Genomic DNA, 57,671 nt, shown 5'->3' with positions numbered 1-57,671 from the left:
ATTTCTGTACTATGCGTTTAGAAAATAACCAGTTCATAGATACGTTGTTTTCCCAAAGGATTGGAGACGATAACTTTGATCTCAGCTCTATATATTGAATTGGTAGTTAATACAGCCCTGAATTGACCATTTCGATCAACAGCTTGCTCAACTCCATCAATTGTTACTGTATTAGCAAAATCAACCTGTCCAGCTAGAATCACTTGGCGATCGCCATTTTCAAACTGCTTGAAAATTTGATACTCCAGATCGTTATTGTCCTGAATAGGGACTGGCTGCGAAGGTGGTTCTCCTAATACGGTCTGGTTTTGAAATCCTTGCTCCACTAAAACCTCTGTATTTTGGGCTTCAGTCATTACTGAACCCTCAAAGGTAGAAAGAATCGTGCGACCATCATCCTTGACATTTAATACATATTCAGTACCTCTTACTCCTGTAACGACCGCAGGAGTCTGAATATTAAATCGTGAACTAGGATTAGAAAATCGTCTAATTTGTAAGCGTACTTGTCCTTTAGGTACTTGTAAGATCGTAATTCTTCCATCGTCGCTAGTAACTTTTAGTGCATCTATACGAACTACTGTCCGCTCAGCAACATTAACAAAGCCGATACCTGTATCGACACTTAACACAGCCGTTGATTTGCCATCTGTGACAATTTCATCACCAATTATCGAAAGGCGATCGCCTCTTCGTGCAGGACGATTAGTATTTTGGTTGCGTAAAAAAACCTTACCGCGCACTTGCTCTACTTGTAAATATCGGTTTGTTTTTACTTGCAACTGAGATTGAGCAACACTCAGGTCAACTTTTCCGAACAGTCCTAAAATTAAAGCTGCACTTCCATAGCTAAAAACGCTAAGAAACTTTTTATTCCATAAGTTTTTGGTAGGGATAGTGTTTATCATCTGTAAATGAAAAGAATAAATATAGGGATGAAGTGTAAATCACAAGAAATCTGAAGAGAAATCTACTTTGCTAAATAAGACTAGAAACCTTATTAAATTCTTAATCAAATTAGTATATTTAATTATTTAATAATGAAAACTAGTACAAAACTAAGATTTATTTTGTAAACTTATTTGTCAGCTTCTTTAATATACCAAACTAATGTATAGCGATCCTAAATGATTTGTAAGATTTGGAGGGTTGTGAGAGTACGTCCCTTCGGGGCGCACTCTCACAACCCATTTAAGATTGCTATATAAGTTGACGACATACTACAGTCGGGTTTGGTATATAACAATGCAAGAGATAGCTAGGACAAATCAAAACCCAAACAAATGAAGACGGAGCAAAGCTCCGTCTTCATTTGTTTGGGTTTTATGTCCTAAGCAAAACTTACACTAATATAGAACCTTACTGAGTTTGATTATTAATACATGCAGGTGTAGCTACACTTTTAAGAATTAGTATCACATGGCTTTGCCATCAAAAAAACAATCAAGAAATTTCTTGATTGTTTCTGTTCGTGATAATTAACCTCAGTTCAGGTTAATTTCAAACTACTTCCTAGAGAGAGTTCGCACCAAGAATCCTCTCTAGAAGCCAAAGCATTAAAAGCCTCTCTTAGCGAGGCTTTTAATGCTTTGGCTTCTAGAATTTTGTAGCTTATACCGAACTGAAGTTAATTACAGCAATTGCCGATCAAACGAGCCAAAAGAACAAAAATTGAAAGCGTTGCTTTGCAACGCTTTCAATTTTTGTTCTTGGTTTGGATTTGAGCGCAAAGCGCTGTAAAAACCGTAGAACAAAGTTCAGGTTGTTTGAAAAATTGCTTCGATCGCCGCAACATCAAGGGGGCGGAATAGAAAATAACCTTGACCATCCCCTTCTTCACTCAATAGATCTTGCAAATAATTTAACTGAGCTAAGTTTTCAATACCTTCAGCGACAATATGAGCTTTAACACTCTGTGCCAAAGAAATAATCGCTTGAAGGATTTCCATACCATTTGTATTTGCATGAATATTATTAACAAAGGAACGATCTATTTTCAAGCCATCGAAAGGGAATTTATGTAGATAGGCAAGCGAAGAATAACCTGTGCCGAAATCATCTATATAAATATGAATTCCTGCTTGTCGCATCTGATTGAGAATACCTACTGCAAAATCAGGATTTTCCATGATTGCACTTTCCGTTAACTCGATTTTGAGGTGTTTAGGAGCTAGTTGTGTTTGTTGAAGGATACTCAGACATTTTTCTAGGACATCATCTTGCGCCAATTGTTTAGTTGATAGATTGACACTTACGGTAATATCTTTAGCCTTAGCAAAGCGCTGATGCCAAGATTTGACCTGTAAGCAAGCATTTCGCATAATCCAATCACCTATGGGAATGATTAGCCCAGTCTCTTCAGCAAGGGGGATAAACTGGGTCGGTGATACTAATCCACGCTCAGGATGTTGCCAACGAATTAGAGCTTCTAGCCCCACGATCTGCATATCGCTAAGCGAGAGAATTGGTTGATAGTAAATTAGAAATTCTTGATGCTCTTGATTGTTTGAAGCTTGACAAAGAGCCACAGCTTTGCGGAGATCCTTTTCAAGTTGTAAGCGTTCGAGAACCCGTTCTCGCATAGAGATATCAAAGACTTTATTACATGAGTTGCCCAGTTTTTTGGCATAGAACATAGCCGTGTCTGCATCTCGCAATAGAATTTCTGGAGAAATTATTTCGGGAGCAACACTACTGTCATGCCCATTAATTAAGTGGAACTTAAGACCAATATTAGCGAAGATCTTAATGTCATGGTCATCAATCTTAAAGGTTTTTTGGAGATTGATTTGAATGCGATCGCCAATTGCGATCGCCTCTTGTTCATTTGGCAAGTCTTCCAATAAAATCACAAACTCAGCACCACCAAAACGCGCAATTGATGAAGTCTTGGGAACAGAACCTTGCAAACATTTGCTGACTTCAATTAGTAATAGATTTCCAATCGGATGACCAAAGGTATCATTAATAGTTTTAAATCGATCTAAATTAATCCAAAGAATAGCGATAAGATTGTAGGGAGGGGCATACTGAGAAGTTACATCTTGGGAACAGAGTAGAGTTTGTAAGCGGTTCTCAATCAAAGTACGGTTATATAATCCTGTTAAGTGATCATGGGTGGATTTATATAAAATTTGAGCATCGGCAATCTTTAGAGAGCGATACATTTGCCAGCGTTCTTGTAGGGTGATCGCAAAACCTGTTAGTAGAAACATCAAAATGGGAACAGATAGATCGATCAAGTAGTTAGCTGTAAAGGCAACAAAAGCAATAGTCATCCATAAACCAGACATCACAAATGCACTTATACCGCCAGTCCATAAATTCTGCCTTGGTAGAATCAAACCAATAAATAGACTCCCCAATAGTGCAAAGCTCCAGATATAGGATGGTTTAGCAACCACAAGTGAGTTTTTTTGTAATAGATTTTGCAAAATCATAGCGTGTAAATGCACACCACTGGCAGGAGGATTACGATCAAAAGGAGTCGCCAAATTATCAATTCCTGATGCTGTGACTCCAACTAAGACAATTTTATTTTGGAAAGCCGAGGCAGGAACTTTACCATCAATGACATCACTGAAAGAGACTTGGGGAACGTCTCTGATTCGACTTGTCCAATTAATCAATAATGGCTGGTTTAACTCTGGCAATAGAGTGATGGCGGCAGTCGTCAGATCGTAGGTTTGTAATATCGCCACACCTAGAGTGGGGATATCTTGGAGTTGCAAATCAATTTGACGCACAATGCCATCAACATCTTCACGTTTAAGAATATGACCAATTGCCACACCTGCATTACCAATAGGGGCGATCGGCAGCAGGGGGTTTCCTGACTTATCCCAAGCCATCGCCAGAACGACTTTCTGATATTTAGCAAGGGAAGCAACTAACTGCGGATCTGCGGGAGTTGCTTCAGACCATAAAATATCGAAGCCTACTACACTAGCTTCAGTTTGTTCAAGTTTAGATAAAAGCTGGACATAGCGATCGCGTGACCATGGAAATCTGCCAACTTTGCTAACGCTCTGATCGTCTATGGCAATAATGATCACGCGATCGTCCCAAGGGAGATCTCCTCTCCAGTTTGTAAAACTGTTGTAAGCCCAAAATTCGATTGGTTGTAAGACTCCCAAGTGTAGCAGGGGAATTAAGACAATTGAGGCAAATAACGTGGGTAAAGCTCGAAACAACAAGCAGGCTAAACGCGACAGCATACGTTTAGCAAAATATTTTGTTAACAATTTAGAAAATAATCGAGAAATAAACTCAGAGAATGGGGATCTCATAGACTTGTATCTTTCCCGTAGGGGTCTCCACCGTTACTTTCACCTTTAGGCTTGAAGTTGCAGGTAATTGTAGAGCAAACTTTCCAATGCGATCTAAAGACTGTTCTAGCCCATCTACCTTAACAGTATTAAAAGGGTTAGTGTAACCTAAAAAAGACACAGAGCGACCTGAGCTTGAGGTTTGTCGATTAATTGCATATCTTAAACTTGCATCATTACTAATCGGCACAGGAGTTGATGGGGATTCACCAACAACTGTGAGATTTTGAAACCCTCCATTGACGATCTTTGTCTGATTTCTGGCAGTCGTCTCAACACTACCATCAAAGGTGGTGGTGATCATATTGCCATTCGGTCTAGCAATCACAGTAAATGTTGTACCCCTTACGCCACTTATACCCGCAGGGGTTTGTATATTTAGTTGAGAACCACGATTTGTAAATTTACGAATCTGTAGTCTTGCTTTACCGCGTGGAACAAACAAATTGGTGATTCTGCCATTATCGGTGGCAATCCGAAAAGAACGGATTTGGATTGTTGTATTTTCTGCCACATAGATTGACCCAACGCCTGTATCCACACTCAAAACTGCCGAACTATTTGCACCCGTAGAAATTTCGTCACTGGTCGTTTGCAAGCGATCGCCGACTTTTGCCTCTCGATTTGCATAATTATATAGGTTGCGATATTTAACGTTTCCCATAACTTTATCAACTTTTAACCATTGATCAGTACGAACTTGAATAGCTCTTTGCGCTTCAGTTTGTTGCTGATCTTGAGGTAATACGTTAGTCCCTAAGACATTAATTAAAAGTCCTAAACAAGTAATAAAAATTAGATTAAGTCTTTTTCGTTTTTGAATCATTTTGGCTGTATTTTGGTATTTACTAAAAAATTTGCTTGAAACCTAGATCTAAAACTTGTAGCGCAAACTTAGCTTGCACTTACATGCTTTAGCTTTTTATTATGGGGCGCACAATTACCATTTCTCAAAGCTCAGGTATTTCCCAAATATTAATATTTCTATCTTGGCTACCGCTAATCAGTTTAAGATTATCTGGAGAAATGATTAGAGAAGTTACCAAATCTGTATGCCCAATCAAGTTCCAAGTTGAAGATTGGGTTGCAAGATTCCATATGCGAATGGAATTTGGATTTTCTTTACCACCACTAAAGAGATATTTACCATCTCTAGTAATCGCGATCGCACTGATCGCATCCTCATGCCCCTCCAAAGTAAATAGCTGCTTGCCTGAAGCAATATCCCAAACCCGAATCACTTTATCATTACCACCACTAATTACCTGCTTACCGTTAGGAGTGATCAATACACAAGTTACCCCAGCAAGAGAACCTGTCAAAGTTTGCAAGTTTTCCCCTGTATCCACATCCCAAACCTTTAATGTCCTATCGCGACTAGCACTAACAACTCGCTTGCCATCGTTTGAAATCGCAACACCCCAAATTTTATCAGTATGTCCCTTGAGCGATCGCCGCAACTTGCCCGTCGATATTTGCCAAAGATTAACATTATTGTCATAGCTGCCACTGACCAGCAGATCGCTGCTAAGGGCGATCGCTAAATTATGAATTAAGTTAGTGTGACCACTCATGGTTCTGATCACTTTACCTGAATTGATATCAATGATTTTGATCGTTTTGTCTTGCCCTGCGGTAACAATCTGGAGATCGGATAGAAAGGCTACGGCTCTTACCCATCCGCCTTGATCTTTGATTTCTTTAATTGGACTAGTTTTATCACCGTCTAATTCCCAAAGTTTGACGGTTCCATCGTCACTAGCACTAGCGATCACCTTGCCATTAGGACTAAGTGCAACATTCTGCACCGCATCAGTATGATAACCTTGCAGAAATTTTGTCGGATTCAGGCGTTTCTTTTGAAATACTGGTAGTTGAATACTAATCTCCTCAAAATTACCGATCGCTGAGATCTTAATTACCGTACCAATACTCAGCCCCACAAACGCAGCAACGATCACCGATACTATTAGCAAAATCGGGGAAGTTGGTTTACGAGTTGAGTCTTTAATCGCCTGTTTGATCGCTTTCCGTTTAGCCTTTGTTTTGTAATGGGGTGCGAGTTTATCAATCTGTTCAATTTCTCTAAGAATTTTTAAAATTGCTTCACAATTGATTGGGCGATCGCTAGGCTTGCGAGCAATCATTACATCAATTAAATCTGCTAACTCATCCGAAATTTCAGGCGCGTGTGATCGCCACTCAAACATATCGCGATCGGGATTGTAGGTATCAAGGGGATATTTGCCAGTCACCAAATGGATCATTGTGCAGCCAAGGGCATAAAAATCTGACTGTGGTACAGCAAACCCTTTTTCTTGTTCGGGAGAAGTGTAGCCTACTGAACAAATGCTTGTCACACCCTGCAAACCACCAATTTTAGCCAGATAGGTATGCGTCGCTTCACGAGCCGTCCCAAAATCAATGAGAACTAGCTGCCCCGAAGGAGACAACATAATATTTGCAGGTTTAATATCACGATGAAAATATTTGTTGTAATGGACTACGGCGAGAATATCTACCAATTGCTTTAGCCAAGCGATCGCTCGTTTTTGGGCGATCGGTTTCCGCTCACGTTGATTGATCCATTGTTCGAGGTTTAGCCCCTCGATTTTTTGCATGACGATACCGTGTAGCATTGACCCGTTTTCGAGTTCATGATGTACATAGGTCTCAATTTTGGGTATCCCCGCATGTTCGATCTGTCCTAATACAAAGGCTTCTTGCTGAAAGAGCGATACAGCTTTTTTATCTGCATTCAATTCCTGCTTCAAAATTTTTAGAATTTTGGGGTTACCTGCGGCATCATTGGCTTCGTAAACCATGCCAAAGCCACCTGTATCGCTTAATAATTTGGTAGCTGTATAACAACCATCAATCAATAATTCGGAACCACATCCTTGACAAGTTGAGTAATTATCATTGTCAGGATGGTCAGGGATCGGGCAAGTAGGATTAATGCATAGACGCATGGTGTTTTAGAGCATACCAGTCTAAACTTACTATATCGCTAGCGCAGTCAATTTGTAGCAAAGCCATAAAAGTATAGGGACGATTAAGGGCTTTAAAAACACAAAATAGTTTAGCCATTTTGTGTTTTGGTATAACAACCCATCTACTTTTCTTTTATGGTTGAGTAAATTTATCTATGATCGAATACGTCTCAACACTTTTCATTAACGCGGCTATCTTCGCTTTGTTTAGTCTAGGACTAAATCTACAATGGGGATTTGCAGGGTTGGTTAACTTTGGGCATGTGGCGTTTATGACGGTCGGAGCCTATACCACCGTATTGCTGAGCCTTAATGGTGTGCCTTGGTTTTTGGCTTTTCTAATAGCCGCAGCGATCGCTGGTTTACTGGGCATTATCATCGGCAGTACCGCCTTAAAATTGCGCGAAGACTATCTGGGAATCGTTACCATCGGTGTGTCAGAGATGGTACGTCTATTTGTGAACAATGAAGAATGGCTGACCAAAGGCACAAGGGGCGTGCAGGATTTTCCGCTCCCTTTAGTTAATCTAGTCTCACGTCAATATTATTCCTTTGTGTTGGCAGCACTCTTACTGGTAGTAGTGGCAATAGTATATTGGCGATTAGAGTGGTTAGTGCGATCGCCTTGGGGAAGAGTACTTAAGGCAATTCGTGAAGATGAAGAAGTAGTTAAGGCGCTAGGTAAAAATGTATTTTGGTATAAATTACAAGCCTTTGCGATCGGTGGAGCGATCGGCGGATTAGCAGGATCATTTTATGCTTGGCAATTAACTACTGTTTATCCTGATAATTTCATTCCTCTGATCACTTTCCAAGCATGGACAATCATCACAATTGGCGGTGCTGGCAACAATTTGGGTGTCATACTTGGTGCGGCAATATTTCAGTTTTACAATGCTCTGCCTCGGTTTCTACCTGAACAAATCCGTGCTGATGGTGGTAGGTTTGAGGCGGTTCAACTAATTCTGATCGGTGTTACTCTAATTTTGCTGATGGTATGGCGACCACAGGGAATTTTAGGTAATAAAAAAGAATTAACTTTAAATCGTTAAAAAATAAAGACATTAACCTTTTGTGAATTTGGATTACATGTAATCCAAAACCAGATTGCACATCTATAGCAAGCAGCGCAAGAGATAGCTAGGACATAAAACCAAAAAGATGAGTGGCGACGCAAAGCGCCGCCACTCATCTTTTTGGTTTTATGTCCTAAGCAAAACTTACATTGCTATATAAGTACTTGTGAAAATAAAATTGCAATCTCGTAAAGTTGCATCCCGCAGGGATGCAACTTTACGGGTTATCTACGTTTTCACCCTTTTACTTTCTGGAAGTTAAAATGGTATAGCTTAAATAAATTTAGGAAATTGTGATGGCAAAGGTTGAGATTTATACATGGCGGATGTGTCCTTTCTGTATTAGGGCAAAACATTTACTCGATAAGAAAGGCGTAGAATACACAGAATATGTCATCGATGGGGATGAAGCAGCGCGATCGGCTATGGTAGCCAGAGGTTCTGACGGCAAACGTTCTGTCCCCCAAATTTTTATTAACGATCAGCATATTGGTGGTTGTGATGCTATTCACGCGCTAGATGCTAAAGGAAAACTTGATGCTTTGCTAGCATAACCAAATTTACAAAGAGAGTTCGCTTTGCGAACTCTCTTTGTAATAAGAGTAAAAGCCTCGCTTTGCGAGGCTTTTACTCTTATTTGGCGACTACGCGAATTACTTTTTCCGATCGCACTAAGTCACTCTCACCCGCAAAAATCGAGCGTCCTTGACTATTAGGTAACTCTAGAGGAATCGCGCCCAAAGGCATTTGCACAGTTCTTAAGCCAATATCGTTATCTTGACCTATCAAGAAAGTTACAGGTAAATCAAGACGCGGCTTCGCGATCGCAGTCATGCTGACTAATCGATCAGCTCGCGATTGGAACTTGAAGCATTGTGAACCGATCGCACCTCGCACCGCAGAGCGAATATTCGCGGCTGCTATACGTTTGGCAAAACCTTCAGCAGTGATTAATATTAGCTCTGAACTAGGATTATTTTGTAAATCAAGAATTGATACACCAATTTGAGCTTCAGAACTACCTAAACGTAGGGCAATATTTCCTGCGGCAGTACGTCCAACGGTGGGAATTTGGGTTTCATCGGCTTTGAGGCGTAGGATTCTACCAGCAGAGGTGGCGATCGCTAGTTCTTGCTCTAAGCCGACAATATCAGCCCAGAATAGCGCATCATCTTCTTTGAATTTCGCTGCAATCAGTCCACGTGCGGTCATATCAGCAAATTCTGAAAGGGGAGATCGCTTGATTTTGCCTTGACTCGAAAGCAGGACTAAACCTGCCGTTGATTCAGGATTCTTTTCCCAGACAAACTGCGACACGATGCGATCAGTACTATCGGGTAATAGTGTAATTAAAGGTGTAGCCCGTCCTTTCCCTTTGATGATAGGTACATTGGCAAGAGCAAGGGGAAACGCTCTACCTGAACTAGTCATAACGACCATTTCGCGATCGCTACGGGTGTCATAGGAAGCGATCGTCACATCATCTCCTAAATCCACAGACTGCGAGGCTCTAGAATTAGGCTCTAGGCTTTTGATATAGCCTTTGTGCGTGAGTTGGACGGTAATATCTTGCGGCTCAGCAATGGGAATATTTAGCTCAGTTGTCAGAGAAATTAAGGGAACTTCTACTGGTTTGGGTTGTTTGTTAGTTGTTGCTTTAGGAGATTTGCGATCGCTTACTTTCTCAGTGACATTCCCAGTGTCAAGGGTTTGCTGAATCTGGCGATCGCTTTCAGTATTTTTATCGGCGTTTTTAGATTTAGAACTTTTCGAGGTGGCTCTAGGTGGCTCTGGTTCATCAATGTCGGGAACTGCAATCCTTTGTTGATTGCCCTGTAACAGCCAAGCAAGATGGGTGCGTCTTTGATCGCTATGACGTTTTTTATGATCGCGCAATTCTTTTTTCAAGAATTTCATCAACTCGCGGCGATCGCCTAATAACCTCTCTAATCTAGAAACCTGTTGTTGTAAGGTTTCTAGTTCTTCACGGATCTTCTGTTGCTCAATTGCCGTAATCCGACGTAAAGGCATCGAGAGAATTGCTTCCGCTTGGGTTTCTGATAAAGCAAATTCTGTTTGCAGGTCAGTCTTAGCTAGAGCGCTATTATTCGCAAATCGCAAAATCCTGATCAGGCGATCAATATCTTGGAGAACTAGCACTAGTCCTTCCAATAGATGCGATTTTTCTCGAGCTTTTTTTAGCTCATAACGGAACCGCTTCGCAAGGGTTTCTTCTCGAAAAGAGAGGAATTCTTGCAATAGTTCGCGCAGACTCATTTGCTTTGGTTGCGAACCTTTGAGTGCTAGGAGAATCACCCCAAAATTTGATTGCAAAGCTGTTTGGCGATATAGCTGATCGATAATTACTTCAGGGGAAATATCTTTCTTTAATTCGATAACAACTCGCATCCCTGCGCGATCGCTTTCATCGCGAATATCGGAAATACCCTCAATTTTGCCATTGTTTACTAATTCAGCAATTTTCTCGATCCATGCTGATTTATTGACTTGATAGGGCAACTCCGTCACAATAATCGCTTGTTTCTGGCGCTTACCTGTGCCTTTCCCACCAAACTGCTCAACTGACGCAACACCACGAATCGTAACGCTACCCCGTCCAGTTAAGTAAGCCTCACGCACACCATCCTCATTCATGATGATCCCGCCTGTAGGAAAGTCGGGAGCAGGGATTAAGCTCAATAACTGCTCGTCAGGCAAATTAGGATTATCAATTAAGGCGATCGCGCCATCAACAACTTCACTCAAGTTGTGCGGCGGAATATTCGTCGCCATCCCCACAGCGATCCCTGTGGAACCATTTAGCAAGAGCATCGGCAACTGGGCAGGTAACACGGCTGGCTCTTGCTCGGAGCCATCAAAGTTATCAACAAAATCAACAACATCTTCCTCGATTTCGCTGAGCAAAGCCTCATTACCGATCGCCGCCAAGCGACATTCGGTATAACGCATCGCCGCCGCAGGGTCATTATCGACGGAGCCAAAGTTACCATGCCCCGCCAATAATGGATAACGACTGGAAAAGTCTTGCACCAAACGTACAAGGGCATCGTAAACCGATTGATCGCCGTGGGGGTGATATTTGCCCAATACGTCACCAACGACGCGAGCGCATTTACGAAAGGGACGCTCTGGCACAAGCCCAAGCTCATGCATGGCATAGATAATCCTGCGATGCACAGGTTTAAGCCCATCACGGGCATCGGGCAAGGCACGTCCGACAATGACGCTCATCGCATACTCTAGGTACGATCGCTGCATCTCCGTATGCAATGAGGTCGGTATGATATTTCCCCCGTTAGACTCCAACCCGAAATCTAGCTGTTGTTGCCCTTGCTTTGCCATAAAATCTACGAACGCTGTACAAGATAATCACGATACTTGAAAACAATGTAACAGCAAAACCAAGTCGTATAGTGAATTTACGTCTGATTAAACAAAAAAGAGAGGTGATGCTTTGCATCACCTCTCTTTTTTGTTTTTTATTTTTCTGTCATTCTCCATACGCCATCCCAGTCATCTTCGGGTGCATTGAGTAAAAAGTGCTGACAACGAGTGATATGCATATTGGCGGCTTTATTGTTTTTATCGAGTTCTAATACTTCTGCAAATTCGGCAACAGCCTTACTAAACTTCCGCGTCAGGTAATGCTCACGAGCTGCATGGTAATGCTCAATGATGCGAGATTGGATCTCGTTTAGTGGGTCGGATTTTAAGCCAATTAATTCATACACACTCACAGGTTGATTTTTGCCCTTAACTTGAATGCGATCAAGTTCGCGTACCCAGAGGCGATCGCTACAGAGGTTGTAGGTAGTTTCACTAATGATCGCATCTGTACCATATTGCTTACTTGCACCCTCTAGCCGTGAACCAAGATTCACCCCATCGCCGATCGCCGTAAATTCCATGCGTCTGGTGGAGCCAATATTGCCACTGATCACCGTATCAGAGTTGATACCGATGCCAATTTTGATCGTCGCCATATCAATTTCTTTTTGATTTTGTGGCTTCAGTTTTTCGAGCCGCTTGATATTAAATTCTTTTAAACGATGGCGCATATCGATCGCCGTTTGCACAGCCATCCATGCATGATCGGGAATTGGCAAGGGCGAACCAAACACCGCCATAATCGCATCGCCGATGTATTTATCCAGCGTGCCTTTGTAGTTAAAGACAGCCTCCACCATCGTTTCAAAATATTCGTTCAGCATCATCACCACATCTTCCGCCGCAAGGGTTTCGGTAATGGTGGTATAGCTACGGATATCAGAGAATAATACGGAAACCTCTTTGCGATCGCCGCCCATTTTGGCATCACCACCAGCCAGAAGCTGCTCGGCTAGCTCTTGGGTCATGTAGCGATACATCGTACTTTTGAGGCGTTTTTCTTGGCTGATGTCTTCCATGACGACTAGAGCGCCACGCACGCCTTCACCTTCGTCTCCTTCAGACATGGTGTTGATGGAAATATTAATGCTGTGCTGTTCGCCATCGGTAGAGCGCAGGGTTTGATCGGGATAATATTGCTTACGGCTTTTTTCGTCACTGCCATCCAAACTAGTTTCAAACCATTTAGTGAAGTTCGCCTTTTCAATGTTGATCAGTTCATACACAGACTTGCCTTCTAATAAGGCATTTCCGACTCCAAGTAAGTCATAGGCGCGTTCATTGGCAGCGATAATCTTGCCATGTTTATCCGTAGAGATCACGCCATCGGAAAGACTTCGCAAAATGTCCTTTTGCATTTGCTGTTCTTGCTTAACCTTGGCGAATAGCTTGGCATTTTCTAGCGCCACACCAGCTTGAACGTTGAAGACTTTCATGAATTCTTCGTCATTACCATTGAAACTTGCCTTGAATCTCTCAGGGGAAGCTGGCCATGTGTTGGGGTCATATTCAGGAAAATCACCACGCTGAATCTTGTTAACTAATTGAGTAACACCAATTAACTCTTTGTTAGAGTTGAAAATTGGCATACAAAGTAGGCTACAGGTACGATAACCATTGGCTTGATCGAATTTTTTAGAATTATCAGCATCAGGATGCTCGTAAAGATCAAAGGGAATATTTAAGACTTCGCCTGTAATGGCAACCCGACCTGCATAACCTACGCCCATCGGTACGCGCAATTCTTTGGTTAAGCCGTAGTGATCAACTATTTGTGTCCAGAGATCATTGCGATCGCGATCGATTAGCCACAGAGTACTGCGATCAGCATTCATCAATAACTTAGCTTCGTCCATCACCTTTTTAAGGGTAGCCTCTAGATCTAAACTTTGTCCTAGAGACATGGCTGCTTTCATCAAGGCATCGGCAGCACGTTGTTTTTGAGCTGCCGAATAAAACGCCTGAGAACTTTCTAAAATTAGGCGCATTGATGGCGCAAACTGGGCAAATAGAGCCTGATCTTCTTCCGTAAAACCAACGCGATCGACGCTATCTTCTAGAGGGACAGAGGGATCGTTAATTCGCAGTTTATTAATTAACTGCACCACCGCAACCAGTTGATCGTTATCGTTCAACAGGGGCATGGAGAGCATGGAGTAGGTGCGATAACCAGTCCGCTCAAATTGCTTTTTAGCTTGAGACGATCGCGGATCATCAAAAAAGTCAAAGGGAATATTGACGATGTGACCGTAGGTAGCGACTTCACCAGCGATGCTAGTTGGCTCTGTGGAAATCCGAATTTCAATATTTTTGCCATCTTCACTAGGTACATTTGTCCATAGTTGATTTTTATCGGCATCTAATAAAAAAATTGTGGTGCGATCGGCTGACAACAATTCACCAATCTTGCCACGAATTGCTTGCAGCATTTCATCAAGGATCACATCAAAGTCGGTATTGAGCATTCCGAGGGTTTGATTGACGATCCGTAATCTTTGCTCAACGTCATTAACGACTTGGCTAAACTTTTCGGGCGTAAGTGGTGCAAGCACAGAGGCAAAATTACCTCCTGCGGTTACAGCTAAGGCACTGGAACTACGATAAGAACTATCTTGAAAATCAGTTAAAGCTGGGGCTGGATTGTTGAGCTTGACAGATGAAGATTCGCTCTCGGCAATTACAGCAATCGTCGCCTCAATCGTAGCGTGGGTATCTATGGATGGTATGCGAGAAGGGGATGATGGTGTCATATCAGCACTAAGATTTTCGGTTTAGTCCCAACTTTTTTAAGAGTGGTGATGCTTATCGCAGCACTCTTGTTCCACTTGCACTGTTGCTTTTGAGTTTATGCAAAGCCAATTTCGTCAAATTGAAAAAATTATCTTAGCACCCCTCAGATTGAGATCGCAAACCTAGACACTATAGGCGGCGCGAATCAACGACTCAAGTAAGTTAAGCAGACTGCGGTGCAGTCTGCTTAACTTACTTGAGTCGATCTGGGGAAATTCGAGCTTGGATCATCTCAAATAGGCGATCTCTGACGGCTTCGGTGGTTTCATTCTCTGTGACCATGATCGAAATATCGGCTTGAGCATAGCGATCGCGACGTTGGTTATAGATATCATTGAGGGTTTGTAATGGATCAGCAGTTTGCAAAAGAGGGCGTTGCTCCGATGCTGTTTTGAGGCGATGGTATAAAGTCTCAACAGGGACATCAATCCAAACAACAATGCCATCGTGTAAGTGCGACCAATTGAGCGATCGCATGACGATTCCGCCGCCTGTTGCCACAACTAGACGGGTATAGGCCGAGACTTGTGAAAGTACTTGTTGTTCAAGATCGCGAAATGTCTCTTCGCCATCCTTGGCAAAAATTTCAGGAATTGATTTCCCTGCACATTTCTCAATAAGTGGGTCGGTATCTAAAAAGTTGTAACCTAATTTTTGTGCTAAAAGCTTGCCGACGGTGCTTTTACCTGCACCCATCATCCCAATCAAAAATATATTCGTTCCGTTGAGCATTTGCCTGTATTTAAAATTTATGATGGGTAGTCAAGGAAATCTCCTAAACTAATGTTCCCACAGCAACAGGACTTCTAATTAACGCTTCTGCTTTTTCGGTCGGAGATTGCTATAAAATTTTTGTTGCTATCTTGATACTTAATGGTAAAACCGTAAGTCAAAGATATTTAAGATTAAGTTTTTAAGAGTACGTTGTGAATGCTGAACTATCGCACAGTCTTATCTCATAAAATTTTACAAAAAAAATGGATATTAGGTTTAGGGATTGTCAGTGTTGCTGCGATCACCAACACCTTATTTTCCCTTGAGCATGACTGGCATTTACTGAGCATAAGTACGCTAATGATTGGCGGCACACTTTTGTTTGTGAATGTGCGAAAGAGCTTTGCTGCGGGGATAGAACAACCGACGGTAATCGATCGCAGTTATCTATTTAAAGAACTACAGCAAGCGCAAAAGGCGATCGCCAAAATTGCCGATCTAGGTAAGCGTGACACCTTAGACGCGCAAGCTCAGCAAATCACCAACAATCTCCAAAAAAATCATTTTCAGATCGTCGTTTTTGGCACAGGCTCCGCAGGCAAAACTTCGGTAATTAATGCTTTGTTGGGACGCAAGGCAGGTAAGACTGGGGCAGCAATTGGCACAACGATCGCTCGTCAAGAATACGCTTGTCAAGGAATCGATTTTTCACCCGTTGGCATAACGCCAATTCAAAGTGAAAACAAGGTTAAGCGACAGATTTCTTTGCTTGATACATCGGGGACGCAAGAAATGGGAGCGATGGGACAGCAGAGAGAAATCGAATCTTTGCAAGTTGTCCAAAATGCCGATCTGATGATTTTTGTAACGGAGGGAGATTTAACCAATAGCGAATATTGCGAACTCGAACGCCTTGCTGGTTTAGGTAAGCGTGTAATTCTTGTTTTTAATAAGACGGATTTGTATTTGCCAAGCGATCGCGAAAATGTATTAGCCAAACTCAAGGAACGCACTCAGCATTTCTTAGCTACCACTGATATTGTGGCGATCGCCGCTCAGCCGAGTCCCATCAAAGTACGTCAATATGCCAATGCTGAAGATTCAGTTCATAGTGATGCAATTCAAGAATGGTGGGAAGATCTACCGCCAGATGTGACTGCTTTAAAAGAACGCATTGAGACAATTCTTTCTAATGAGTGGGAAGATTTGCTAATTCACAATACCCATCTGCAAATCAAGAATTTGCTACAGGAAATCAATGGCACAATCAATCATCAACGCCGCCAAGATGCCGCCACAATCATTAATCGTTATCAATTAATCGCCGCTACGACAGTTTTTGCGAATCCCATCCCTGCGATCGATTTGTTGGCTGGAGCCGCAATCAATACCCAAATGTTGATGGATCTCGGCAAAATTTATGATCGTCCCCTCAATTTCAAACAGACTCAACAAGTTGCAATGATCATTGCCCAGCAATTATTACAACTTGGGTGCATCGAAATCGCCAGCTCAGCGATCGCCTCCTGCTTTAAGGTAAATGCGCTCACCTATGCGATCGGTGGCTCCATGCAAGCCGTTACCGCCGCCTACTTAACTCACATTGGCGGTATGAGTTTTGTGGAATATCTAGAGCAGCAACCTGAAACACAATCTGCTCCTGCGATGACTAATGCATTGCAACAAATATGTCAAAAAACCTTTAACGCGTTACAAAGCGATCGCTTCTTTATCGACTTTGTAACCAGTATTTCCAGTCGTGTCGCTAGCAACTACGGCGCTTTGCGCTCATAAAAAAAAGGAGGGTGCTTTGCACCCTCCTTTTTTTGTTTAATTACAAGTCGCCACTGTTAGCAGATAACAAAAAGATGATGACGGGGCCAGAAACAACAATCAGCGCTAAACAAGTCAATTGGAAAATTAGCTGAAAATTAATACTGGAAAATGCGGAAAATACAGGGTTTAGGAAGTCCATAGCGGTTTTCTTAAATATGATTAATAAATCAAACAAAATTCTAGAGTTATTCTAGCAAGCATCGCTACTCAAAAAATCTTTAAAACCCAGAAAATTAAAGAGGGGCGCTTTGCGCCCCTCTTTAATTTTCTGGGTTTTGTGAAAACCTAAAATCGGTTTTGATAAAGAAGCGCTATCATTTGAAATATATTCAAAACATTCAGAATTGGTAAGAGTTATACCTGTGCGTCATCGAATTTGGTTGTTGGCAATACTTGCATCAGTTAGCGTTGGAGCCTCTCCACTACGCGCTCAAGCTCTTCTGCCCCACACAACAAGGATTAATTTTGGAAACTTAGAAGAGCAAGCGCTCAACTTGGCAAGGGAAGCCGCTCAACTTGCTCAATTTGAGCAGTACGATTTGGCATTACCTCGCGCTCGTTTAGCCGCACAACTAGCGCCCAAAGCATTTCAAACTCAAGGCATTCTTGGCAGCATCTATCTTCGTAAAGAGCAATACGCCGAAGCCATTACGGCTTTGAAATTGGCGCATAATCTCAAAAAAGATGAGCCGACGATTTTATTCAGTTTGGGAGCTGCCTATCTCCGCAATAAAAATTATCCCGAAGCAATTAGTAACCTCAAACAAGGACTAACCCTTGAGCCAAAAGCTGCCACAGCGATGTTTGACCTCGGCAATGCTTACTTTTTGACCAAACGTTATGACGAAGCAGTGACTATCTACAATGATGTCCTCGTAATCGATAACAAGTTTTGGGCTGCTACTAATAACATCGGTCTAGTTGAGTATGAACGCGGCAATGTCGATCAGGCGATCGCGAAATGGCAAAACTCGCTCAAGCAAGCCGAAAAAATTGAATTTCTCGCGGCTGAGCCAACCCTCGCCCTTGCCACAGCTTTTTATCGCAAAGGCGATCGCACTAAAGCTGTTGAGCTAGCTGTAGAAGCGATGAAAATCGATCCTCGCTATGGCAAAATTCCCCATTTAGTTGAAAATCTCTGGGGCGATCGGCTTATTGCCGATGTAAAAGTAGTCTTAGCGCAGCCTCAAGTCAAGCAAATTTTAGCTGAGAGCGATCTCGCTACTCGCCAAGTACCCATAATTCGCCGCAATTAATCCAAGATCAAAAAAAGAAAGCCACACAAAGTGTGGCTTTCTTTTTTTTGATCTTGGATGAGCAATTTATCCCAATTCACAAAAGTGCGACCACACTTTTGTGAATTAACGCCAGTTCGACAAAAGCGAAAAATGGTAAGAATCGCTAAGCGATTCTTACCATTTTTCGCCATTTGCGTCGTGCTTCGCACGACGCAAATGGCGATATCGAACTAACGTTGAATTAAAAACCAAATCCAGTAAAGGCTTTCAAAACACAAATGGCTTAGCCATTTTTAATCCCAAAACACTTTGGGATTAGTTTTTGCTTGATACAATTGCTTTAACCTTAACTTCAGAAATTCTTGGGAAATAAGATTGCTCTGCAAAAGTCCCATTATCCCTGATCAAAGCAACCTGCTCATGGGCAAGGCGCATCTGAGAATTGATCGCAGTCGTTGTTGCATCGTAGAGGTTCGTAGCCATTTTGGGATAAGCACCGATCGCAATAATTGGTACTAAGAAGCAAACTGCAATAAATACTTCGCGAGGTCGGGCATCGCTAAATTCAGCTTCACTAGGCAAAATGCAATTTGTACCGAAACAAACTACATCTTGGTTACCTTGAGCCTTGAGGCTAATGTCCGAAATATCGCAGGATGGATTGATATCACAGGTAGGATTCGCATCGGAAGCGTAGAAAATCTGACGCAACATCGACAGCAAATAAATCGGTGTAAGAATCACGCCAACTGCGGCTAAAAACACCGTCACTGTACGGAAGGTAGAGCTATAAACATCACTGGAAGTCATCCCGACAAAGATCGAGATTTCGCTAGCAAACCCACTCATCCCAGGAAGGGCAAGGGAAGCCAATGCGCCAACAGTAAATAGGGCAAATACCTTAGGCATTACTTTCCCGATATAACCCATCTCTGTCATTAACATCGTGTGGGTGCGATCGTAAGTTACACCTGCGAGGAAGAACAACACAGAAGCAATTAAGCCGTGAGAAATCATTTGCAACATCGCACCACTGATTCCCAAGTCCGTGAACGAGGCAATGCCGATTAGCACAAATCCCATGTGTGAGACCGATGAAAATGCAAGGCGGCGTTTCATATTGACTTGGGCAAAGGAATTCACTGCACCATAAACAATATTGATGACACCGAGCATTGCTAAAACTGGCGCAAAGTAAACATGGGCATGGTCAAGTAATCCCATATTCAGACGGATTAGACCATAACCACCCATTTTCAGTAATACACCAGCCAAAATCATCGATACGGGAGAAGATGCTTCCCCGTGGGCATCAGGCAACCAAGTGTGGAGAGGGAAAATTGCGAGTTTGACACCAAAGGCAATTAATAAACCTGCATAAAGTGGAAGTTCTAAGGCAATAGGGAAATCTTTGAGAGCTAGCTCAGCCATGTCAAAGGTGAGGTTATTGCCATAGAGCGCCATCGCTAAGCCAGCAACTAGGATGAAAATAGATGCGGCGGCGGTATAAAGCAAAAATTTGGTAGCTGCGTACTGGCGTTTCTGACCTCCCCAGATCGAAACGAGTAGATAGACGGGAATTAGCTCAACTTCCCACATGATGAAGAACAGCAATAAATCTTGGGCGACAAATACACCGATTTGCGCGGAGTATAGAACCAACATCAGGAAGTAAAACAGACGCGGTTTGATGTTAACTTGCCATGCCGCGAAGATAGAAAGAGTGGTGACAAGTCCAGCCAGTAGAACTAGAGGTGCGGAGATGCCATCGACCGAAACTGCCCAACTAAGACCTAATTGGGGTATCCAAGTGTACTTTTCCGTGAGTTGAAATGTCGCGCTGCTCGGATCGTAGTTCTTCCAGAAGGCATAGCACATCAAAATGAAGTCAGCGATGCCTACGCCTAATGCATACCAACGTACAGTTTTGCCTTCTTTGTCGGGCAGTATGGGTATGAGTAAGGAACCTACGAGGGGCAGCAGGACGATCGCGGTAAGCCAAGGAAATTGGGCTGATGTCATGTCAATGAGAATAAATACTTACTCTAAGGAATGTTAAGCATTGTACTAAACTTTACAAAGTTTTAAGCATTATTCTTTTCGATAGCTATCATTAGAAACAACAAAAATATTTTATTTTCTCACAACTTTTTTTATATAAGTAGCTCACCATAATTCAAGCCTAAAACCTAGAAAGCTATCCCGCCGCCCGCTACGCGGGCGGGATAGCTTTCTAGGTTTTTAGTTTACTTAAGCCTAGCTACTTACATTGCTATATCAACCCATCTACAGCAATTACCGATCAAAGAGCCACAAGAAAAAAATAAAAGCGTTGCAAAGCAACGCTTTTATTTTTTTCTTGGTTTGGATTTGAGCGCAAATCGTTGTAATCGCACAAATAAAATAGGATGGCTATAGCAATTGTCATAATGAGAACGCTTTTTGTTATTTCCATCGCCCTTGGCGATGGAAATAACAAAATCACGTCAGTTCGCTTTCGTCGTATGAAGCACGCCGCAAATGGCGATATCGAACTCACGTTAAAATCGGTTTTATATTGAGAATTGCTAGATCCAGATGACCGTACTTACCGAACCGTGACGATTAGTGACATAATGTACAGGAAAACTTAGGATAAAACTGATACTGCTATGTCAGAGGGAAAAGGATTTGGCTTTGGTTTAGGCAAAATGAAAGAAGCCTTCCAAAAAGCCCAGCAAATTCAAGAAGGCGCTAAAAAGCTGCAAGAAGAATTAGATGAATTACGTTTAACTGGTGAATCGGGTGGTGGTTTGGTAAAAATCACTCTAAGCGGCAACCAAGAACCTCAAAGTGTGGAAATCGCTCCTGAAGCTTTGAATGAAGGCGCAGAAGTTTTATCAGACTTGGTACTTGCAGCCCTCAAGGATGCTTATCAGCTTTCTACTGGCACAATGAAACAAAAAATGGAAGATCTCACTGGTGGCTTAGGTTTGCCCGCAGGTTTCTAAATTCTCAAGCAGTATTTTCGGTAGTCCTAAAAAGGAAATGATTTATGTGCGTAATGATAGACAGCGCGAAGCGCAGCCTATCATTACCTTTTTAGCATTACCGTATTTTCAATCAGTTTACTTTGTACACTGATTGAAAAAAAACTAAAGATTTTTATTTGATATTTTTATGATTAACAACCCCGCTTTGCGCGTTCAGCGCCGCAACCAACCCGCAGCACTCATCCCTACACAACAGGAAGTTTCTATTCTTGATTGGCTAGAGTCCACAGGGCGCTTAATTGCTAGAGAAGGTACTGAGTCGAGCTTAAAGTTTGATGATGAAGCTGAAGAATTAAGTGAATTGATGTTAGGCGATGACCCTAATTACATCGATGATGACGACGACGACAATGATGACGACGATATTGATTAGACATAAAAAATGCGGCTAGCCGCATTTTTTATGAGGTGATATGACCAAAAAACAAAAATTTCCGCATTTGATTGGGTCTAAATGGACGGCGATGCAAGAAACCTTCGGGTGGCGACATTTTGTGGTAGTCAATCGCAAAAATGAAGGAGATTTAGTTTTTGCAGAGATCAAAGCAGCTTGTGATGATTCTGTAAGGTTTTGGCTCAATGCTAAAGCTCTAAAGAGGCGATCGCTTTGGCTACCTGGTTGGAAAACATTACAGGAAATGTAAAATCCCCAAAGAAAGAGAGAGCGCAAAGCGCTCTCTCTTTCTTTTTAAGCTGTAGCTAGAGCTTTAATATTCATTAACTTTAGGAAGCGATCAAAGTTAAAGTGTTTTGCCATCATGTCGCAAATGCTTGTTACTTTCACTCCCTCATGCAAGCGTACTTGACCCAGACAGCCCTCGATAATACTGACCGTGCTAAGAGTGTCTTTGCTGACTGAGAGGATTGGCACACCTAATTCCATGGCTTTATGGGCGACATCATCACTAATAAAAGGACGACCTGTCAAAATTAAGCAGTTTGTTGATGTTTCTAGGGCTGCAAACTGGAGATCGATGCGGCTACTGCCAGTAATTACAGCTTTGTTAAAGGACTTGCGGAAATAGCTTTGAGCGGAGTTGACATCCATCGCCCCAATTTTGAGTTCCTCAACCATGATTTTGCCTAAATCAATATTTTCAGGACGGCAGAGGACGTTTGCCCCCAGTTGCTCGATAATTTCCGCGACGCTGACACTTCGCAAAGTGCGATTCTCTGGCATGAGCGCAAATACGGGAATGCCTTGATTTTCAAGATAAGGGTGGAGAATCTCCAACGATGTTTCATACTGCTCATCAGGAATGTCATTGATCACCACTCCTAATAGGCGATCGCCAAAGCGTCGTTTTGCCATCAAGATATGGTCAACCACTAACAACGAGCCAAATCGCATGACTAACAAAATAGGCGCTTCGAGTTGATCAGCCATTTCCTCTAGGGAAAGCCCAAAGATCGCGCCTTCAGCCGTATTAGCAGGGGCTTCTAAAAGTACGAGATCGCCTTCAATTAATTTTTTATACTCATCCAACTTAGTGCTGTAATCAGATGTATCTTCACCAGATAGGCGATGTTGGAGGGCAGATCTGTCGAGATTCAGTAGAGTGGGTCGCAAAAGGGATTGCGGCAAATTTAGCGCTTGCTTAATAAATTCCACATCAGCTTCAGTGCGTTCGGCTGATTCGGGTAATTCTTTGGTCGTAAAAGTACCTATTGGCTTACCATAGCCAATCTTGTAACCTTTAGCTTGCAAGTTATATGTTAATCCCAAAATTGTTGCTGATTTTCCACTGCCTGATCGGGTGGAACCAATCAGCAAATGCTTAGCCTGTGGCACGTCTTGCCCTCTAAAAAATGATTACAAACTTTACTGGATTGTATTAAAGCCTACATCCTGTTTGGCTATTGTAACTGATGGACTGTTACGGATACTTTTTGATATTGACAGTTATGCATGAAGATTATGCAATATATCGATAAGTACTCAAAATCTATTTTATCGATATATTGCATCACTGATTTGACAAGCATCAAATATTTCCTTGGGATCATGTACTCGTAAGATATCTGCGCCCCCTGCAATACAGGCTGTACAGGCGGCAATGGTTCCAAATAAGCGATCTTTAGGATCGGGGCGATCGCAAAGTTTACCAATAAAACTTTTACGTGATACTCCCATTAACAAGGGTGCGCCAATTTCTTGAAAGGTTGGCAAATTTCTTAAAAGTTGAAGATTATGTTCAGTAGTTTTACCAAAACCAATTCCTAGATCGATCGCAATTAAATCTTTTGGGATGCCACAAGCTTTGGCGACCAAAATCGCATCGGCAAGAAATTGCTTCACATCCTTTACCACATCGCGATATTTAGGATTTTCTTGCATCGTGCGTGGTTCTCCTTGCATATGCATCAAAAAAATTGGTATTTGCAGCTTTCCTACGAGAGGTAACATTTCAGAATCAAATCTGCCTGCGGACACATCGTTGAGCATATCTGCCCCTACGGCGATCGCGGCTTTAGCGACACTTGCCTTGACTGTATCAACGGAGATGGGTAATTGGGGATATTCAGCCCGAACTGCTTCGATGATCGGCAAAATGCGATCGTTTTCTTCTTCAGCACTCACTGGCTGAGCATTAGGTCTCGTCGATTCGCCACCAATATCGAGAATGTCAATATAAGGCAGCATTTGCGCGACTTGTTTTAAAGCTGCATCCCGTGAATTATATTGACCGCCATCGCTAAAACTATCGGGTGTAACGTTCAAAATGCCCATTAGGTATGTGCGATCGCCCCAAATAAATTGGCGATCGCGAATTACCCAATTAGTTAATTTAGTTGAGTTAGCAGTCTTGCTTGTGCTTGGATTCAATGTTTACACCTCAGAAATTTTTACAGCGCTTGGTGCTATCAATTAAAGAGGAGGCGCTTTGCGCCTCCTCTTTAATTAGATGTCCGCGAGAACTTGAGCGGGATGGGGTTCGGCTTTGACGGCGAGATAAATTTTCTCGATTTTACCTTCTGGATCGATCACAAAGGTATTGCGGAAGATACCCATATACTCTTTTCCCATCATTTGTTTTTTGCCATAGCTCTCGTAGGCTGTGGCAACTTGAGCATCGACATCACAAAGCAACGGGAAAGGTAAGTCAAACTTCTCTGTAAACTTTTGGTGGGACTTAGCATCATCGGTGCTAACACCAAAAATCAAGGTGTTTTTTGCTTGAAACTGAGCGTAGTTATCGCGAAAACCACAAGCTTCCTTGGTGCATCCAGGGGTGTTATCACGGGGATAAAAATATAGAACAACCCGCTTACCTTTGAGACTAGAAAGGGTCACAATATTGCCGTGGGTATCAGCCACGCTAAAATCTGGGGCGCGATCGCCAACATTCAAAGCCATAGATATTCTTTATAATTTGTATCCAAAACATATTATGAAGCACGACAGCCTCTGAGGAATTCCCAACTTTTGCAACCATAGCGAGACAAGGGGCTTAAGCCCCTTGTTCTTTAAGTAGCTAGGTATAATCAATTACAAGCCAAACCCGTAAAGTTGCGCCCCGCAGGGGCGCAACTTTACGGGTTTGGTAATTTGTTTTGCACAGGTACTTAAAAGTAGCCATTTTTACTGGGTTTGCAAAAACTGTGCTTTGTGTAATGATCTTTGGGAGTTAAACGCAAATGCAACTTTTTGCACAAAACCTGTGAATCCTTGGATCAGTTTGTTGCAGCAGCATCGCATTATCGCCGTTATTCGTGCAGATAATGTTGTGACTGCACGGGAAATGGCCCTTGCCGCCGCCGCAGGTGGGATTAAGCTGATCGAAATTGCTTGGAATACCGATCGCGCCGAATCACTGATTCCCAAATTGCAGCAGGAGTTACCTGATTGCAAAATCGGGACAGGCACGGTTTTAGATATTGATAGTGTAGAAAGGGCGATTGGCTGTGGTTGTAGCTTTCTTTTTACCCCTCATACCAATCCTGAACTGATTGCCAAGGGTGTCGAAAGTAATATTCCTGTAATTGCGGGGGCGCTGACACCGACGGAAATAATTACGGCTTGGCAGGCTGGAGCAGCCGCAGTTAAGGTTTTTCCCATTAAGGTGTTTGGTGGTGTTGAGTATCTAAAATGCTTACAGCCCGTGTTGCGCGATATTCCGTTAATTCCGACGGGCGGGATTACGATTCAAAATGCTGATCAATTTCTGGCGGCTGGGGCGATCGCGGTGGGCATTTCTAGCCATTTATTTTCACCAGAGGCGATCGCTGAAGATGACTGGACGACGATTATTGCAAGATCGCAAACTTTAATTCAAAAAGTTCAACCATTTCAAAATCAATAGTGTGTCGAGCTTTGCACGACACACAAACCCAAAAGAGAGTTGCGCCGCAACTCTCTTTTGGGTTTTGCTTTAACATGACTAGCGACAGCTATAAAATTAATTTATGCAATATGCAGCATTAGGGCTAGATGTCGGTAGAAAACGGATTGGGGTAGCAGGATGCGATCGCCTCGGTATATCTGTGCATGGCATCACCACAATTACTCGTAAATCATGGGATGAAGACATGGCAATCCTGCGATCGCTAATAGTCGAGCGCGATATTGACACGCTTGTGGTGGGCTTACCCTACAACATGGACGGCTCCCTCGGTCATCAAGCCAAACATGTCCAAAAATTTGCCAATGGTGCTGCCAAGCAATTAGGTATAGCTGTGGAATTTGTCGATGAGCGCTTAACCTCCTACGAAGCCGAAGAAATGATGCGATCGCAGGGCATTTCCACAAGACATAACAAGGAAATGATTGATCGCAAGGCGGCTGCCCTAATCTTGCAACAATGGCTAGCTCTCAAACGTCAACCAACCCCATAGAAAAATATCGCGAAGCGAGACTTTTCTATAAACTGTCCCTTTTGCTGTCATAATGCTTAAAAGCGCCAAAAGCCTTATACAAGAGGGTTTCTCTGAGCTAGTAGTGCTATAGGATACAAAACAGCAATCTATGGAAGGATCGACGATCGTACTTAAGGATGACGCAGGTAAGAGCTTGCCTTGCACTGTCGAAACCGCGTTTAAAGTGGACAGCACCGAATATTTGTTGCTGCAACCAGTAGACTTTTCTGTGCAAATCTTTGCATGGCAAGAAACCGATGACGAAGAAGAAACTGAATTAGTCGATGTCACCGAAGAGGAAATTGACCTAATTTTCCCAGTAGCTCAGGCGGTTTTAGCAGAACAAAATCTTTCACTAAAACGTTCGGCACATACATTGACGGTTGAAGGTGAATTACCTGAGCCAACTGAAGACGATATTATTGAGATCGATACCGAAGAAGATGGCAACTGTGGTGAATTTCAAGAACTAGCCCATTTCTACTACGAAGAGCAAGCTTTTTCTGTATTTACATCCCTCGATCCTCTGATGTTTATTGCTAAAGTTGGAGATGACGGTCAGCCTGAAGTCCTTACCCCTGAAGAAATGGCAGCCCTTGAGCCTTATGTGGAGCAATATCTAGACCATGTCCTCAGCACAGAAGATGCCGAAGAAGAGTTCTAACTGGCTATTTTATGGTGTTGCCGTTCCCTTAACTATCCTTGTTACTGGTATTGTCAGCAGTTCTTGGTGGATTTGGGCAAGTGCAGCACCTAGCAATTTTGGGGCGAAAATTCGATTAACGATATCCGATGGGATGCCAACACAAGCGATCGCCCAAGAGCTAGAATCCGCAGGCGTAATTCGTTCTGCTTTAGCTTTGCGTTTGTGGGTAACGTGGCAGTCGCTGCGAAGTAGTGAGTCAGTAGCCCTGCGATCGGGAACCTATGACTTTGCGACCAATCAATCATTACCAGAAGTTGTAGCTCAAATCCAGACAGCCAAATCTTCAGAAGTAAGATTTACGATTCCTGAAGGTTGGTCGATCGCGCAGATGGCAAGTTTATTTGAGGAGCAAGGCTTTTTTGCGGCTAAGGATTTTGTGATTGCGGCTCAGCGGATCAGTCCTAAGCGACGCACTTGGCTCCCTGATGACATTCCTAGTCTAGAAGGATTTCTCTTCCCTGACACTTATCAAATCTTGCCTTCGGAAGCGACACCTGATCGGATTATTGATTTGATGCTTAATCGCTTTGAAGAAGTGGCTTTACCGCTTTATCAAGACAATCAGTCTGGTAATCCGAAGGTCAAAATTAGCCTTAAAGATTGGGTTACTCTGGCAAGTATTGTGGAAAAAGAAGCAGTAATTGAATCAGAGCGGCAGATCATTTCTGGTGTTTTCTGGAATCGCATCAAAAAAAATATGCGTTTAGAGTCCGATCCTACGGTTGAATATGGCTTAAATATTCGCCAAACACCTGAAAATCCTCTTACCTTAGACCAAGTTCGTACTGCTTCACCCTATAACACTTATTTAAATGAAGGTTTGCCCCCTGGGGCGATCGCTTCAGTTGGATTAGCGAGTCTTAAGGCTACTCTTGATCCAGCGACTACCGATTACTTGTTTTTTGTGGCTAAGTTTGACGGCAGTCATGTATTTAGTCGTACTTTTGAGGAACACGAAAAAGCATTGCAAGCGATCGATAAAAAAATTCAGCAAAAAACACCTAAACAATAAAATATTCTACGTGGAGCGCGAGATGTTCTCGTTAACGTGAGTTCGATATAGCCATTTGCGGCGTGCGAACGCCGCAAATGGCGAAAAATGGTAAGAATCGCTAAGCGATTCTTACCATTTTTCGCTTTCGTCGAACTGACATTCTCGTTAGGGATAGAAAACTGATTTTTCTCTGTAATCTTCTATCTTGGGATGATTTGATAAACGAGCTTTAAGTAAAAGTGAGTTCGATATCGCTATTTGCATCTTGCTTTATCCCAAAACACCAAATGGCTTAGCCATTTGGTGTTTTGGGATGGCTATATAGCAATCCTAAATGGGTTGTGAGAGTGCGCCCCTTCTATATTGGGTTGGTGTGTCGAGCATCGTGCAGACCTCTTGCATATTGTTACGCTGTTTACCTATTCTCTAGTTTAATCTGAATGTTTTCCTTTGACCTTTTTACTTGTTTACAAGTCGGGCATAATTACGGAAATCTTCTCGTTGCGGTGTTTTCGATAAATTGTGAAATCGCTGTCTAATGTCAGAACAGCACTATTCTCATAAATTTCTGACATCCTCACCAAGCAGGCATCTGCTAAGGACATTGGTACATTTTGATAGCGGACAAGAAGTTTTTCTACGCTTTGATTCTCTTCGTCTAGATGAAAAGGAATCTGGACAACGCCTTTATCAATAAAAGAGAAGATGATCTCTTTGCTGGAAGGTATCCTTTGGAGTAAAAAGCAAGTCTCGGTGATGACGGCTTCGCAGGTGATTAATGGTGGTGAAATTTTGGCTAGTTCGCGAACTGCCCAATTATGATAAGAATCGCGACGATCAATCAGTGACACAAAAACACTAGCATCGAGAATAATTTGCTGGCTCATGCTAGGTTTTGATTTTTGAGTTCATGCTTTTGAAGGGAAATATCGCCGCCAATATCGAGAGAACCGATGAGATCGCCTGCTAGTTCTAGGGCAGATATAGATTGGCGATCGGGATTTAAGGTGTCTTTTTGTTTGTTTTGATTGCCAATAAACTCAGCAAAATCTAAAATTTGCTTCTGTTTGACTAGAGGTAAGCTTCTAACAAGTTCGATAATCCTTTGTTCGATTGTTACTGTCGCTTTCATATTTTTGTCCTGTTACCTATTCTCTAGTTTAATCTGAAAACATGGCTTCTAGATTTTGATCGCCTCTAAGCACTCACGTAATTTCTATGTCTTCAGATCCTGTGAAGTCTTGCTCTTAGCTGATTAATAGCTGTTTCGCCATCAACGCCTTCTCCGCGATCGCATTCTGCGGCGGCGATGTCGATTTTGTTGCGGAGTTCTTCGACTAGACTTGTCGTTACTCCTTAATAGTTGTCAAGGAGCTTAACTTTTTTGACGTAGGGATTAATCATAATCTCTGTTATATTCGGTTAGGGAATCCAATTTATCAAGTAGTTTTAGCCCGATCGCCCGATCGCCTTTAGCTGCTAACAGCTTAAATCTGGTATGGGTATCAAATTCGACAAGGGCGATCGTGGAGAGTTCTTCAATGAGTTTATTGACGCTCAAGCCTTGACTTTCTGCGAGTTTTTTTAGTCTGAGGTGTTTGTCGTCTGGTAGGCGAATAGTTAAGGTTGCCATGAGTCACTCCTGTTACCTTTTTACTTTTTCCTTGCTTTGGAGTCTTTGTTGAAATTGGGCAATGATTTCAGGGGTTAGTTCTTTTTCTGGTTCAACGGTTTCTCGTTCTACTAATGCTATTTCTATTTCAGTGGGAGATGCCGTTCCTAGCTTTTGCAAAAGGTCAGTGAAGCCTGATTGTTGTTGATTAGTTTCTTGTTTGGGAATTGGGTGAACGGTGTAATTTACAGAAGATTGACGAGTTAGAGCGTAGACAATGTATTGATTTAAAGATACTCCTTCACTTTCTGCTAAATGGATTAGTTGTTGGTGTAGTGTATCTGGTAAGCGTAGGGTTAATCGGCTCATAGTGAGGCTCCTCTAAGCTAGAGAGGCAAGTATTGGATATGATTAGTAAAGTCTTCCAAATCGCTAACTTTGGCAATTAGTTCTAAATCCCTTACACAAACTCCTATACTCGCAATTTGTTGTGCGGCGTAAATAATGCCAATAAAGTTAGTCTCTTCTTGCAGAAGTTGATGGGCGATCGCTAAAAAATCATCATCTCTGGTGAATAAGACTCTCTGTAACTCGTTGGCTCTTGCTAAAACTAGCGGGTCTGGATCGCCCGATCGCTGATCTTCTTGAACAGAAAGTACATCTACTCCTCTCAGACGCAATCCAAGTAAAATTTGGCGCGGTACGTTTTCGTCCATGTAAAGTGCGATCGCCATAGCTTATCTTGTTTGAAGTTTGGCTTGCAATGGCGAGATGGGAGCATTTAGTCGCATTTGTTCGGCATAGTCGAGGCGACGCTGGATGTCGGTATCAAGTTCTTGTTTGTGATCCCAGTAGTAGGCGAGGGCTGAGTAGATTTTACTGAGAGCAATATGGGGATATTGAAAATGTAATTCTTCAGGACTCCAGCCATAGGTGAGGTGCGATGTGATTAGCTCGACGACTTTCATGGTCGTACCTGCGATGATGGGTACGTTGCCTTGAAGTTGGATGTGCATATATTGGGTTGGTGTGTCGAGCATCGTGCAGACCTCTTGCATATTGTTACCCTGTTACCTATTCTCTAGTTTAATCTGAAAACATGGCTTCTAGCTCTTAGCTGATTAATTGCTGTTTCGCCATCAACGCCTTCTCCGCGATCGCATTCTGCGACGGCGATGTCGATTTTATTGCGGAGTTCTTCGACCCAGTGATCGTAATGGTTACGTTTTTCTAGAAGTTGCAATGCTTCGGCGATTACTTCAGTGGCGTTGGTGTAGCGTCCTGTAGCAAGTTGGGTTTGAATGAATTGCTCTTGTTCGGGTTGGAGGGTGATAGGCATAGGTTAGTTGATGCGATCATTATATCGATTATATCTAGCGAGAAAATAATAAACATTATCCCTGTTTTTTCCTTTTACCTTTTTACTTTTTCCTTGGCTCAATGCCACAGGCTGCTCTCTCCTCATCGGTTGCATTGGGGTTGTTAGTCAAGTAATCACGCAACCAGTCACACCCTTTTGCCATAAGATCATCAAAGTCTAGGTTATATAATTTCACGCTCAGGTCATAACTACTAGCAGATAGAGTCTTCCCATCAGGACTAAAGGCAACAGTATTGCTATGACCCTTGAAGGTTTGCATCTCTTTCCCATCAAGATTCCACAATTTGACAGTGTCATCAGAGCTTCCTGCGACAATGGTCTTGCCATCGGGACTAAAGACTACGCTACTGACAAAAGAATCATGCCTGTAGGTTTGGAGTTCTTCGCCATCAAGATTCCATAATTTGACGGTGTTGTCAAAACTACCAGTGGCAATGGTCTTGCCATCGGGGCTAAAGACTACGCTACTGACAGAAGAATCATGCCCTCTGTAGGTTTGAAGTTCTTTACCGTCAAGATTCCACAATTTGACGGTTCTGTCCGCGCTTGCTGTCGCAATGGTCTTGCCATCGGGGCTAAAGACTACTCTAGAAGAATCATGCCCTCTGTAGGTTTGAAGTTCTTTACCGTCAAGATTCCACAATTTGACGGTTCTGTCCGCACTTGCTGTCGCAATAGTCTTGCCATCGGGACTAAAGGCAACGCTATAGACACGATCACTATGACCTTTCAAGGTTTGGATTTCTTTCCCTTCCAGATTCCACAATTTGACGGTTCTGTCCGCACTTGCTGTCGCAATAGTCTTGCCATCGAGACTAAAGGCAACGCTATGGACAAAATTACTATGACCTTTCAAGGTTTGGAGTTCTTTGCCTTCCAGATTCCATAATTTGATGGTGGTGTCAGAACTACCAGTGGCAATGGTTTTGCCATCGGGACTAAAAACTACGCTATTAACATTATGCCTATGTCCTTTGAAAGTTTGGAATTCTTTGCCTTCCAAATCCCACAATTTGACATTGCTGTCACCACTTCCAGTGGCAATCGTCTTGCTATCGGGACTAAAGGCTACGCTACTGACGCTACCTTTATGCCCCCTGAAGGTTTGAAGTTCTTTGCCATCAAGATTCCATAATTTGACAGTGGTGTCTCCACTTCCTGTGGCAATTGTATTGCCATCAGGACTAAAGGCTAGACTATTAACACTGTTTTTATGTCCTACGAGGTTTTTGAAATTGTGAAATTCTTTACCATCAAAATTCCACAATTTGACAGTATTGTCAAAACTACCAGTAGCGATCATCTTCCCATTGGGACTAAAGGCTACGCTCTCAACAAAAGAAGTATGACCTTTAAGAGTTTGGAGTTCTTTACCATCAAAATTCCACAATTTGACAGTACTGTCAAAACTACCAGTAGCGATCATCTTCCCATTGGGACTAAAGGCTACGCTCCTAACAAAAGAAGTATGACCTTTAAGAGTTTGGAGTTCTTTGCCTTCCAGATTCCACAATTTGACGGTGTTGTCAGAACTACCAGTAGCAATCATCTTCCCATCTGGACTAAAGGCTACGCTATCAACGCTATCTTTATGCCCTTTGAAAGTTTGGAGTTCTTTGCCTTCCAGATTCCACAATTTGACAGTACTGTCAGAACTACCAGTAGCAATCATCTTCCCATCTGGACTAAAGGCTACGCTAGTGATACGTCGGCTATAGGAAAAGCGTTTTTTTTCTCGGACTCCATACACAAATCTTGATAAATTAGCTGTCACCAGCATCTGCGTATTTGACTTATCTCTTTCCCTTATCGCAGGATCTAATTCCTTAAGTTTATGTCCTGCACTGACTGCCTTGAGCAAAGCATCAAACGTTTGCTCATCCTGAAAATCACTCTTAGCTTCAATCGCCTTTAACCTCACATCTGCCAACTTAATATCATCATTAGCATCCTTCACATTTTGACTAGCTATAGCCTGTTGTGCCAACGCCTCCTGTACCTTACTCTCAGCATCCGCAATCTTAGCCTCAGCAGCCGCTACCTGTGCTTCCGAAGTCTGCACCACATTGTCTAACTCAGCCTTCGCCGCAGCTAGATTTTTTTGTGCCTCCTCAACCTTTTGATCAGCGTCTTTCTTCTTCTCATTGGCATCTCTAACCTTTTGATCAGCATCTCTCTTTGCTTCGTCTGCATTCTTCCCAATCTTCTCAGCCTCTTGCTTTGCCGAAACCACCTTCTCATCAGCATCCTTCACCTTCGACTCAGCATCTTTCCTTGTATCCGCAATCTTCACATTCGACTCATTCACGGTTCGCGCCGCCCATAAACCCGCACCCGTTGCCAATAACAAAGTCATCCCCAAAATCGCCGAACCAACTTTAACCCTGCGATCTGCCTTTTGCTTCGCATCACCTAAAATCCTTGCCTCTTCCTCAGCTATTTCCTGTTGCCTAACCGCAATTAACCGTTCCTGTTCCGCAACCTCCCGTGCCTGTTGTTCCGCCTCTAGCTTGAGAAAGCTTTCTCGCTTCTCCACCTCCCGACTATCCCGCAAAAACTGCTCATCCTCATCACTCAATCTTTTCCCCTTAGCCCAAGCCTCCGCATCCACCAAAGCCTGACCCCGCAACAAAAAAGACTCCTTCTGCTCATCACTCTCCTGCCATGCCTGAAAAGCCGAACCATAAAAACTAGGACGCAGATCCCCCAACGCTCGACTTACCCAAGCCTGATTAAACACCGCCCCATAAATCTGATTGTAAACAATCAATCGACCATCGCGCTTCACCACCAACCCCGTTAACCGCAACTGCATCTGGTCATAACTCTCATCAGCGATGATTCCTGAAGAGATCCCCCCTACCCTCCTTGCAAAGGGGGGCTTTTCTGATTCTCCCCCTTCTAAAGGAATCTCTAACAAGATTTCTTCTCCCCCCTTTCCCAAGGGGGGCTGGGGGGGATCACCATCCAAAACCTGCTGATACAAACCCAAAAGCCGCCCCCTTCCCCTCTCATCACTCTGCAAAATTCTATCTCTAATTGTCTTCAAATGTGCAGGAATATCCTGTGCTTCCCAATTCTCAATCACCTTCTCATGCGCGATCGCGCTTACAAGCTCAACAGGCGAAATCTGCCCTGCATCAGCCTCAGCCGCGATTAAAGTCAAAAGCTTTTGGGTCAGAAAAGGTTGTCCACCTGTCCAATTTAAGATCGCTGCTAACACTGCTTGCGGATCGCTGACGCGATCGCCTAAACCTCGTGCCAAAGGTTCCGCCTCTTGCAGTGTAAACCCACTCATCTCCACCGCATGACCAATATTAAAAGCCGAACTTCCCTTACCTCGGATCAAATCCGCAGGTGTGGCTACTCCCAAAAAAGCAAAGGTCAAACGCTGATATTCAGGCTTCTCGGCGCGACGTTCATACAAGGAGCGAATCAGAATAAAGAAGCCATCAGTATCAAACTTGAGACTAAGCAGATTATCCACTTCCTCAATAAAAATCGCGATTTTGTTGGGGATATTTGGTAATAGAACTTGTTCAATGAAATAGTCAAAACGTTCCACTACCGAAATTGATTGAGCATCTAGTTCCTTCCACCATTTCGGAAAGTCGATCGCCGCTTCTAAATGTAAATCGCCAATCAAGCGCTTAATCGTCCCCGCATACCATTGATCCTCGCGTAAAGTTGTCCCCCGAGTCTGCGGATCGATCACCGCACATACAAAGCCTTCTTGCTGCAACCGTTGCATTGTCCGCACTCGCAAACTCGACTTGCCCATCTGTCGCGAGTTAAACACAAAGCAATATTCGCTATTTTTGAGACGTTCTAATAATTCGCGATCGCACTGTCGCTCCACATAGGCAGTATTATCAATCGGCAAGCTACCGCCGACTTGGTATTGAAAGTTGCTAGACATTTAACTACCTCCTAAGCGATCGCGAAAGTATAACTTATACAACAAACATCGCGGCGTGACATCGTTATCAATGCGGGATATTAAACCCTGACTATCGAGTTTAAAACTAATCTCCGATCTCAATCGCACGGGCGCATCGGCAACTACGACCTTTTGCATCGCCTCGCCAAGTTCAGGATAGTCCTCAAGAGTCTTGAGATGTCCCATCAGGTAACTGCTGTAAATCCCTGCTTCCGTAGGTGCAGTTCGCAAAAAGTCCTCTAGGGTAATATCTCGCGAAGCAATCCGATAGAGCGCCGATCGCACTAAATAGGGATGTCCGCCGATCAAATCCATAAATTGTGAAAGTTCCGCATCAGTCCAAACCAACCGATGGCGCACCAAGAGGTCACGCACCTGCTCCGTCTTAAATTCGCGCAATTCCACAGGAAAGCCCACATTAAACGGTGATTGATTAATATCTTTTTGGGCATAGGGTTCTAGGGAATGGACAATGATTAAGCGCAATTTGCCCCACATTGGATGACTGCGCGATCGCTCGTACCAACCGCGCAACAACCCGCAAAAATCCGTCTCGATTTCGGGATAGTTAAACACGCGATCAAAATTATCAATGGCGATCGCTAATGGCTGTTCATTTCCCTCTAATAAATATTTCTCGAAATAGTCCGTACAGTTATCATTCGCGCCAAAAATATCATCCCAATAGTCCTCAGTCTTGACCCGCACGCCCACCCCCCTACCAACGGATGCACAAAACCATTGCATGAATTTTTCAGGATCGGCAAAGATTTTTTGATTGGTTTGCTCTAGATTTAAAATCACGGTGCGATAGCCCAAGCCCTCTGCATGATTAATCACCCTTGCCATCAGTGAAGACTTACCCATACGATGAGGCGACTTAATCCGCAATAGCGATCCCGCCTTTTTGATCTCCTCATAACAGCGCGACTCATAGCCCGAAGCGATGTAAAACCGTGAATCGATCGCCACCTGTCCTTCCGTTGATTCCAAGGCGATCACCGTATTTTCGTTGTCTGGTGAATTTTGCTTGAGGGTGACAATCGTGGTGGAGTCATCCAGAATTTCTCGCAAAGCAGCTAGCATCTCGTTAGCAGTGCCATAGCGATCGCGAAAATTCAACCTAATTGCCTTGTCTAAAAACTTCACAAAATCGGGACTGAAATTTCCTGCGTAGCGCTGCCATGATAATTCTCCAGTCTGGGGATCGGTGTCTAACTCAGAACTAATTTTTCCTGTTAACAAAAAAATCGCCGTTAAGCCCAAACTATACAAATCACTGGCAAACCCAACTCGCCCGATCGCCTGTTCCGATGGCATAAAGGTGGGCGTACCGATTACCACCGAGCAGGTTACATCGCCTTGGGCTGTCATCGCGGAAGCCAAGGTTGCCTTGACTGCGCCAAAGTCAATGAGTACAGGTTTGAGATCGCGATTCCGCAAAATAATATTTTCAGGTTTAATATCGCGATGGATGATACCGCGATCATGAATATGTCCTAGTGTTGGTAATAGATCGAGCAGCAGTTTCTGAACTTTAGATTCAGTCAAACATCCTTCAGTAAGAACAAGATCATGCAGATCCTTACCATCAATCCATTCTTGAACCAGATAAAACTCGTCATTTTCACATAACGACGCATAAAGCTCTGGCACAAGTACGTTATCTTTGCCCAAAGCTTCGAGCGTCGCTGCCTCACGCTGAAAGCGATCTCGAACAATTTGATAAATATCAGGATTATTAGCGATCGCCTTGAGTTGCTTGATCACACAAATCCGTCGCGATGGCATCTGTGTATCTTCAGCCAAAAAAGTTTGACCGAATCCACCTGAGCCAAGCACACGCAAAACTTGATAACGATTAGACAGTAGAGTAGTCATGGGTATTGCAAGCTCTCAGCTTTCGTCTAGTTTTGAGCTTATTTGTGAGCTTGTCAACAAAAAAAGAGGAAGCGCTAAGCGCTTCCTCTTTTTTTTCAAGAATTAGTCAGAAGGAGGGCTGACTTGTTCTTTGAAGGACTTACCAGCAGAGAAGGCAGGAACCTTCGTAGCAGGAATTTCCATCTTTTCGCCAGTCTTAGGGTTGCGTCCTTCGCGGGCTTTGCGATCGCGAGCCTCAAAGGAGCCAAATCCAACCAAAGTTACTTTGTCTCCGCCAGCTACAGTATCGATGATTACTTCAAGGGTTGCAGAAAGAACTTCGTCGGCAGTCTTTTTATTGACTGACAAGCCCTTTTCGGCAGCTTTTTTAGCAATAGCATCAACTAGTTCACCTTTGTTCATAGGTTTCCCCTTATATATAGAGATGATTTGAGAGTATGAGTTTAATGTCAAAGAAATACTTGTGCGATCGCTTTTTGTGGAAGCCGCACTGACTATGACTTCTGTTTGATCATTCTAATAGCAACTTGCCACTTGTGTATATACACAACGATTAATTTATAGGGATTTGAGCAGTTTTTTTTAAATACTTATTGCCACAATTCTTGTTTAAAAACCTGAAATGCTCTCAGAGAGAGCATTTCAGGTTTTAGCTCCTAAACAAAATTAGTGTAACGCATACAGGGTAAGCACTTCACAAAAGTTCAAGTTTTTCCGATAAATTGCTGCTTTTTGGCGACATGCCCCACCAGTATGACAAAAAAGATGAAGGCGGCGCGAAGCGCCGCTTTCATCTTTTTTGTGAAGATCGAGATATAGCTTTAGTTACTTGCAAACCCAAGAAGCGGGTGGCGGCGCAAAGCTCCGCCACCCGCTTCTTGGGTTTATAGCAAGATCTATACATTCCTTTTGATGGATTCTTATGCGCTTTGTTGGCAATGATTCAAAATTCTGGTTTTTGATCGAGATAATATGGTTAATAATTCTTATCAAAACTCAAGAAGCGTTAGGCATCGCTTTGCGCCGCCTAACGCTTCTTGAACTGGCGACAGCTCTAAGCATGTTCGCAAACAAAAATTGCAATTCCTATCCAACAACTACAATATGCAGTCATCCACACCAGCCAGTACCTCTGGGCTAACCCGTCAGTCACCTTTAATAATTGCGCCATTTTTTCTTTGGGGTACAGCAATGGTAGTGATGAAAGCACTGCTGCCTCAGACCAGCCCAATGTTTATGGCGGCTATGCGCTTGATTCCCGCAGGGTTATTGTTAATTGTCGGTGCGGCCTATTTTGGGAGACAGCAGCCCAAAGGTTGGCAGGCTTGGTTATGGATTAGTTTGTTTGCATTAGTTGATGGCACGATGTTTCAAGGTTTTTTGGCACAGGGCTTAGTGCGGACTGATGCAGGGCTTGGCTCCTTACTGATCGATTCTCAGCCTCTAGCAGTAGCGGTGATGGCTGCGGTTTTATACAAAGAAAGAATTGGGCTGGGGGCAACGCTTGGGCTATTTGTGGGTATCGTCGGAATTGGGCTAATTGGGTTGCCATCGGAATTGATGACAGCTTTGCTCGCAGGGGACTTTGCAACGGTTTTAGAAGCGGGAGTATTTACGCTGGGTGAATGGTTTATGCTCGGTGCATCGTTATCAATGGCGATCGGTACAATTTTGATTCGTCCTGTGGTGCGTCATGCCGATCCCGTGATGGCGACAGGTTGGCACATGATTATTGGTGGGTTACCATTGTTGCTAATCTCCAATCAAATCGAGCAGCAACAATGGCAAGCCTTGAACGCTTGGGGATGGCTCGGCATGGTCTATATGGCGATTATGGGCAGTGCGATCGCCTATGGATTATTTTTCTTTTTTGCTTCTTCAGGTAGTTTGACTACTTTGAGCGCTTTGACCTTCTCAACGCCAGTATTTGCACTCATGTTTAGCAGTCTCTTCTTAGGTGAAAATCTCACCTTCGCTCAATGGATAGGGGTGATTTTGACCCTGAACAGCATTTACCTCGTTAGTATGCGCGGGTCTGGACAAGATATGAGCGAGGAACCTCAAACCATCGAAGAAATTGCTGAGACTAAAATTTTGCCAGAAGCCGATCAAGTTCTCGTTAGTTCGGCTTTGCCAGTATTGAAGACTCCTAGCAAAGAATCCTTAATGTAACCATGTAAATTTTACCTAGGTCACTTATAGCAATGTAAGTTTTGCTTAAGACATAAACCCAAAAAGATGAGTGGCGGCGCTTCGCGCCGCCACTCATCTTTTTGGGTTTGATTTGTCCTATCTATCTCTTGCGTTGCTATAGTTATACCAAATTAAGAAATGGCATAGCCATTTCTTAATTTAAAAACCCTTAATAGGTTTGATTTTTAATTCACAAGAGTATTGCCACACTTTCGTGAATTGGTATAACCATATTTTTGTTAAGAGTTCACAAGTAAAACATTTTTAACAAGAAGTATTTTTATAACTAATTTCAAGATTACTATAGCAATCCTAAATAGGTTGTGAGAGTTCGCCCCGAAGGGGCGAACTCTCACAACCCTCAAAATCTTACAACTCATTTAGAAGCGCTATATTTTGACGTATCTGAGAATTTTAAAAGGTTACTAAGACTGACATTTGTTATTTTTCTATGAATCAAATCAACTTAAAATCTCTGCAATCTTTTTATAATCTAAAGTCACGTTTACTAAAGATATTTTTAACCTTTGCGGTTTTAGTGATCATAGGCATTTGGAGTCTAGAAGGGTCAAAGTCCCAAGTAAATCCCATAGACAAAATAGCTTATCCACTTATGATCACTGTTTTTAGTATTAGTACAAGTGTATTGTATCTGTATCCGAAAAGCCAAAAATATATTGAAAATATTACCTTTTACACATTTGCTATTTATTGCTTTGCTAATTTCCAATCAATGATTTTGGGATTGCCTTTTTTTGTTATCAACCTTTATAGCGTTAGTACTTTATCACAATGGCTACCAATGATATATGTATCGGCATTCATTATGCTGGAAACTCGTAATGCCATCATCGCTTCAGTATTGTTTTATTTATCTTTAGTATGCTCGACTATTTTATATGAAGTGATGCGATATGTCCCTGATTTAGTATTAGAAAATCTATATCCAGTTATAAAGAATATATGTTTTACCCAACCGATTTACATATTAATGGTTTTAGGAATTGCGGTTCTAAAAGAGCAGATTATTGAAGTAAATACTGAAGCCAAAGATATGACTATTGCTGCAACCACTGACTATCTAACGGGTATTAGCAATCGAAGATTTGCTTCTCAGTCTCTTGATAACCTTCTAAATTTAGCCAAAATTGACAATTTACCTATAACAATATTTGTTGTAGATATCGATCATTTCAAGAAAATCAATGATTCCTATGGACATGATATTGGCGATCGCGTACTGGTTAATATCGCCAATTTTTTACGTCACAATCTTCGTGATTCTGACTTATTAGGAAGGTGGGGCGGCGAAGAATTTATCGTAATTTTACAGAAAACCGATTTGCAGACAGCTTGCCTTCTTGCAGAGCGTTTATACAAACAAAATTCTGAATTGATCCATGAACAAGTTGGACAAGTGACGTTTAGTATTGGTATTGCTACATCAAAAGTCGGCGATACGACTGATTCTTTATTTAAACGGGCGGATGCAGCGCTTTATAAAGCCAAACAAACTGGTCGCAACCACTTCGAGGTTGATGAACAATTGGAACAGCAAAAAATAATAAATACCCTTTAGTAAACCCATGCCCACTTTATATACTGCAATTACCAATCACGGTTTCGGTCATGCGACGCGCATGGCGGCGGTTCTGGCGGAACTGCAACAGCGATCGCCTGATATCAAGCTGATTATTGCGACGACTGCTCCGCGTTGGTTATTGGAAGAACATATCGAAGGTGATTTTATTTACCATCCGCGAGTGTTTGATGTGGGCGTAATCCAGATCGATAGCTTGCAAGTAGATCGCGAGGCAACTCTTGATGCATGGCGGCAGATTTATGACAAGCAAGCAGATTTAATTGAAGCTGAAGTCAAGTTTTTAAAAGAAAATCAGGTTGATTTGATCTTCGGTGACATTCCGCCGATGGTTGCAGAAATTGCCAAAGCGGCAAAAATCCCTTGTTGGATGGCAGGAAATTTTGGTTGGGATTTTATTTATCGCGACTGGGGTGGCAAATTTATCGAACTTGCCGATCGCTTATCAGAAACCTATAGCCATTGCGATCGCCTATTTCGGTTACCCTTTGCCGAACCGATGGGCTGCTTTTCTAACATAGAAGATGTGGGGCTAACTGGTGCAAAACCTAGGCATTCGGCGAAATATTTACGGGAAAAATTCAATTTAGATCGCGATCGCCCCACAGCATTACTCACTTTTGGGGGGCTAAGCCTGCAATCAATTCCTTATCAAAATCTTGCCAGCTTTCATGATTGGCAATTTGTCACCTTTGATCGTGATGCTCCAGATTTACCAAATCTGACTAAAGCTAATGGCGATCGGCTTCGTCCCGTGGATCTGATGGAGGTATGCGATCGGCTCGTCACCAAACCAGGTTATGGCACATTAGCTGAGGCTTTGCGCGTAGGCATTCCCGTCATTTGTCTGACCCGTGAGGGCTTTTTAGAAGCGGAAACCCTTATCACTGGGGTAAAAAATTATGCCAAGCACCTAATTATTGCACCTCAAGAATTTTACGAAAGTGATTGGTCATTTCTGAACAGGGCATTTCAGGCTCCAGACTTAGCTAATGCTGATCAGTTAGATATGCATGGTGAAGCAACGATTAATCAAGCAATTTTGGACTATTTTAGTTACTCCCTTCCCACCAAAGAAATAGACATATAAAACCAAGAAATAGCGTTGCGGCGCTTCGCGCCGCAACGTCTATTCTTTCACTGGGAAGGGAGTAGGTTTAAAAGGTGTAATTTTTACACCTTTTAAACCTGAATGATTTGTGGAAAAACAATGACAGGTAAGCCTCTTGTTCGGGAAGATTTGCATTCCCTATAATGATTTAGTATTGCTATAGAAAAACTTGCTTTGCTTGAAACATAAAACCAGAAGATGAGTGGCGGCGCGAAGCGCCGCCACTCGCTTCTTGGGTTTTGCTAACTTTTGCTGTAAGTTCAAAAGCTTAATTTAACCCTATCTCTCTAACGGATTAGATTTAAATTGCAAATTGTGACTTGCTTGTTTTGATACACTTGGGATCGATTGAGAGCATAAACTCTAAAAATCTCTGTCGCTGTGGAATCGACATATATGGAAATCTACCAATGCTACAAACTTCTAGGCTTGACATCTAATGCGACTTTAGAAGATGTCAATAAAGCTTACAAAGCGCTAGCTTTGCAATGGCATCCCGATCGCATTCCTAGGGAGAATGTCCAACAACAACTACAAGCCCAAGAAAAACTAAAAGAGATTAACCACGCAAGGGATAGCTTACGCAAGGCGGTTGAGCAGAAAAACACCCACTCACAAGCTAAATATTCTCAAAAGACTTCCTATCAAGCATCAAGCCAAACGCGGCAATATCACCAACATCAAACCAGATACCAAAGTCGTTACCAAAGCACACATCAAAGCGCATCTCAAGCTCAACAACAAACTTCAGAACGCTCTTCAGAACGTTATTCTTCCTATCAATCTCAGGCTTATCAAACCTATCAATCTACCCAAGCACATCAGCAGTCCAGTAAACAAAACCATCGTCCTTCTGAGACCTATACATCGCAACAATCTACTCAAGCATCACCAAAACCGCAAAAGCCAGATCTCACCGGAGCCGATCTTAGAGGTGCAAATCTTCGCGAAAAATATCTTGAGGGTCGAAATCTTAGCTACGCCAACCTGAGTAATGCGGACTTGAGCGATGCTTTCTTGCACCGTGTTAATTTTCAGGGAGCCAACCTACAGGGAGCAAATTTATTTCGAGCCAATCTATTTCAAGCTAATTTACAAAATGCAGATTTACGCGGCGCTAATTTAATTGGTGCAGATTTAAGTGGTTCGGATTTGCGCGGTGCAGATTTACGCGGAGCAAAAGTTGGTTTTGGCGAAAAGCTAATGGTCAAGCTCACAAATGTCAATTTCACAGGAGCCACAATGCCCAATGGCTCCGTACATTCTTAAAAATAAAGAATCAAGTTTTCTGAGGTACGGTTTCGCCGCACCATACTTTATTGCGTAAAAAATAAAAATAGCGAGCATCGCTAAGTTTTAGTTAGCAATCCACGCTATAGAGGAATTATCCGAGACATTTCAATACACTAGCGATAAAAAATTCAGCAAACATCAGCAAAATTGCTTGACTTGAGATTTTATAGCAATGTAAGTTTTGCTTAGGACATAAAACCAAAAAGATGAGTGGCGGCGCGAAGCGCCGCCACTCATCTTTTTGGTTTTGATTTTTCCTATCTATCTCTTGCGTTGAAAACACAAAATGGCTGCGCCATTTTGTGTTTTGGTATATAGCTCTTATTGGGCTTGGTTTTCAATTCATAGGGTATATGTAATATCAAAGCCGAAAATACAAGTAGCGGCGCTACTTGTATTTTCGGCTTTATGCAAATCTTCAGACCGCTATACAAGCATGAAACGCCGCAGGTATTTCATGCTTGTATATACCCGTCATTAAAACCCAATAATTAGTAGTGCGGCACAAAGCGCTGTACTTACTAATTATTGGGAAGGGCATAGACCCTACAAGGAAATATTGCATGGAAGTGAGCTATCTAAAACTCAGAAAAAAGCAATAAACGACTCAAAGAATAATGTGTAAATCTTGTCATTAGCGATCGCAAATCTTATCAATAATCGAACAAACATCTCATAGTGAGCGATAGACAGCAAAGTTTTAACTGAATTTTTTAGTCAAATTGGATGCTAATGGTTTTATCTCTTTCGCAAGGATGATTTATGATCCCCGCTAATATCGTAGTTTAAAAAACGGCTGTCACCTTTTACTAATTTTAAATCCCATATATTCAAATATCTTAAACCTTAAATTTATTGATTTTTATGATTAATTTGTCTTTTTATACTTAGTAAGCAAACACCTTTTACCATGCTTATTTTTAAATGCAGCCTAAAAACATCTTTGTTGCTTAACCACTAAAACATATGACTACATCATCAGCTCTTTGGGCGATTCCCTTGGTTTCGCTTATCTCTGGCGCGTCTTCACCATCAATTGTCAATGAAACTTATAACCAACCTAGTAGTTATAATTCTCTGCTCACTCACCAAGACAAACCTTTTGTGATCCATAGCAATTTATTAGAATCTATTCAACCTAAATATGTAATCGAGTTTCGTTCAAAACCTACCAATGAATGGATGATCATGGTGAATAATCAGCCAACATTTTTGGTTAAAGATTTACCTAATGCGGTGATTGCTGCGGCTCATCTGACGATGATGATGAATGCACCAGACTTTGATCCCTATTACTTAGAACCACTTGCTTTAGATGGTGAATATATTGGTAAATATAAAAATTCCATCCTATTTAAAATCCCCAAATCAGAGGTTGTGAACCCCTCGCTAAAATTGACTCAATGGATTAATAACTTACGGGTTAGTGCTGGAGCAGAGCCGCTAACTTTAGTAGAAGCCCAAAAACAAATGCATCAGTTAGCCGCTACTGGCGAACAAATTGATGGTCTTGCTTCTTGGTATGGGCCCTATTTCCAAGGTCGGCAGACAGCTTCAGGGGAGCAGTTTGAACAACGAGATTTCACGGCTGCACATCCTAGTTTGCCCTTTGACACATATCTCAAAGTTACTAATCAGCAAAATGGGAAGTCCGTAGTGGTGAGAATCAATGATCGCGGGCCTTACTTTGGCGATCGCAATCTCGATTTGTCCCACGCCGCCGCGATCGCCCTCAACAGCGATGAAGCTGGCGTTGTACCAATCGTCGCTACCATCCTAGTATCAAACAATTAGTAAACAACTCAAAAACAAAGGTGAATTAATGCACCTTTGTTTTAACGTAGGTTTTCAGTACGTGTACCAATATCCAGAAACTGAATTAGTTTTACGGGATCGGCATTAAACATGAATGCTCTAGCATCGGGGGTAATCTTATAGCCCTCCTTTTCCGCAGCTTTTTGCGCCGAGTAGGGCAAAGGGCTAGATAAATCAAACATTAAACGAGCATAGGGATCGCTTAACACTTCAGCAGTATTGGGGAAAGACACAGGTTGTGTATATTCTGCGGAAAGGTGAATGTTATACAGCAAAACTGAACCATCAGAAGTACTCAATTTTCTGAGATTAAGTGCTTCTTCGGTAGGATCGCCATCAGTAGACTCACCATCAGTAATATTGATAATCGTAGGCGGATAGCTATTGGGATGTTTTTCAATCCATTCCTCTAGCAAAATTCGCGCCAGTGCAAATACACTACACATGGCTGTCCCACCACTAGCGATCGGCTTAAACCAAATGGGAAAATCGTTGTAAACTTCAACTAAACCGCCCATACCGTCAGGTAGTTTTTGAGCGCGTTTCTCCAATTCAGTCGGATTTTCATAAATCTTACCAATGGGAGCGATCGCTTTCTCGCCTGCAAGTCCATTCAGAGCCGATGTCACTTCGCTGTTGTAACCAATCACGCCAACATCAAAATAATCGTAAATTTCGTTACCCTTGACGCATCGTTGACCTAGCGAATCCAACAAACGATTTACCGCATCGGCAACGGCTTGAGCTTTCTGGATCGCTTCACTAGTCTTATGCAAACTTTCATTTGCTCCTTTAGCTGTCCCTTTACTAGCACTATCATTAGAAAATGCATCTGCCATCGATCCAGATTGATCGATGAGGAAGAGGAAACAACTAGGTTGACGACGGCTGATTTCTGCTGAGTAAGGCATATTAAACTTACCCGATTCCTTATTTAGTTATGTCTCAAGAATTACACCATTTATCGCTAAAACGAACCATAAGAAATTTTTTGAAAGTGTTGCTTTGCGACACTTTCAAAAAATTCTTGGGTTGAGTTTGAACGAAATATGTTGTGAATTCAGTCTAGCAAAGGTAAGCTCAATAAAAAACTTCCTGATAGAAATTCAGCTATTTAACTTATCAGCTATTTAACTTACGGCAATTGCCGATCAAACGAGCCACAAGAAAAATCCTGAATACGTTGCTTCGTGTCACTTTCACAATTTTTCTTGATTTGGGTTTGAAGCGCAAATCGCTGTATTTTAGGCTCCATGAGACTTACATGCAGCTTGCGTCATAGGTAACTCTTGTTTTTAATTAGCCCTAGATACTTGCTAAGCCTTATGGCGTTTGTTTCTAATCAATTAGTCGTTATGATATTTAGAATGGGTGATGCCTAGCATCACCCATTCTAAATATCACTATACAGATCTTAATTTATGCAATCTGTCAATCTCAAAAAGATACTCCTCAAAAGGGAAATATTATCCTTGTTGAGAGGATTAATTTCTAAACTCTCTTCTCCAATTGTAATTCAAGATCTAGAAGGGAAAGTTTTGGTTGCAGATTTAGGGCTAGATATGACGACCAATGTTAAACACAGTCTAGAAAATAACGGAAATAAGACTGTAATTGAGAATCAGCCTGCAAATAAAGACTTAAATAAAATCCCTGTATTACTAAGTGATGAAATATTAGGATGGGTAATCGGGAAGGAGCAAGTTGAGCAAGTTGCTAATTTTTTGAGCTATCTAGCTAAGCGTGAATTTGAACAGAAAATGTTGGCGGCTGACGCTTTGGATAAATACCGAGAGATCAATCTTCTCTATACGATCGCTAGCAAGATGTCAAACTGTCTAGATGCGAAAGAGATTGGCACGCTTGTTCTGGAAGAGGCTAGTCGATTAATCTCATGTACCAGTGCCTCAGTCATGCTCCATAATCATCACACTAATTGTCTGGAAATCGTATCGGCTAAAGGTACTGCCGAACAAATCAATAGCTTAAATGTTCCTGCTAATGTGGGCATTGCAGGATATGTATTCACGACAGGGAAATCTGAGCTAGTCAATGATGCGATGCAAGATCCACGATATATTATCAACGAGAACGAATGCTATGCGATCATTTGTGCGCCAATTCTTACTAAAGATAGAACGATAGGTGTAGTTAATATCAGCAATTCTGAACCTATAAGTTATACATCTCAAGATCTTAAGCTATTTACAGCAATTGTCACCCAAGCTTCTGGAGCTATTGAAAATGCAATTCTCCATGAGAGTAAATTACGAGAACAGAGAATCAAAAACAATTTGGAAAGATATCTATCACCACAGGTAGCCGAAGCAGTTATCAATGAGAAAGAGGAGGTGTCATTAACTACCAGTAAACGCAAAATTGCTATGTTATTTTCCGATATTCGTAATTTTACGACTAAGTGCGAAGAACTGGAGCCTGAGCAACTTGTGGATTATCTAAATGAATATTTCACACAGATGGTAGATGTGATTTTCAATCATCAGGGAACCGTCAATAAGTTTGTGGGCGATATGATTGTGGCGATGTTTGGCGCACCTTCGGCGATCGCTGACCGTGAATATTGGGCGATCGCTGCTGCCATCAATATGCAAAAGCGGATTAAAAGTTTGCCAATTGATTGGATTAGGAATAACTTTATTACAGGGATTGGGATTAGTTCTGGAGAGGTAATTGTGGGAAATATTGGTTCACCACAGCATATGGACTATACAGCGATCGGTGATGAGATGAATATTGCTTCGCGATTACAGGGATTGGCAAAGGGTGGACAGATTTTGGTGACGCGCAGTGTTTATGAAGCAACCCAAGCAAATTTTGAGTTTAGAGAGTTTGGAACTTTGCCTGTAAAGGGAAAAAAGAATCTTGTAGAAATTTTCGAGGTGATTTACGAAGACTAAAAAAAGCTGAATATAAACCCAAAAGAGAATGGCAGCACTTCGCGCCGCCATTCTCTTTTGGGTTTATATTAATGTAATAGTAAAGTACTAAAATATTGAAAAAGTGGCGCAATGCGTCGCTTTACCAGATTATTTTTGAACTCAAAGCGCTGTAAGTGATACATTAGTCATGAGATACATCGTAAAGGCTTAAAGATGAGCAAAAAGCTATTAATTGTTGACGATGAACCGCATATCCGTTTGCTCTTAGAGCAAACCCTTGAAGAGCTAGAAGATCAAGACGTAGAACTATTAACAGCAACTAATGGTTTAGAAGCACTGGAGACAATTCAGAGGGAAAAGCCAAATTTAGTATTCTTAGACGTAATGATGCCAAAAATGAATGGTTATGATGTCTGCGAAAAGGTTAAGGGTGATCCTAGTCTGAGTGATGTTTATATCATTATGTTGACCGCCAAGGGGCAAGAATTTGATCGCAGTCGGGGGAAAGATGTTGGGGCTGACATCTACATGACAAAACCCTTTGACCCCGATGAGATCTTAGAAAAATCCTGTGAAATTCTCGGAATAGAAACTTAAAAATGAGCGTAAATTTGACCTGTAAGTTAAGCGATCTCGTTCTTGATAGGAACCAAGGCAGCAGTCAACGTCAATTGGCGATCGCTGTTTCTGCTAACGCTGCTGTTGATGGCAACAATGCACCGCTTAACTTGTGCCTTGTCTTAGATCACAGTGGCTCCATGGGAGGACAACCCCTTGATACGGTCAAACGTGCTGCTCGCGATCTCGTAGATCGCATGTATCCGCAAGATCGGATTAGCGTAATTGGCTTTGATCACAAAGCTAATGTAGTTGTCGAAAATCAACCCGTAGATCGGATTGAATCGATCAAAGCCAAGATTCAATCTCTCAAAGTATCGGGCGGTACTTGTATCGATGATGGCATCAAGCTGGGTTTGCAGGAAACTAGTAAGGGCAAAGATGGCACTGTGAGCCAGATTTTTGTGCTGACCGATGGCGAAAATGAACATGGTGACAATGAGCGTTGTTTCCAGTTTTCGCGCTTAGCAACGGAATACAATATGACTCTGCATAGCCTCGGTTTTGGGGATAGCTGGAATCAGGATGTACTGGAACGTATTGCTGATGCTGGTGGTGGTGCGATGGCTTATATTCCCTCGCCAGAAGCGGCTGGGCAAGAGTTTCAGAAACTGTTAAAACGGGTTCAAGCGATCGGGCTAACTAATGCCCATTTGATTTTGCAGCTTTCACCCCATGTCAGACTTGCCGAATTAAAGCCGATCGCTCAAGTTGCACCTGACACGATCGAATTAGCCTATCAAACCGAGGGAGACGCGATTATTGTTAGACTTGGCGATCTGATGACAGATGTGGAACGAGTAGTGCTATTTAATCTCTATATTAGCCCTGCTAATTATATTGCCGAATATCCCGATCGCTCGGAAATTCCCATTTTGACGGCTCAAGTTCGTTACGACGTTCCCTCACAAGCGCAAATTAATGCGCTGTCGTCACCTATAGCGATCGCGGCTGAGTTAGTCCAAGACTATATGCCACAGGTCGATCCGCAGATACAAAATCATTTGTTAGCTTTAGCCAAATATCGTCAGACTCAACTTGCCGAACAAAAATTGCAGCAGGGCGATCGCGCAGGGGCGGCGACAATGTTACAATCTGCTGCTAAAACCGCTTTGCAAATGGGTGATCATAATGCCTCAACGATTTTGCAAAACAATGCAACCCGACTGCAAACGGGTACGTCTCTAAGCGAAGCCGATCGCAAAAAAACACGTATCGCATCCAAAACCGTATTGCAAACACCTCCTAACTCATTACCAGATAAGTAAATACTGCTAAACACTATTGATAGCGTGATCGTGAAGTTCACAGCGAATATATAAACTGTCCATTTAAGTTGCCCTTATGATTATTTGTCCTAGTTGCGCTCATGCCAACCCTGATGGAGCCGTAAACTGCGAAGCCTGTTTTACGCCATTACCGATTGTCAAAAATATTCAATGTCCTAGTTGCGGTGCATCTGTGTTATCAGATGCTAAGTTTTGTGGACATTGTGGGTTTAATCTAAGTGGGGCAACTGCGATCAATGCGCTCCCAGATATTCATGCTGAAAATGAGATCGCAGCATCGATCCCATCAACTGAAGTTTTCCCCGTACTACCTATTTCCAGCGCCATGTCAAATTCATTACCTGATGCGACGACCGAAGATGATTCGGCTGCAAATTTAGTAACTAATTCCTTCGCCGAGGTTCCAACTCTTCCCAAATTTACTGATATCGAAAATTTGCTTGCCGCAGAGGAGGAGAATCCACCGATCTCATCTCCTGTGAATGAGCCGATTATTGCTTCAAGTGCGTCAGCAAGTTCACCCGTAGGTATCAAGACCCAGTTACAGCAATTTACCGCGTCTTTGCTACATGTGCAGACTAATCTCACGATTGAAATTCCTGCCCACTTACCAGTTGTTCATATTGGCAAGCCAAATACGGTAATTCCTCCTGATATTGATGTGTCAGGTTTTCCAGATTCGGATATTGTTTCGCGTATTCATGCGGATATTCGGGCTGAGGGAGGCTCTTTCTATTTTGAGGATACGGGTAGCTCTAACGGCACTTATATCAATAATTTGCCTCTACCTGCGGGAAATCGTCATAAGTTGAGGGCTGGCGATCGCATTTCTTTGGGTAAGGGAGATAAAGTTAGTTTTGTATTTCAACTTAGCTCATAGCTTACAGCGCTTTGCGCTCAATCCCAAACCAAGAGAATTTTTGAAAGTGTTGCTTTGCAACACTTTCAAAAATTCTCTTGGTTTGTTTGATCGGTAGTTGCAGTTATTATAAAAAAGGGACGCAAAGCGTCCTTTTTTTTATAATAACTGCAACACTATACGAATCTTGCCGTTGATTGGAGTAGGCGATCGCCATTCTAAAATTAGCTTTTCCAACTCAGCGATCGCCTTAGCATCCTTTAAGAGCGAACCTTGATGATCGGTCGCTATGTTGCTGATGCGATCGCCTGAGATCTCAAGATTGAAAGTGATCGTTCCCGTTGCCGATACAGTAATTTGCTGAGACTGGATATAACTTACCAAGGAGGCGGTTATATCACTGGGTAATTCCGACTGAATCTGCAAAACCTTGATATTAGTTACGGCTACCTTATTCTCATAATCCGCAGGGGCAGTCGTCGCAGGGCTGGTCAACTTTGCGGGTGGTGCAGAAGGCGCTTGCTTAGCAGCCTCAGCTGTAATTGGTGCAGTTTGAGACAAAGTATCTATATTAGGAGGTTCTAAACGCCTTGCTGGTTCCGATGGACTTGCTTCTGTTTTACCTACAATAGAACCAAGATTATCTTCCATGCGCTGACGGTTACTAGACTTGGAAATATTAGATGAAACACTAGGTTCAGGGGCGATCGCCACTTTTTCGGATCGCTCCAGATTATTGCGATCGCGGTTGATTGCTTGAGGCGATTGAGGACGGCTAGATGCGGCAGCATTAGGGCTTGCGGCAGAAGGAGAAGGATTGAGGTCTGGCTTGAGTGGACTTGCCGCTTGGTCTTGAGAAGTAGCGGCAGGAGGTGCAGATGGAATTATCGATACTTTCTCAGGATCGGCAGCAGCAGGGGTAGAAGCAATTTGATAGCTGGGTTGTTCGCCAAAGGGTGATGAAACGAGGCGAATTGTACCAATACTGACACCAGCGATCGCGATCGCCCCTGCAACAATTTTGAGCCAGTTAGGATGGAGACGACGGACTTCTAGGACTAGGTTGGGCAAGATCACAAACTCATTGCTACAGAGTTCTAGACTTTCGTATAGGTCAAATAGTTGTAAGGTCGATAATTGCAACTTTGGCAGTTTAGGAACAGCGATCGCATGATCTAGAGTTTCAAAATCATCTTGAGCTAACCAGCGATCACAATAGGTGGTTACGCCTTCGATCAAATTGGTGATTTGCTGCTGGTTGCCTTTAATTACTTTTTTGCTATGCGCTAATTGCAACCGAAACCGCAAATTTTGAGCAACGATTTGAGATTGCCAATCCGATAGAGGCGATCGCTCTGTCCACACCTCTAGTAAACAGGTCGGCAATTCATAGCGGCGGCTCAGAGTATTTGATTCCGAATGGGAGTAACGCATGAGGCTTATATTCGGTTAGTTTGGCTCTTGCCTTGACTTTTTAGAGAATGTTTTTTTGAGCGTATTCTCTAAAACCTGCTATTTCTACTTTGATTATATAGGCGATCGCATTTGCTTGACAGTACTTTGCTCTCAAAAGCATAATGGCGGCGCTTCGCGCCGCCATTATGCTTTCGTGAATTAAAAACCAAACCCAGTAAGGGTTTTAAAAACACAAAATGGCGTAGCCATTTTGTGTTTTGGTATTATTTGCGCGATCGCTTCCAGAGTCGATAACCAATAAATGCGGCGATCGCCAACAAAACACCGAAAACTATAACTTTGGTAATGACATCAATATAATCTTCGACTAACTTGTAATTTTTACCTAAAAAATAACCTGCATAGGTTAAAAAAGTGACCCAGACAATTGTGCCAATCGTGGAATAGAGAAAGAACGGAACCACAGACATTTTGCTAATACCTGCGGGGATGGAAATCAAAGTACGAATACCAGGAACGAGACGACCGAATAAAACCGCCTTTGTCCCATGCTTTTGAAACCAATTCACTGATTTCTCAATATCTTCCCCAGAAATACCAATCCATTTACCATAGCGACCTGCCAACAATTGCAAACGCTGCTGCCCTAATATAAGCCCCGCATAGTACCAAGGGATCGCTCCCAAAATCGTACCAATTACCCCTGCGGCGATCGCAGGAATGACCTGAATTTGCGTATTCGGGAAAGTTGCGGTATAGCCAGCTAAGGGCATAATCAACTCTGAAGGAATCGGGGGAAACAGATTTTCTAAAAACATGAGTAAGCCAATTCCCAGATAGCCTAGGGAATTCATCGTATTCGTAATCCATTCCTGCATTTTATTCGCCAAATTAAAGGTTTTATTTTTTGGTGGTGAGGCTTCGCTGCACCACCAAAAAATTTTGTTTATTTGCCCATCAGGTTTTTAAATCCGACTCTTAGCCAATCATAAAGACTGCTTCCTCCCACCGAGAGGGCATAGAGGATCGAAAGAGTGAGAGTTGCACCAAAAAGACATAGCAACATGCCCGCTAAACTAATTGCCCCATCATCATCTAATAACCCAAACCCTGTCACAAAAATCCCGATCGCAGGTAAAGTATTTGTGCCAGGTATGGGGATCATCATCGATATTGACATTAACGCGATCGCTAATCCAATAAACACTCGTCCCACACGAGTTGTACAAACTAGAGTCAGACGTGGCTTTGATACCCGCTCAATCTTTTGCATCCAAGGAATCCCAGATTTTACAAAACCCTGCACTCGTTTGATAGCGATCGGGCGATGCATAATTCGTGACGGCAACCATGGGGTCTTGGCTCCAACTATCAACTGCACCGCTAGCAATAGCATGACGATCCCAAATGGCACAGAATAGCCTGCCGCAGGAATCGGTAGCGCTGAAGGTAATGCTAACAAGACAAACAAAAAGCCAAAGGTGCGTTCACCAGCTAACTCCAGCACAGATGCTAGGGTTACCTGCTCAGCAGGTGGTTCTTCGATAAAAAATTGGTGCAAGTCCTGAGAAAGTTGAGCCATAATTTAGTAAATGTCATCTGTGATTGAACCGTATCCAAAATCGTAGCGAAAATAGCGATCGAGTTCATCAATAAACGTTATGTTAATAGAGTATGTCGCTAATTGTATTTGTAAGCGTATCTGTGTAAGCGCAGATACGAGAGCACATGGTTACGATGCAATTGCGTAAAGTTTATTCAAGGTAATTGTGGCTAGTTGTCCATGAAAAAGTCTGTTGTTTATCGCACTTTACAAGTTGCTCTGGCAGTTGCTGTCCTATCGATGATCTCCATATGGTCATTTACCAAGCATGTAGATATTGTTTCTAATATTCTGACGGAGATAGATTCTTTACTGGTAATTCTGGCGATCGCTGTAGTTTTTCCATACTTTTGTTTCAAAGTTTTGGGGAAGCTATACACACCACCTAAATTCCGAAATGCCGATCAATCATCATCTTTTAGCACTTCGGAATCTAATCAAGATGAATTTGAAGCGATGCTTAGGCAAGATGCTGAAGTCATGCAGTATCGAGGACATCGATATAAACCAGAAGAATTACATATCAGTAATGACAAAAAAAATGTTAGTAATTTTCAGCCTGTGATTAAATATCGCGGCGTAAGTATGGCAAATAGTTCTGAAGAATCTTCCCAAGATTTACCAGATTCTTTCGCAGCTTTAAGGGACTCCCAAAAGTCAGCCAAGCCCAAAGAACGCATCAAATACCGTGGAGCTTATGTGGATTAAAAGTAAAGGCGGCGCTAAGCGCCGCCTTTACTTTTTGGCTATGGGTTAAAATTTTTACAGATCAAATTTTTCTCTATATTTTCTCCATAACAGACATAATTTCATGGTTTTATTGCCGACTTTGCCCGCAGAATCATCCAGCCCATCTCTTGACTTGCCAAGCGAATCTAAAGGAACTGCACAAAAATTTGCAGCGCTGCGATCGCAACTTGCCAAACATAAATTAGATGCCTATTTTGTCCCTTCCGCCGATGAGCATCTTAATGAGTACTTGCCTGAAGCCAAGCAACGCCGTCAATGGATTAGTGGATTTACTGGCTCCGCAGGTGATTTTTTAATTAGCACTGACAAAGCATGGGTATTTGTAGATTCGCGCTATTATGAGCAAGCGGATATGCAAGTGGATGAGAACCTCCAAAAGGTCTGCAAAGTCGGATTAGAAGATCATCAAACTGTGGAAGAAGTTCTCGAAGATCTTGGGCAAAAAGCCTCAGCGCAGTTGCAAACCTTGCGATTAGGTATCGATCCCTTCACGATAACCGTTGCTCAATATCGCCGCTTTTATGCCCAATTAAGCGCCAGTGGCGTAGAGATTGTGCCTGTCCTTGAGAATCTTGTGGATATTGTGCGATCGCAAAGTCCTTGGGCTGAAAGCGAACCTATACCAACCTTTGGAGATCAACCTGTAATTACGCTCCCTGATGCGATTACTGGCGAGAGTGTAGCGAAGAAATTGGAGCGTGTTCGTGAAGCGATGGGTAAAAAGAAAGCTGCGATTTTGCCTGTGACTAAGCTCGATCAGATTGCATGGCTCTATAACTTGCGCGGTCGAGATGTGGAGTGCAATCCTGTCTTCATCAGCTATGCGATCGTCACGAAAACAGATGCATATCTCTTCACCAATACATCGCGCATTGATGAAACTGTGCGCCAAGCTCTGGCTGGACAGGTGCAAATCCTTGAGTATGAGCAGTATATTCCCACCTTGCGATCGCTGGTGGTTGACCATAAAAATGTGCTAGTGGCGATCGCTCAAATCACCTATGGAACTTATCTACAACTCAAGGAATCTAAAGCGAAAACCATTGATGCTGAGCATCCTGTCGAGACTTTCAAGGCGCACAAAAATGCTGTAGAGATCGCGCAAATGCAGCAAGCCAACCTCAAAGCTAGCCTCGCCAAGACTCTCACTCTCAAATGGATAGAAGAACAAATCGATGCTGGTAATAGCGTCAGCGAACGTGATGTTGCTAATAAAATCGAAGGTTTATATAAGCAACAGGAAGGCTTCTACGATCTCAGTTTTCCGACGATCTCAGGTGCTGGTGCGAATGGCTCGATCGTTCATTACAGCAACCCTAATCCTGCTTGCAAGCTGCTTAATGGTGAATTACTACTGTTAGATTCTGGTTCGCAGTTTTATGGTGGTACTACCGATGACACGCGATCGATTAGCATTGGTACGCCGACAGATGAACAACGCGATCGCTATACCGAGGTTCTCAAATCCCATATCAATTGCGCGATGCAGAAATTCCCTAAAGGGACTACTGGCAGCCAAATTGATGGAATCGCTCGTTCTTCGATGTGGCAAAGTGGGCTAGATTTTGGACATGGCACTGGGCATGGTGTGGGTGTATTCCTGAATGTCCATGAGGGACCCAATGGCATCAGTAAACGTGTCAATCAATCTCTCGATCTTGGCACGATCAACAGCATCGAACCGGGGTATTACAAACCAAAATGGGGTGGTATTCGCTTGGAGAATCTCTATTTTGTGAAAGAAGTTAAAAAACAGGAGTCAGAGAGTTCTCAAGAGGCAGATCCCAATGCGATACCTTGGTACGAGTTTGAATCTTTGACCTATATTCCCTTTGATAAGAAGCTAATCGATCGCCAAAAGCTCAATCCTCAACAAGTCGCATGGCTAGAAAGTTACTATGCTGCTGTGGTGGAGAAGTTGTCACCGATGCTCTCTGAAGCAGAAACAGTATGGCTGAAGCAAGCTTGTAGTTTTTGATAAACAGTAAAAAGAGCGTAAAGCGCTCTTTTTACTGTTATGGATTGTGTTGGTGAGTCGTTTATAATGCGATCAATACCTAAATTTATCTAGCAATCTAACCTATGTCTGAAGATCTGCTTACTGAAATTAGCAATGCTTTTGAACCGTTTGATCCACCGCCGCAGGGTGCTTATGTGGACTGTGGTTCTGTGCGTGGTGATTGGAGTATTTTGACGGAATTAGGTCGCAAGATTATTCGCAGTAAAACTACAACTTGTCAGCTTTACACAGGACATCGGGGTGCGGGTAAATCGACAGAGCTTTTGCGACTGGAGAAACATCTAACCGAGCAGAATTATTTTGTGGTTAATTTTGGGGCGGATGATGAGGACATTGATATTGCGGATACGGAATATGCAGATATTCTGATGGCTTGCACAAAGCATTTGATTAAGAAGGTCAAGTTTGAAGATCAGAATCCCTTAAAAGGTATCTCAAATTGGTTAAAGGACAGAGCAGAAAGTTTATCAGATCTGTTGTTAACTGAATTGAGCTTCGAGGGATTGTCTCTAGAGCAACAGGTTTCGCAAATTACTAAAATCACAGCGACGATTAAGGCTCAACCTGATAACCGTAAAAAGATTCGCGATCGCATTAATGCCAATGCACCATCGTTATTGCAAGTATTGAATGATTTTATTGATGCTGGCAAAAAATCCTTAATCAAACAGGGTTATAAAGATTTGGTGTTGATCGTTGATAACCTCGATCGCATTATCGAAAGTCAAAAATCGGCAAATGAACTCAGCAACTACGATGAGATTTTTATCAAACGTCACGATCAGATGCGGGGTTTACATTGCCATGTGATTTACACTGTGCCAATCGCAATGGTTTATTCAGAACGCTGCACACAGTTACAAAACAATTTTAATGAAACTGATGTGTTGCCGATGATCATGCTTCAGAATGAGAAGGGTGAGAAGAGTGAAGAAGGACTTTCCAAGTTTCGCGAAATCATTGCTAAACGGATTGCGCCGATTGCGATTAATGGTCAAGATATTGGCTTAAGCTTGTCAAAGGCAGTGGAAACACAAGTTTTTGAATCGAAGGAGGTGCTTGAGCGTTTGTGTTTGATGAGTGGTGGACATATTCGGCTGTTTATCAAGATGATTCAAAAGGCTTTGGATCATACCGATGATTTACCAATTTCTCTTAGTACAGGACAAAAAGTTGCAAAAGTAGACAGGAAGGGGTTTTATAAAAGATAACCACATCACAAATAAAACCCCTATGAAAGAGATTAGCGTATTTTGCGAAAAGTTACATGAACATCTGCAATGGAATGGAGCAAGACTCTTATTTGTGTCGATGTTCCTGATCGCACTAATGCGAGTAAAGACAGTAAACCTAGCGGAAATCGCGACAGGATTTAGTGGAGAAGCCAAAGTCGAATCACACTATAAGCGGTTACAGAG

General features: G+C 42.5%; 51 protein-coding genes and 1 pseudogene (1 of these 52 running past the window's edge). 24 read left to right on the top strand and 28 right to left on the bottom strand.

Annotated features, from left to right (window positions below):
• The 5 genes from VB775_RS11215 to VB775_RS11195 form a co-directional block, all read right to left on the bottom strand.
• Window positions 1-37, bottom strand: partial view of a diguanylate cyclase domain-containing protein gene (locus tag VB775_RS11215; RefSeq protein WP_281008035.1) — the 5' end (the start) only. Its footprint begins 1,559 nt before the window's first position; only the first 37 of its 1,596 coding nucleotides appear in the window; its start codon is at window positions 35-37; the stop codon falls past the left edge of the window.
• Window positions 18-908: a FecR family protein gene (locus tag VB775_RS11210; protein ID WP_281008036.1), complete on the bottom strand. Its 891-nt coding sequence runs from the start codon at window positions 906-908 to the stop codon at window positions 18-20. Before VB775_RS11210 ends, VB775_RS11215 begins: the two co-directional genes overlap by 20 nt.
• Before the next feature lie 849 nt (window positions 909-1,757).
• A complete protein-coding gene (locus tag VB775_RS11205; protein WP_281008037.1) occupies window positions 1,758-4,217 on the bottom strand; it encodes a putative bifunctional diguanylate cyclase/phosphodiesterase in 2,460 nt (819 codons plus the stop codon).
• Window positions 4,218-4,269: 52 nt separating this feature from the next.
• Window positions 4,270-5,154 carry a FecR family protein gene (locus VB775_RS11200; RefSeq protein WP_281008038.1) on the bottom strand — a complete coding sequence of 295 codons (885 nt, stop codon included), beginning with the start codon at window positions 5,152-5,154 and terminating at the stop codon, window positions 4,270-4,272.
• Between the two features lie 124 nt (window positions 5,155-5,278).
• The gene (locus tag VB775_RS11195; RefSeq protein ID WP_281008039.1) at window positions 5,279-7,300 is read right to left on the bottom strand and encodes a serine/threonine-protein kinase; all 2,022 of its coding nucleotides are present in this window, start codon (window positions 7,298-7,300) and stop codon (window positions 5,279-5,281) included.
• Window positions 7,301-7,476: 176 nt separating this feature from the next.
• On the opposite strand from VB775_RS11195, the gene VB775_RS11190 reads away from it, so the two are divergent.
• Together VB775_RS11190 and grxC are read left to right on the top strand one after the other, a co-directional pair.
• Window positions 7,477-8,373 (top strand): branched-chain amino acid ABC transporter permease, encoded by an 897-nt coding sequence (locus tag VB775_RS11190; protein ID WP_281008040.1) that lies wholly within the window; start codon window positions 7,477-7,479, stop codon window positions 8,371-8,373.
• Window positions 8,374-8,693: 320 nt separating this feature from the next.
• On the top strand, window positions 8,694-8,951 hold the full coding sequence (grxC, locus tag VB775_RS11185; protein WP_281008041.1) for a glutaredoxin 3: 258 nt from the start codon (window positions 8,694-8,696) through the stop codon (window positions 8,949-8,951).
• Between the two features lie 79 nt (window positions 8,952-9,030).
• Here the strand turns inward: grxC and VB775_RS11180 are convergent, their stop codons facing one another.
• The 3 genes from VB775_RS11180 to VB775_RS11170 form a co-directional block, all read right to left on the bottom strand.
• Complete coding sequence (locus VB775_RS11180; protein WP_281008042.1) at window positions 9,031-11,760, bottom strand: DNA gyrase/topoisomerase IV subunit A; 2,730 nt, start codon at window positions 11,758-11,760, stop codon at window positions 9,031-9,033.
• A gap of 137 nt (window positions 11,761-11,897) precedes the next feature.
• Window positions 11,898-14,555 carry an adenylate/guanylate cyclase domain-containing protein gene (locus tag VB775_RS11175; RefSeq protein ID WP_281008043.1) on the bottom strand — a complete coding sequence of 886 codons (2,658 nt, stop codon included), beginning with the start codon at window positions 14,553-14,555 and terminating at the stop codon, window positions 11,898-11,900.
• A 232-nt stretch (window positions 14,556-14,787) separates the two neighbouring features.
• Window positions 14,788-15,327: a shikimate kinase gene (locus tag VB775_RS11170; RefSeq protein WP_281008044.1), complete on the bottom strand. Its 540-nt coding sequence runs from the start codon at window positions 15,325-15,327 to the stop codon at window positions 14,788-14,790.
• A 198-nt stretch (window positions 15,328-15,525) separates the two neighbouring features.
• Between VB775_RS11170 and VB775_RS11165 the strand changes: the two genes are divergently transcribed.
• Window positions 15,526-17,103, top strand: coding sequence for a YcjF family protein (locus VB775_RS11165; protein WP_281008045.1), 1,578 nt, complete (start codon window positions 15,526-15,528; stop codon window positions 17,101-17,103).
• A gap of 40 nt (window positions 17,104-17,143) precedes the next feature.
• Here the strand turns inward: VB775_RS11165 and psb30 are convergent, their stop codons facing one another.
• Entirely contained in the window at window positions 17,144-17,284 is a 141-nt protein-coding gene (psb30, locus tag VB775_RS11160) for a photosystem II reaction center protein Ycf12/Psb30 (protein WP_094530094.1), read from the bottom strand.
• Between the two features lie 223 nt (window positions 17,285-17,507).
• On the opposite strand from psb30, the gene VB775_RS11155 reads away from it, so the two are divergent.
• Window positions 17,508-18,401, top strand: coding sequence for a tetratricopeptide repeat protein (locus VB775_RS11155; RefSeq protein WP_281008046.1), 894 nt, complete (start codon window positions 17,508-17,510; stop codon window positions 18,399-18,401).
• A gap of 297 nt (window positions 18,402-18,698) precedes the next feature.
• Here the strand turns inward: VB775_RS11155 and VB775_RS11150 are convergent, their stop codons facing one another.
• Window positions 18,699-20,405 carry an NAD(P)H-quinone oxidoreductase subunit 4 gene (locus tag VB775_RS11150; RefSeq protein ID WP_281008047.1) on the bottom strand — a complete coding sequence of 569 codons (1,707 nt, stop codon included), beginning with the start codon at window positions 20,403-20,405 and terminating at the stop codon, window positions 18,699-18,701.
• 629 nt (window positions 20,406-21,034) lie between these two features.
• On the opposite strand from VB775_RS11150, the gene VB775_RS11145 reads away from it, so the two are divergent.
• The 3 genes from VB775_RS11145 to VB775_RS11135 all read left to right on the top strand — a co-directional run bounded on the left by VB775_RS11145 (window position 21,035) and on the right by VB775_RS11135 (window position 22,059).
• Window positions 21,035-21,373: a YbaB/EbfC family nucleoid-associated protein gene (locus VB775_RS11145; RefSeq protein ID WP_281008048.1), complete on the top strand. Its 339-nt coding sequence runs from the start codon at window positions 21,035-21,037 to the stop codon at window positions 21,371-21,373.
• 169 nt (window positions 21,374-21,542) lie between these two features.
• Window positions 21,543-21,788, top strand: coding sequence for a DUF3134 domain-containing protein (locus tag VB775_RS11140; protein ID WP_281008049.1), 246 nt, complete (start codon window positions 21,543-21,545; stop codon window positions 21,786-21,788).
• Window positions 21,789-21,828: 40 nt separating this feature from the next.
• Entirely contained in the window at window positions 21,829-22,059 is a 231-nt protein-coding gene (locus VB775_RS11135; protein ID WP_190580769.1) for a TIGR02450 family Trp-rich protein, read from the top strand.
• A gap of 44 nt (window positions 22,060-22,103) precedes the next feature.
• Here the strand turns inward: VB775_RS11135 and VB775_RS11130 are convergent, their stop codons facing one another.
• The 3 genes from VB775_RS11130 to bcp all read right to left on the bottom strand — a co-directional run bounded on the left by VB775_RS11130 (window position 22,104) and on the right by bcp (window position 24,773).
• On the bottom strand, window positions 22,104-23,207 hold the full coding sequence (locus tag VB775_RS11130) for a phosphotransacetylase family protein (protein ID WP_281008050.1): 1,104 nt from the start codon (window positions 23,205-23,207) through the stop codon (window positions 22,104-22,106).
• 159 nt (window positions 23,208-23,366) lie between these two features.
• On the bottom strand, window positions 23,367-24,242 hold the full coding sequence (folP, locus tag VB775_RS11125) for a dihydropteroate synthase (RefSeq protein ID WP_281008051.1): 876 nt from the start codon (window positions 24,240-24,242) through the stop codon (window positions 23,367-23,369).
• Window positions 24,243-24,317: 75 nt separating this feature from the next.
• On the bottom strand, window positions 24,318-24,773 hold the full coding sequence (bcp, locus tag VB775_RS11120; RefSeq protein ID WP_190580764.1) for a thioredoxin-dependent thiol peroxidase: 456 nt from the start codon (window positions 24,771-24,773) through the stop codon (window positions 24,318-24,320).
• Between the two features lie 304 nt (window positions 24,774-25,077).
• On the opposite strand from bcp, the gene VB775_RS11115 reads away from it, so the two are divergent.
• The 4 genes from VB775_RS11115 to mltG all read left to right on the top strand — a co-directional run bounded on the left by VB775_RS11115 (window position 25,078) and on the right by mltG (window position 27,990).
• Window positions 25,078-25,719, top strand: coding sequence for a bifunctional 4-hydroxy-2-oxoglutarate aldolase/2-dehydro-3-deoxy-phosphogluconate aldolase (locus VB775_RS11115; RefSeq protein ID WP_281008052.1), 642 nt, complete (start codon window positions 25,078-25,080; stop codon window positions 25,717-25,719).
• Window positions 25,720-25,822: 103 nt separating this feature from the next.
• Window positions 25,823-26,251, top strand: coding sequence for a Holliday junction resolvase RuvX (gene ruvX / locus VB775_RS11110; protein ID WP_281008053.1), 429 nt, complete (start codon window positions 25,823-25,825; stop codon window positions 26,249-26,251).
• A 130-nt stretch (window positions 26,252-26,381) separates the two neighbouring features.
• Window positions 26,382-26,936: a DUF3727 domain-containing protein gene (locus VB775_RS11105; RefSeq protein WP_281008054.1), complete on the top strand. Its 555-nt coding sequence runs from the start codon at window positions 26,382-26,384 to the stop codon at window positions 26,934-26,936.
• On the top strand, window positions 26,899-27,990 hold the full coding sequence (mltG, locus tag VB775_RS11100) for an endolytic transglycosylase MltG (RefSeq protein WP_281008055.1): 1,092 nt from the start codon (window positions 26,899-26,901) through the stop codon (window positions 27,988-27,990). Before VB775_RS11105 ends, mltG begins: the two co-directional genes overlap by 38 nt.
• Before the next feature lie 449 nt (window positions 27,991-28,439).
• Here the strand turns inward: mltG and VB775_RS11095 are convergent, their stop codons facing one another.
• The 10 genes from VB775_RS11095 to VB775_RS11050 all read right to left on the bottom strand — a co-directional run bounded on the left by VB775_RS11095 (window position 28,440) and on the right by VB775_RS11050 (window position 37,188).
• Window positions 28,440-28,859 (bottom strand): type II toxin-antitoxin system VapC family toxin, encoded by a 420-nt coding sequence (locus tag VB775_RS11095; protein ID WP_281008056.1) that lies wholly within the window; start codon window positions 28,857-28,859, stop codon window positions 28,440-28,442.
• Entirely contained in the window at window positions 28,856-29,104 is a 249-nt protein-coding gene (locus tag VB775_RS11090; RefSeq protein WP_281008057.1) for a hypothetical protein, read from the bottom strand. Before VB775_RS11090 ends, VB775_RS11095 begins: the two co-directional genes overlap by 4 nt.
• Before the next feature lie 264 nt (window positions 29,105-29,368).
• Window positions 29,369-29,605, bottom strand: a complete 237-nt coding sequence (locus tag VB775_RS11085) for a toxin-antitoxin system HicB family antitoxin (protein ID WP_281008058.1) — start codon at window positions 29,603-29,605, stop codon at window positions 29,369-29,371.
• Window positions 29,606-29,617: 12 nt separating this feature from the next.
• Window positions 29,618-29,953 (bottom strand): YlcI/YnfO family protein, encoded by a 336-nt coding sequence (locus VB775_RS11080; protein ID WP_281008059.1) that lies wholly within the window; start codon window positions 29,951-29,953, stop codon window positions 29,618-29,620.
• 17 nt (window positions 29,954-29,970) lie between these two features.
• Window positions 29,971-30,318 carry a DUF5615 family PIN-like protein gene (locus VB775_RS11075; protein WP_281008060.1) on the bottom strand — a complete coding sequence of 116 codons (348 nt, stop codon included), beginning with the start codon at window positions 30,316-30,318 and terminating at the stop codon, window positions 29,971-29,973.
• A 3-nt stretch (window positions 30,319-30,321) separates the two neighbouring features.
• Window positions 30,322-30,642 (bottom strand): DUF433 domain-containing protein, encoded by a 321-nt coding sequence (locus tag VB775_RS11070; RefSeq protein WP_281008061.1) that lies wholly within the window; start codon window positions 30,640-30,642, stop codon window positions 30,322-30,324.
• A gap of 23 nt (window positions 30,643-30,665) precedes the next feature.
• Complete coding sequence (locus VB775_RS11065) at window positions 30,666-30,923, bottom strand: type II toxin-antitoxin system ParD family antitoxin (protein WP_281008062.1); 258 nt, start codon at window positions 30,921-30,923, stop codon at window positions 30,666-30,668.
• Window positions 30,924-31,005: 82 nt separating this feature from the next.
• On the bottom strand, window positions 31,006-34,884 hold the full coding sequence (locus VB775_RS11060; RefSeq protein ID WP_323216793.1) for an eIF2A-related protein: 3,879 nt from the start codon (window positions 34,882-34,884) through the stop codon (window positions 31,006-31,008).
• Window positions 34,885-36,786 (bottom strand): AAA-like domain-containing protein, encoded by a 1,902-nt coding sequence (locus VB775_RS11055; protein ID WP_281008064.1) that lies wholly within the window; start codon window positions 36,784-36,786, stop codon window positions 34,885-34,887.
• Between the two features lie 102 nt (window positions 36,787-36,888).
• Window positions 36,889-37,188, bottom strand: a complete 300-nt coding sequence (locus VB775_RS11050) for an HU family DNA-binding protein (RefSeq protein ID WP_009629166.1) — start codon at window positions 37,186-37,188, stop codon at window positions 36,889-36,891.
• 702 nt (window positions 37,189-37,890) lie between these two features.
• Here VB775_RS11050 and VB775_RS11045 point away from each other — a divergent pair.
• From VB775_RS11045 to VB775_RS11025, 5 genes are all read left to right on the top strand, one after another.
• Window positions 37,891-38,958, top strand: coding sequence for a DMT family transporter (locus tag VB775_RS11045; RefSeq protein ID WP_281008065.1), 1,068 nt, complete (start codon window positions 37,891-37,893; stop codon window positions 38,956-38,958).
• Between the two features lie 472 nt (window positions 38,959-39,430).
• Window positions 39,431-40,558: a GGDEF domain-containing protein gene (locus tag VB775_RS11040; protein WP_281008066.1), complete on the top strand. Its 1,128-nt coding sequence runs from the start codon at window positions 39,431-39,433 to the stop codon at window positions 40,556-40,558.
• 7 nt (window positions 40,559-40,565) lie between these two features.
• Window positions 40,566-41,669 (top strand): glycosyl transferase, encoded by a 1,104-nt coding sequence (locus VB775_RS11035; protein ID WP_281008067.1) that lies wholly within the window; start codon window positions 40,566-40,568, stop codon window positions 41,667-41,669.
• A gap of 417 nt (window positions 41,670-42,086) precedes the next feature.
• On the top strand, window positions 42,087-42,959 hold the full coding sequence (locus tag VB775_RS11030; RefSeq protein ID WP_281008068.1) for a pentapeptide repeat-containing protein: 873 nt from the start codon (window positions 42,087-42,089) through the stop codon (window positions 42,957-42,959).
• Window positions 42,960-43,949: 990 nt separating this feature from the next.
• Window positions 43,950-44,777 carry a septal ring lytic transglycosylase RlpA family protein gene (locus VB775_RS11025; protein ID WP_281008069.1) on the top strand — a complete coding sequence of 276 codons (828 nt, stop codon included), beginning with the start codon at window positions 43,950-43,952 and terminating at the stop codon, window positions 44,775-44,777.
• Between the two features lie 41 nt (window positions 44,778-44,818).
• Here the strand turns inward: VB775_RS11025 and VB775_RS11020 are convergent, their stop codons facing one another.
• Entirely contained in the window at window positions 44,819-45,709 is an 891-nt protein-coding gene (locus VB775_RS11020) for a vWA domain-containing protein (RefSeq protein WP_281008070.1), read from the bottom strand.
• A gap of 510 nt (window positions 45,710-46,219) precedes the next feature.
• On the opposite strand from VB775_RS11020, the gene VB775_RS11015 reads away from it, so the two are divergent.
• From VB775_RS11015 to VB775_RS11000, 4 genes are all read left to right on the top strand, one after another.
• Window positions 46,220-47,716 carry an adenylate/guanylate cyclase domain-containing protein gene (locus tag VB775_RS11015; protein WP_281008071.1) on the top strand — a complete coding sequence of 499 codons (1,497 nt, stop codon included), beginning with the start codon at window positions 46,220-46,222 and terminating at the stop codon, window positions 47,714-47,716.
• Window positions 47,717-47,911: 195 nt separating this feature from the next.
• Entirely contained in the window at window positions 47,912-48,295 is a 384-nt protein-coding gene (locus VB775_RS11010; protein ID WP_190578036.1) for a response regulator transcription factor, read from the top strand.
• A 2-nt stretch (window positions 48,296-48,297) separates the two neighbouring features.
• Window positions 48,298-49,584 carry a vWA domain-containing protein gene (locus VB775_RS11005; protein WP_281008072.1) on the top strand — a complete coding sequence of 429 codons (1,287 nt, stop codon included), beginning with the start codon at window positions 48,298-48,300 and terminating at the stop codon, window positions 49,582-49,584.
• A 76-nt stretch (window positions 49,585-49,660) separates the two neighbouring features.
• Complete coding sequence (locus VB775_RS11000; protein WP_281008073.1) at window positions 49,661-50,485, top strand: FHA domain-containing protein; 825 nt, start codon at window positions 49,661-49,663, stop codon at window positions 50,483-50,485.
• Window positions 50,486-50,623: 138 nt separating this feature from the next.
• Here the strand turns inward: VB775_RS11000 and VB775_RS10995 are convergent, their stop codons facing one another.
• The 4 genes from VB775_RS10995 to VB775_RS10980 all read right to left on the bottom strand — a co-directional run bounded on the left by VB775_RS10995 (window position 50,624) and on the right by VB775_RS10980 (window position 53,462).
• Window positions 50,624-51,898: an after-VIT domain-containing protein gene (locus tag VB775_RS10995; protein WP_281008074.1), complete on the bottom strand. Its 1,275-nt coding sequence runs from the start codon at window positions 51,896-51,898 to the stop codon at window positions 50,624-50,626.
• A gap of 40 nt (window positions 51,899-51,938) precedes the next feature.
• Window positions 51,939-52,064 carry a hypothetical protein gene (locus VB775_RS10990; protein WP_281008075.1) on the bottom strand — a complete coding sequence of 42 codons (126 nt, stop codon included), beginning with the start codon at window positions 52,062-52,064 and terminating at the stop codon, window positions 51,939-51,941.
• Window positions 52,065-52,143: 79 nt separating this feature from the next.
• On the bottom strand, window positions 52,144-52,758 hold the full coding sequence (locus tag VB775_RS10985) for a DedA family protein (protein ID WP_323216792.1): 615 nt from the start codon (window positions 52,756-52,758) through the stop codon (window positions 52,144-52,146).
• Window positions 52,759-52,826: 68 nt separating this feature from the next.
• Window positions 52,827-53,462, bottom strand: a complete 636-nt coding sequence (locus VB775_RS10980; protein WP_281008077.1) for an exopolysaccharide biosynthesis protein — start codon at window positions 53,460-53,462, stop codon at window positions 52,827-52,829.
• Between the two features lie 201 nt (window positions 53,463-53,663).
• Here VB775_RS10980 and VB775_RS10975 point away from each other — a divergent pair, with 201 nt between their 5' ends.
• From VB775_RS10975 to VB775_RS10960, 4 genes and pseudogenes are all read left to right on the top strand, one after another.
• A complete protein-coding gene (locus VB775_RS10975; protein ID WP_281008078.1) occupies window positions 53,664-54,191 on the top strand; it encodes a hypothetical protein in 528 nt (175 codons plus the stop codon).
• Between the two features lie 103 nt (window positions 54,192-54,294).
• Window positions 54,295-56,211 carry an aminopeptidase P family N-terminal domain-containing protein gene (locus VB775_RS10970; RefSeq protein WP_281008079.1) on the top strand — a complete coding sequence of 639 codons (1,917 nt, stop codon included), beginning with the start codon at window positions 54,295-54,297 and terminating at the stop codon, window positions 56,209-56,211.
• Window positions 56,212-56,315: 104 nt separating this feature from the next.
• Window positions 56,316-57,464, top strand: coding sequence for an AAA family ATPase (locus tag VB775_RS10965; protein WP_281008080.1), 1,149 nt, complete (start codon window positions 56,316-56,318; stop codon window positions 57,462-57,464).
• 22 nt (window positions 57,465-57,486) lie between these two features.
• A pseudogene (locus VB775_RS10960) lies at window positions 57,487-57,671 on the top strand (IS4 family transposase); the annotation flags it as partial.

The sequence above is a fragment of the Pseudanabaena sp. CCNP1317 genome (assembly GCF_034931345.1).
Classification (GTDB): domain Bacteria; phylum Cyanobacteriota; class Cyanobacteriia; order Pseudanabaenales; family Pseudanabaenaceae; genus Pseudanabaena; species Pseudanabaena galeata.
This window is presented reverse-complemented; position numbering and strand designations above follow the sequence as displayed.

Excerpts from the sequence above, each read along its gene's own strand:
- VB775_RS11065 (WP_281008062.1), bottom strand. The coding sequence starts at position 30,923 with ATGCCTATCACCCTCCAACCCGAACAAGAGCAATTCATTCAAACCCAA.
- VB775_RS10965 (WP_281008080.1), top strand. The coding sequence starts at position 56,316 with ATGTCTGAAGATCTGCTTACTGAAATTAGCAATGCTTTTGAACCGTTT.
- VB775_RS11105 (WP_281008054.1), top strand. The coding sequence starts at position 26,382 with ATGGAAGGATCGACGATCGTACTTAAGGATGACGCAGGTAAGAGCTTG.
- VB775_RS11145 (WP_281008048.1), top strand. The coding sequence starts at position 21,035 with ATGTCAGAGGGAAAAGGATTTGGCTTTGGTTTAGGCAAAATGAAAGAA.
- VB775_RS11015 (WP_281008071.1), top strand. The coding sequence starts at position 46,220 with ATGCAATCTGTCAATCTCAAAAAGATACTCCTCAAAAGGGAAATATTA.
- VB775_RS11045 (WP_281008065.1), top strand. The coding sequence starts at position 37,891 with ATGCAGTCATCCACACCAGCCAGTACCTCTGGGCTAACCCGTCAGTCA.
- VB775_RS11175 (WP_281008043.1), bottom strand. The coding sequence starts at position 14,555 with ATGACACCATCATCCCCTTCTCGCATACCATCCATAGATACCCACGCT.
- VB775_RS11030 (WP_281008068.1), top strand. The coding sequence starts at position 42,087 with ATGGAAATCTACCAATGCTACAAACTTCTAGGCTTGACATCTAATGCG.
- VB775_RS11190 (WP_281008040.1), top strand. The coding sequence starts at position 7,477 with ATGATCGAATACGTCTCAACACTTTTCATTAACGCGGCTATCTTCGCT.
- VB775_RS11010 (WP_190578036.1), top strand. The coding sequence starts at position 47,912 with ATGAGCAAAAAGCTATTAATTGTTGACGATGAACCGCATATCCGTTTG.
- VB775_RS11020 (WP_281008070.1), bottom strand. The coding sequence starts at position 45,709 with ATGCCTTACTCAGCAGAAATCAGCCGTCGTCAACCTAGTTGTTTCCTC.
- VB775_RS11000 (WP_281008073.1), top strand. The coding sequence starts at position 49,661 with ATGATTATTTGTCCTAGTTGCGCTCATGCCAACCCTGATGGAGCCGTA.
- VB775_RS11075 (WP_281008060.1), bottom strand. The coding sequence starts at position 30,318 with ATGGCGATCGCACTTTACATGGACGAAAACGTACCGCGCCAAATTTTA.
- VB775_RS11140 (WP_281008049.1), top strand. The coding sequence starts at position 21,543 with ATGATTAACAACCCCGCTTTGCGCGTTCAGCGCCGCAACCAACCCGCA.
- VB775_RS11200 (WP_281008038.1), bottom strand. The coding sequence starts at position 5,154 with ATGATTCAAAAACGAAAAAGACTTAATCTAATTTTTATTACTTGTTTA.
- psb30 (WP_094530094.1), bottom strand. The coding sequence starts at position 17,284 with ATGGACTTCCTAAACCCTGTATTTTCCGCATTTTCCAGTATTAATTTT.
- VB775_RS10995 (WP_281008074.1), bottom strand. The coding sequence starts at position 51,898 with ATGCGTTACTCCCATTCGGAATCAAATACTCTGAGCCGCCGCTATGAA.
- VB775_RS11095 (WP_281008056.1), bottom strand. The coding sequence starts at position 28,859 with ATGAGCCAGCAAATTATTCTCGATGCTAGTGTTTTTGTGTCACTGATT.
- VB775_RS11070 (WP_281008061.1), bottom strand. The coding sequence starts at position 30,642 with ATGCAAGAGGTCTGCACGATGCTCGACACACCAACCCAATATATGCAC.
- VB775_RS11005 (WP_281008072.1), top strand. The coding sequence starts at position 48,298 with ATGAGCGTAAATTTGACCTGTAAGTTAAGCGATCTCGTTCTTGATAGG.
- VB775_RS11060 (WP_323216793.1), bottom strand. The coding sequence starts at position 34,884 with ATGTCTAGCAACTTTCAATACCAAGTCGGCGGTAGCTTGCCGATTGAT.
- VB775_RS11170 (WP_281008044.1), bottom strand. The coding sequence starts at position 15,327 with ATGCTCAACGGAACGAATATATTTTTGATTGGGATGATGGGTGCAGGT.
- VB775_RS11080 (WP_281008059.1), bottom strand. The coding sequence starts at position 29,953 with ATGAGCCGATTAACCCTACGCTTACCAGATACACTACACCAACAACTA.
- VB775_RS11150 (WP_281008047.1), bottom strand. The coding sequence starts at position 20,405 with ATGACATCAGCCCAATTTCCTTGGCTTACCGCGATCGTCCTGCTGCCC.
- VB775_RS11025 (WP_281008069.1), top strand. The coding sequence starts at position 43,950 with ATGACTACATCATCAGCTCTTTGGGCGATTCCCTTGGTTTCGCTTATC.
- VB775_RS10990 (WP_281008075.1), bottom strand. The coding sequence starts at position 52,064 with ATGGCGGCGCGAAGCGCCGCCATTATGCTTTTGAGAGCAAAGTACTGT.
- bcp (WP_190580764.1), bottom strand. The coding sequence starts at position 24,773 with ATGGCTTTGAATGTTGGCGATCGCGCCCCAGATTTTAGCGTGGCTGAT.
- VB775_RS11050 (WP_009629166.1), bottom strand. The coding sequence starts at position 37,188 with ATGAACAAAGGTGAACTAGTTGATGCTATTGCTAAAAAAGCTGCCGAA.
- VB775_RS11090 (WP_281008057.1), bottom strand. The coding sequence starts at position 29,104 with ATGAAAGCGACAGTAACAATCGAACAAAGGATTATCGAACTTGTTAGA.
- VB775_RS11135 (WP_190580769.1), top strand. The coding sequence starts at position 21,829 with ATGACCAAAAAACAAAAATTTCCGCATTTGATTGGGTCTAAATGGACG.
- VB775_RS11210 (WP_281008036.1), bottom strand. The coding sequence starts at position 908 with ATGATAAACACTATCCCTACCAAAAACTTATGGAATAAAAAGTTTCTT.
- VB775_RS10975 (WP_281008078.1), top strand. The coding sequence starts at position 53,664 with ATGAAAAAGTCTGTTGTTTATCGCACTTTACAAGTTGCTCTGGCAGTT.
- VB775_RS11180 (WP_281008042.1), bottom strand. The coding sequence starts at position 11,760 with ATGGCAAAGCAAGGGCAACAACAGCTAGATTTCGGGTTGGAGTCTAAC.
- VB775_RS10970 (WP_281008079.1), top strand. The coding sequence starts at position 54,295 with ATGGTTTTATTGCCGACTTTGCCCGCAGAATCATCCAGCCCATCTCTT.
- ruvX (WP_281008053.1), top strand. The coding sequence starts at position 25,823 with ATGCAATATGCAGCATTAGGGCTAGATGTCGGTAGAAAACGGATTGGG.
- VB775_RS11055 (WP_281008064.1), bottom strand. The coding sequence starts at position 36,786 with ATGACTACTCTACTGTCTAATCGTTATCAAGTTTTGCGTGTGCTTGGC.
- VB775_RS11085 (WP_281008058.1), bottom strand. The coding sequence starts at position 29,605 with ATGGCAACCTTAACTATTCGCCTACCAGACGACAAACACCTCAGACTA.
- VB775_RS11205 (WP_281008037.1), bottom strand. The coding sequence starts at position 4,217 with ATGCTGTCGCGTTTAGCCTGCTTGTTGTTTCGAGCTTTACCCACGTTA.
- VB775_RS10985 (WP_323216792.1), bottom strand. The coding sequence starts at position 52,758 with ATGCAGGAATGGATTACGAATACGATGAATTCCCTAGGCTATCTGGGA.
- VB775_RS11040 (WP_281008066.1), top strand. The coding sequence starts at position 39,431 with ATGAATCAAATCAACTTAAAATCTCTGCAATCTTTTTATAATCTAAAG.
- VB775_RS11165 (WP_281008045.1), top strand. The coding sequence starts at position 15,526 with ATGCTGAACTATCGCACAGTCTTATCTCATAAAATTTTACAAAAAAAA.
- mltG (WP_281008055.1), top strand. The coding sequence starts at position 26,899 with ATGTCCTCAGCACAGAAGATGCCGAAGAAGAGTTCTAACTGGCTATTT.
- VB775_RS11035 (WP_281008067.1), top strand. The coding sequence starts at position 40,566 with ATGCCCACTTTATATACTGCAATTACCAATCACGGTTTCGGTCATGCG.
- grxC (WP_281008041.1), top strand. The coding sequence starts at position 8,694 with ATGGCAAAGGTTGAGATTTATACATGGCGGATGTGTCCTTTCTGTATT.
- VB775_RS10980 (WP_281008077.1), bottom strand. The coding sequence starts at position 53,462 with ATGGCTCAACTTTCTCAGGACTTGCACCAATTTTTTATCGAAGAACCA.
- VB775_RS11195 (WP_281008039.1), bottom strand. The coding sequence starts at position 7,300 with ATGCGTCTATGCATTAATCCTACTTGCCCGATCCCTGACCATCCTGAC.